We start from the raw sequence: 57,671 nt of genomic DNA, 5'->3' as shown, positions 1-57,671 counted from the left end.
AAGCTCATGTCATACGCCTGCCCAAATACTAAAACATCCCACGGCTGCCGTAGCGATTTTAGCAGCTCCTCTTTATCATCTAAAAAACCTAAGTTAACCTGTTCATAATAAGAGCCTAACAAGTGCACAAGACGCTCAGCATAGAGCTGATCATCGTCGATAACCAATAGATTTAAGATAGAATGGATACGCATAGGAGGCCTTTTTAGTCTTAGGATCGTATGTTTGTCTTTTAATTCGCAGCCGTCTGAAACCGGAGTAAAGCCATCAACTATTATAAGCGATAAGTTAGCCGACTGCTGATTAACTTACGATCAACATTGGAGTATCTGCCGTTCTTAATCGTCGATATACCGACGTGTTGGTAACCTTACTTTAGAAGAAAACACTCTTCCACGATCAATACAATTAGCATCACTATAATATCTAGTAGTGACACCATATAGCCAGTTCAAAATAAAATAGATACTTTTGTGCCAGCGTGCTACTGGTATAATTTTTTCTTGCTTGCTGTACCTACGCAGACAGAGACTGCGAAAAATTCATAACAGCAGCACTGTGTCGTTTTTAAGGTATTTTCACTATAAAATTTGTATACCACAGGCTTTGATAGTCACTGACCGATTAAGATCTCACTGCTAATTGCTAATGACCCTATCTTATAATAGCCATATCTTATGATATTGCCCATTTTAAATAGCTTTGTAAATGTCAATCGGTACCTTAAACGGTCTATTCGGCAACTCTCTTACCAACTTAGGTATCAAATAGCCTGGTAATTCAGCTAACAGTTGCCAATAAAGCTCAGTAGCCCTCTGCTCGTCGCTATCAAAATGAGCAGCACCAGACACTTTATCTAAGACATGCAGATAGTAAGGCAATACCCCAGCAGCAAACAAACGCTGGCTTAGCGCCACTTGAGCGGCAACGCTATCGTTGATACCTTTTAATAACACCGCTTGATTTAATAAAGTGATGCCAGCGACTCGAGCACGCTGTAGGTATTCTGCAGTAAGGGTATCGATTTCGTTGGCATGGTTGCAATGAATGACCATCACCACATGACAGCGACTTTGTGCCAATCGGTCCAATAGCGAATCTTCTAGCCGCGCTGGAATAACAACAGGTAGGCGCGTGTGCAGTCGAATAGTGGTTAACTGCGGAATAGCTTCTAAGATATCGAACCAGGCAAATAGACGGCGATTAGTGACATTTAAGGGATCGCCACCACTTAATATAACCTCATTGATCTCAGGATTTACAGTAATATAATTGACAATATCTGCTTGTGCAGAAGCGGTTGGCATATTGGCACTGTAGTCAAAATGCTGACGAAAACAGTAACGACAATGAATCGCACAAGCACCGGTAATCGTCAGTAGTACTCTTGATTGGTACTTATGAAGCAAGCCTTTAGTCGGATTATGCTCATTTTCGGCTAGTGGATCAGAGACATACCCCGTTACCGCGATTTGTTCCTGTTGATCTGGTAGCACCTGCTTCAATAACGGATCATCACTATCACCGACGGTCATCTTTGACACAAAAGCGCGCGGCACTCGCAGCTCAAAATGAGTGGGCAGATAAACCTGGGCTCGTAGCGACTCAAGCTTTAGGATACTAAGTAGCTCATCAACTGAGATAATTGCTTCGGATAATTGCGTTTGCCAGTTTTTTTGTGTGATTAAATGGTTTATCATGACAACCTAACACCTGTGCCTAAAAGCCAACATTATACGCTGTTAGCAGGCAGTCTATCAAAGCATACGAGTCAACTCTCAAACGCTTAGCATGACAGCAGCTCTTAACGCAGCATGTTCCAAATCTAACTACTGAAATCCAACTACTGATCATGATTAGTGATAATAATCGTTTATTATCACTGTTAATAACAATTAGCAATCCTTAGGAGTCTCTTGTGGCAAGTGTTTCTACCAACGAATTTAAAGCCGGTCTAAAAGTGATGCTCGATGGCAATCCTTATGCCATCATTGAAAATGAATTTGTTAAACCTGGAAAAGGCCAAGCATTCAACCGCGTCAAAATGCGCAATCTACGTAGCGGTAGAATGTTAGAGCAAACTTTTAAGTCAGGCGATAGCCTGGAAGTAGCTGATGTCATAGACACTGAAATGAACTATCTATATAACGATGGTGAGTTTTGGCATTTCATGCATCCTGAAAGCTTTGAGCAGCTGCAGGCGGATAAAGTGGCAGTCGGTGATACGGTAAAGTGGCTAAAAGAAAACAGCAACGCCCTTTGTGTCATTACTTTATTCAATGGCGTACCGCTAACCATCACCGCACCTAACTTTGTTGAGTTGCAAATTACCGAAACGGATCCTGGCGTGCGCGGAGATACCTCAGGCGGTGGCGGCAAACCTGCTACTTTAGAGACTGGCGCGGTCGTTCGTGTACCACTATTTGTGCAACAAGGCGAAACCGTGCGCGTCGATACCCGCACTGGCGATTACCAAACTCGAGTCAGCTCATAATATCTATATTTAGGGCGCTATCTTAGGGTAGTGTGCTGATATTAGTAACAAACTAAAAGCCTAGCCGTCTGATAAACGGTTAGGCTTTTTTATGTCATAATTTACGAGAAAACAGTTATAAAAGGTTAAGCATGGAAAGAGTCTTTATCGAGGATAATAGCCATAAAAAAACCATCATGAATATAGCCATCAAGACCGATATAACGGCGGCTTTGAGAGTTAACTTCTAGATATCTACTCTGATGACGATTGTTTATGCATGAGCCAATATTGCACCAAGGCGTTCAGTTGTTCTTTTTTGAATGGCTTGGTGCAATAATCTTGCATACCTATCTTTAGATATTTTTCGCGCTCACCATCCATCGCATTAGCAGTCAAAGCAATGATGGGTGGAAGCACCTGGGGATCATAGAGTGTATGCAACTTAATCGTTGCCTGTACGCCATCCATAATTGGCATGTGGTGATCCATCAAAATTACATCATAACGCTCAGGATGTAAGGTAAAATGTTCGATAGCTTGTTGCCCATCAGTGACGTGAGTGACGGTATGACCACTACTGTGTAGCGCTTTTTTAGCAATGATAGCGTTGACAGTGTCGTCTTCGACTAATAGGATATGACCGGTACGCTGAGGACTGGAGGCGTTAATCGTATTATCATTCGAATGTTGCCACGCTTCATACGCCACCTCATCAATAGCTGGTAGCGGTAACAATACTTTAAATGTGGTACCCGCACCGACCACGCTATCTACTATAATCTGACCGCCCATCAGCGTCACCAAAGACTTACATACGGACAATCCAAGACCCGTACCACCATAAAGGCGATGGGTCGACTTATCCGCCTGATCGTAAGCATTGAATATAGCACCTAGCGACTCAGGCTTGATACCAACGCCAGTATCCGTAATGTCAATACATAGTGTCATGCCACGACAGCTGATATCATCAGTCTCAGTCTCTACAAGGCTGTAATCACTATCACTATAATCATCACAATGCGGCACATGCATGACATCAATACTGACACGACCACCTTCACGAGTAAATTTAATAGCATTATTGACTAAATTTGCCAAAATTTGTTTAAGGCGTACCGGATCTCCTTGCACGTATGGGGATAACGATTCCGTATAATGATACTCTAAGACCAGTCCGCGCTGTCGTGCTTTGATAGCAAATAGGCTGACAACTTCATTGCATAAAGTAGATAAGTTCATCGGGATAGCATCAATGGTCATTTTACCCGACTCGACCTTTGACAAGTCCAAGATACCGTTGATAATCGCCAGCAAATGATCATTGGAAATCTTTATATTATTCACATATTCTTTTTGCTCGTGGCTAAGCTCCGTTTCACTCAGCATCTCTATCATGCCGATAATACCGTTCATCGGTGTCCGTATTTCATGGCTCATATTGGCCAAAAACTCTGATTTCATTTCATTAGCGTGCTTTGCGTAACGCTGATTTTCTTGCAATTGCAGGGCATCCGCTGCCATCACGGCAAACTGGGACAATAAATTAGCCTGCTTATTATCAAAGTTATGGTTAGGCTCCATGCTCATCAGACATAATGATCCTAGACGATAAGTCCTATTGTCTTCGTGTAAAATGATCGGCGCACCAGCATAAAACCGTAAATAAGGGGGTTCAGTAACTAGTAGGTTTTGGCTAAAACGGCTATCGCGTGACAAGTCTGGTACTACAAATACCTCATCGGACATTAAAGTATAATTACAGATAGACACTTCACGCGTGGTCGTCTGAAGACCACCAAGCCCATGAGAAGACTTTAGATATTGTGTCTGCTCATCCATAAAAGTAATGGCCACTACAGGTACGTTAAAGAACAGCTTTACTAGCTCAGTCAGACGCGTAAAGGCGGGTTCTTCATCATTATTGAGCACTTGATAATGACGAAGCTTTTCGATACGAGCGTCTTCATCTATCGCTACCGGATAATCATATATAGACAAGATAACCTCCATAAATCAATATTAATGCTCATTTTAATATCCGACGCTATGCTTGACGGCCGCCTGCTTGGTCAGCAATTGTAGGGTCTCACTGACCATAACCATCGCTACCACCGAGGTTACTACCACTGCTGATCCATACCCACCACACTGTAGACCACCTATCTGACTGCTTTTATCCACACGCGGCGGCTCTGTTGAATAGACGCACTTAATACCAAATTTTTCTTTAAGCGCACTATTGATGCCCTTTTCGTGACGTAATTTATGACGTAGTTTAGCGAGTAGCGGGTCTTGATAGCTGTCACGCAAGTCACTAACTGTAATTTGCAGTGGATCTAGCTTACCACCTGCGCCACCCGCACAAATCAGTTTTAACTTATTAAAGCGGCAGTGTAAGGCAATTGCAAGCTTGGCATTCATGTCATCCACACAGTCTAAGATGACAATAGGCTTATTTTGCTCAGTGGCAGTTTTCACCGCACTACGCTTAGGCAATAAAGCCGCTACGTTATCAACACTCAAGAAATCATCGACTAAGTGCAGCGTGACTTTCGGATTAATTTCACGGATACGGGTGGCCATCGCTGCAATCTTACTTTGTCCAAAGGTACTGTCCAGAGCCGGTAATTGCCGATTAACATTGGAGGCAACTAATACGTCCAAATCAATCAAGGTAATCGTCCCAACTGCCGTTCGAGCCAACGCTTCCGCTGCCCAAGAACCAACACCCCCTACCCCAATAATATATACATGAGCGGCTGCAAAGGTATTAATTGCTGACGCACCATAGAGGGTCTTTGTGCCTTTAAAGCGGCGTTCATACTGTCCAATCGTCATATCTGGTTGATCATGTTCTAATACATCAGGCACTGATGAAACTCCGGTAGCACCGGGCTGCGTCACCGATGGCATAGATGGTCGTTGTTGACTCATAACGGATTAGTAACTCTTTGATGGTTATAGTCGTTATTCATGATGATTACTTTGGATATTGCCAGGTCGTTTGCAAAGCGTTGCAGCTATTTTGCCATAGTTGTCGAGCAAGCTCAGCCGGTGGTACGGTCAGCAGCTCACTAAGCGTTAGCAGTACCCAAGGTAAATTAGCAGGTACGTTTCTATTATGTGCTGGCCTATCACCCCACTCATCATGCGAACGGTGTCGAGGTACTGAAGATGCAAGCATTGCAGATCCGAGCGCTGACGGTTCAGACACTGAAGAACTATTATCTAAAGTCTGACACATCGTAGGCGTCATATCTGGACAGTCAGTCTCAATGACTAGGCAACCAATACCATAATCAGCGACTGCCGCTTGAATTGCATACCGCAGCTTTTTGGCATTAGGATTGGTCACTTGGCCTGTGACGCCGAGCTTAAAACCCAACTTAACAAAGGCTTTGGCTTCTTGCGCACCGCCACTAAAGCTATGAGCAATACCGCCCAGCTTATGAGCATCATAATCATGCGCTTTTAATAGCGCTAAAGCTTGAGCATGGGCCTTACGAATATGAAGCATAACTGGTAGCTGATGATTCACCGCCATATCCAGCTGGGCACTAAAGAAACGTTGCTGTTTGGCAAAGTTCTCAGGCTGTTTCATAGCATCTGTATAAGTATCTAACCCAATCTCTCCGATTGCTAGTGGTCGTTGCTTGGTAAGCATCTGCGCCATAGCCAGCAAATGTGCCTCAGTATGTTGTTCAATATAAAAGGGATGTAGACCTAGGGCAATATGAGCTCTAGGATACAAATTTAGCTGATCGCTGTTCTCTGTTGTGACAGACTGTGACAGATCATCAAGCGCTTGTTGAGTATCGTATAATCGGTCAAAGTGACGATATAAATAACCAACCAATGCGAGGTGATGGACACCATTCTCGTAAGCCTCTTGTGCCTGAAGCTGTCTATCACTATCAAATAACGGCGCATCAAAATGAGTATGCGTATCAACTATGGGGAAGATACTAGGCAATGGTTGGTCGGACATAAGAAATGAGTCGGTAGCGGTCATTAACGAGCTCCACGGTCGGCAATTATTTTGTTAATAACGACTGTATCAGTCCCTATTTTTTGATAAGTCTAATTATAATTATATTTCTATTAATAACCATGTCTAGTAGTTACCTTGATAGTGATTACCTTGATATGATAGTAGCCATACTAAGCTTTATTATCTATCGACGGCGGTACCATATAACGCGGCTTAACCAACCCCTGCAATAATGTATAAGGTACCAGTAAGTCTATGGCTTCGGTCTTCGTTGTAAGCGGCGCTCCTGACTGATAAACCATATGTAAGCCTTGCGGGTCTAAATACCATTGCTGAGACAATTGTAATGGCCAGTCTTCATGATATTTTTGCTCAATACCTTGCAGGGATAAGCCTTTTTTTCGGGCGTTTTGAAACACCAACACTAGCTCGTCAACACTTACTTCTGGCAGCAGAATATCCCCAATAGCCAGCTGTAGCTCTTTTTGCAGATCAAACATCACGTAGGTGAACTGCTGCTGACTGCCATTACGATGCTGCTGTAAACTTATCTTCAGATAGCCCGTTGTGAGGTAACCAAGCTCAGACTCAGCATTGAGCTGGTTATTACTAGCAATACTAGAGACTTGATTGCTAAACCTCTCATTATCACTCGCGCGAGCGTTCAACGGTATTGTTTCAGACGGCAAGTTTAATACCAGCTCGGTATCAATACGCTGATACATGGGCAAAGACTTAACGGTTTGTTCACCGTATTCAATTTGATTGAAGAGCATAGAAACTGTTTTTTTGGCCACTTCATCTTGACTGGCAAGCGGTGTTTCCGGCGCTAATTTACGGGCAATGGTTTGCCACATAATACTGTTTAGCCATGGCTGTTCTGGGCTAAACTCCAAAACGTTAAGCTCAAAGTACTGACAGCGAGTCTGTCGCGGATTGCAATTGGGTTGCCGAGCAATGGCTTGCTGCTTACTAGCTTGTATAGCCGAGCTCACTGCTGCACCCGAAGCCCCCACTGTATTGGCACTACCAAGATTATTATTAAGTTCAATATCATAGGCAGACTCTGCATTTGCTTGCTGCTCAAACATTGATTGGGGTTGTTGCGCACAGCTCAATAGGCTGCTACTTATGGTTAATAGCATAGTTAGTGTTAAAAGCAACTTACCACATGACGGCTTATAAAAATGAGTGTCCATAATTTTGGCTACGATATTCGCTACTGTGGCGACAAAGAGAAAACATAGAATCAAGATTTCAAGTACCAGCTAGATTCTAAAAGTCGTTAGTATCACTCTTTATTAATAAGCGTACCACTTGATTGATAAGCATGCTACTTGTATCAAGTGCTGCCACGTCCTTGGTCAGCGTTTTTTTCGCTATTCTTGGTATGCAAGTTATTGGAGCGACCTACTGTAGGAGTGCTTACTGCTTGCTTGCTACTGCGGCGCGGAATAAGTAGTAGCGCTGTACCGACTGCTCCTAGGACAAACCACCTTTTTTTATTTACTTTTTTACTGCTGGATTTACTCATAGTCTTTTACCTTCTGACGGCTACCTTTGCCCTATTTATCACTGCACACACGTGTCACTACACAGGTATCACTGCACCGACATTTATCTATCCTCACTCTATTATACTAAGGTATGAAAGCGGCGATGTATATTTGTGTTGTGAATACGACAAACAATGTACGGCATAGCTTTTATTGTGTACACCGTCCATGGTTGACACTGTAGATCAATGACACTGTAGATCAATGACACTGTAGATCAATGACACCGTAGATCAATGGCACTTTATGCCACTATCGGGTATAGCTAACCGGGATTTTTAATAGGTTTAGCCCATGGCGGCATTGGTTTAGGAATAGCAGGTAAAATAAGAAAACCGCGCACAAACGACATATAAGCACGGCTCATGAGGGTAGTGCCTTGTCAGTTTATACTGAGTAAATAAGATATAGCATTAACGCTTTAGTGGGTAAGTGGTTAATCCATTATTAGAACTGTCTACTTTAGTAAAGCCATTTGGCGCAGGGTTTGATTTTTGATCACGCTTAGGGATCAGTGGATTGAGCGGCATCAACTCATAGTCGGCACTTACGGTACCGTTCCAGCCTTCAGTACCACTTAATGGTAATTGCTTGATCGTGCCGTTTTTATCAATGACCAACTGCAAGACGCGCATTTGATTGTATTTGCGCTCGGTGACACTGGCTACCGCCCCGCCGTCACGTAAAATAGTCGGCTGTAAAAATATGATTAGGTTACTTTTTCGGCTGTTATCATTATCAGAACGAAATAACCGACCGATAAAGGGCATATTACCTAAACCAGGGACTTTTTGTTGGCTGGTAGTACTGTTATCACGCATCAAGCCACCAAGGGCAATCGTCTGCTGATCATCGGCTAAGATAGTAGTATTAATGAGGCTTTTATTAGTAATTAAACCACTAGAATTGCCAATACTACTCGGCACGACTGAAGATACCTCTTGCGACACTTCCAAGCGTACGGTGCCATTGTCACCAATATGCGGAATAACGTTAAGATTGATACCGATATCTTGGCGGTCAATAGTCTGAAATGGATTGGTTGAGGAATTGCCGCTGGTGGTAAACGAGCCGGTTACGAAAGGCACGTTTTGACCCACTAAAATACTGGCCTTTTCATTATCCAACGTTAAGATAGATGGCATAGATAACAGATTGGCACTAGTAGAAGAATCCAGCGCTTGTAAGACAGCCCCATAAAATGCAGTGTTGCCGTTACTGTCTTTTCGACTGTCACCAATACCAATCAACGCACCAGCAATAGAGCTAGCGGCCGAACTGATACCTAAACCACCACCCGTCAAGGCGGCAGCGGCAAGTGCAGTGGCACTAACGCCAACATTATTAAAGTTCACTACCCCAAAGCCCGTATTGGCATTACCAAGCGCCCACTGAATCCCAAGCTGGGTGGCATCATCCCCTGAAACTTCAACGATAGCCGCTTGAATCAGTACTTGTGCGCGACGATTATCGAGCTGGTTGACGGCATCTTCAATCTCAAACATCAGCTCAGGCGCCGCATTGACGATGACTGCATTTTGAGTTTCATCTGCGATAATACTAAAGGGCCTACCATTAATACCAGTACCAGCCCCGCCTGAATTACCAGTAGATTGGCTACCTAAGTTATTACCACTAAGTGCCGCATTGCTCTCGGTATTTAAAGCTGCACCGGTAGTGCTCGCATCAGTCAATGATGCTGATTCTAGACTCGAGGTCGCACCTGTACTGTTGATAGACTGGTTAGCAAGCAAACCACGTAGCATCTGGGCAATATGATCGGCACTAGCATACTTTAATCGGAATACGCGCAGGCCACTCAATCGCCGCGTAGGGGTGGTATCTAGCTGATTAACCATTTCTTGCACTTTAGCAATCATCTCAGGGCTGCCTTTTACCAACAACCTATCACTAGCAGTGTCCGCAATGACCTTGAACTGGTCACCACCTTGCGCCTGTGCACTGCCTGCGCTGGTAACCAAGGCAGTGATTAAGTCCATCATACGTTCGGCATCGACATGACGCAGTGGTATTACCTGCAAGCTGTCATTCACATCACTATCTAAGTCACGAATCAAGTCGGTCAATTGATTAAGGTTCTCAGCGCGATCAGACAATACTAAAGCATTGACTCCAGGCACAGCGGCAGCATGAGCGGACTGCGCCATTAAAGGACGAATGACACCCAGTACCTCAGCAGCTTGGGTATTGTTCAAATAAATGATACGGGTTGCTAGCACCTCACCGACACTATCGCCACGCAAATCAACCGCAATGCCAGACTGTTTGGCCACGTTATCTGGTACCAGCTTAATCGTGGTTCCAGACTCAATTGCTGCAATACCATTAACCTGCATCACACTCAAAAACAGCTGATAAATTTCATCACGGGACAAAGCACGATTGGAAATAACGGTCACATTGCCATTAACACGTGGATCAAGCACAAAATTCTGATTGGTGATGGTCGCCACTTCATTAATAAAAGCTTTGATATCAGCATCTTGTAAGTTGACTTTCCAGCTCTCAGCACTAGCAAAACCTACAGTTGCCGCCCATAGCGGTAATGCCAAATATAACGGACGGCACATATGCATCATACGCTGCAAGATATACGGCAAAGGTTTTACTGAAAATTTATACAAACTTACCATGGTCTAATTACCTACTGTAATATCACTCAGTATAAGGTTAAATACTGCTAAAAATAGCGTTAATGAATGCTGCTTCAATAATCTAAACAAAGGTCTTAAAATTGCTGGCGGATAGTGATTACTTGTTCACCGCGTTTTACTTCGATTTGAGCTTCACCTGATTTTTGCGCTTGTTGCAGTACACCCGCATCTTGTGCAGGATTACCACCAACACTTTGACCATTTACCGTAAGTACTCGATCACCGGGCTCAAGCCCTAAGCGCTTACGTAGGCCCGCAGGCATCGCGGCAGTGACCTGATAACCTTCTTCTGATGCCATAACACCCATACGACTTAAATAACTGTCTGAGTTTCCCTGCAAGGCAGCTACCGCTTCATCAATAGCGGAATTTAGGCCAATCTCATTAGCAGACTCGACATTGTTATCGCCAAAAACTGCCGTACCTTGTAGGGTCGGTGGAGCGGCAAGTAGCGCGCTATTATCTGGTAAGCCTTGATTGCTTACCGCGCCTTTGGCCTCAGCGCTTTGATCAAGCAGCAGCGGATCAGCCATTCTGATCACGGTTTGTTTATTTGCGATATCAGCAATGATGATGGCATTCCAATCTACTGAAACCAGGGTATAACCACTGTCTTTTAAGCTATCGCCGATTCGGTAGTTTTGTACTTCACCATTCACATCCAACAGTGCCGAAGATAGGCTTGCCGGCACAGCTAATAGTACGCCTTTTAATCCAACGTTCGGCGGTGGCCTTACCGCTGCAGCGATAGGTTCAGGATCAAAAAAGATAGCAAACAAGCTATTATAATCCCCAGCAGAGGTGGTGGGGTTTTGTAGGGGTAACAGTGGTAATACCGGCGACCCAGGCACCGCTAGCAACAACCATAGCAGCCTAGATGCCGTCCAGCATAACCAGCTGATAGCCAGTAACAACAGCCAACCTGAAGAGCGGTTAAGTACCTTGACTACTGGCTTTAGGCGGGTGGTTACACTGATCATCTAACGCGCCCCTAAACTTGTTAGTAGCGGCTGGCGTACGCTGACCACTGGGGTGTCTTGCGGCGCTTGCCCGCTATATTCTGGCATATTTTCTAAGAGGCGCTGGGTCAAACTCACATCCAACATGCTATCGCCATCAATATATAGGTCGCCTAAACGCTTATCTTGATTATTCAATAGGTTAATATGCAGCAAGTTTCTATCGTCTTTTTGCTCTTGGCTTAACTGCGCACGCATCGCCGGCATGGTGATATAAAAAACTTTGCCACCGCTAGGGTAACCCACTTCTCCACCCACCCAAGTTAATTGACCATCCGCTTGGGTAAATCCAGATGCGCTTTTGTCTGACTCTGTATCAGATCTTGTCTGACGCTGTAATGACACGGCATTGAGCTGAATGGGTGTATTGGGCAATTGCCAATCTACCACGCTAGCCAAAGTCTCAGGTGCAATTTTGCCGCTCATATCGTTGACTTGCCACGAGCTACGCCCTATTTTAACCTGACCATTAAGCTTGGTTTTTCCCGAACTTATATCGACAAATGCGCTTACTTTCCCGAGTAACAACTGCCACGGCTGCCACGACCATTCAACAGTGCCAGTCAGCGGCGTAGCCGACATCGGCAGCTGCCAAACAGCCGAACCTTGCCACAAGTTGCCTGACACATGCTGCACATAAGGAGACTGTGGCGCATACTTTTCAATCACCCATGCTGCTGGCATTTGAACCAGTGCAAACAGCATAAATATAGCCAGCCCAAGTAGCCACCACAGCTTACGGGGACGCTTATGAGACGAAGCAGACACTTGGGGCACGGTTAAACAACTCTTATAGCAAACAAAGGCGTTATTATCATAGCAAACAATAGCCTAAAAATGACAGAAAAAAAGCCAGTATCTTTTAACCAAGATACCAGCTGTTATGCGCGTACTTCTGCCTTTAATTGAACACCTTAATGACTGTTATTACAGTAGACAGCCCTTGTAAGTAATATGCTTTGTATATGACTATATAAATAGGAGCATCTAAGTTATTCAACTAAAGTAGTATTATATTACTATACTGCCAGAAATTATATTGCAAAATCTTTAAGGCTGCGACCCGCTGCTAACGCTTCGACTAACCAGGTCGGCTTACGACCGCGACCAGTCCACGTGTTATCGTTGTTTTCTGTATTACGATATTTAATACTGCGTTTTTTCTCCAGTTTTTCCCCTGCTTCCAATATCTCGTTAATCGTACTGTTGCTGTCTTCTGCAATTTTCTCGAATTGCATATAGGCATCATACAAACGCTGATGCTGTTTTTTAGCAATCAGCTGTTGAGCATTCTCAGTAATAGCACGTAGCTCGTCTACACTTAAGTTATCTAAATCAATTGCGCTATTTTTACTCATAGTAGTCCTAGGTTGCGTAATGGAAATGATCTTGATTGGTTTTTAATCGCTTATTAAACTCTAAATGAATATACGCTATTGCCTCTCAAATTATTTGAAGTATACCAATTAGTACCAATCAACTGGATATAATATAAACAAAAATATAATTTATAACAATAGTTAATTAATTTTTATTGGTTCAAATAAAAGGAAAAATAATTTCTTACATAATTTTCTATTCTATTTTGTATATATTTTCGGTACAACATATTTTTAATAAACAGTTATCCTTAAAGCCACTTATACCTATTAAAATTATGAAAACAGTAAAAAATTCTATATTAGCTATATCAAACAAGGTGTTACACTTATGCTTATAAAACATAATATTTATACCCTATCAATGAATAAGGATTTAAAAATTACTGCCATATTATTTTATACTCCTAAAAATATAAGACTTTAAATATATAAACAATCACTAAAAAACAAAAACTCAGTCAGTTGATTGGGTTTTTGTTTTTTAGTGATTACATCAATGCTGTCATTCTGTTACCTTCCATTATTATATCTCAATATTCTTCAGAAGATATTTTGTGGCTTTATTATTTATACCCACTAAAAAGCCTTGCATAAGCAAGGCTCTCATAACTTTTATCAACACTCTGTATTCATGTATCCTAGAACGGAATATCATCATCAACTGGGCCATCTGGCATGGCCGCTGGCTTCGGTTGTGCAGGTGCCTGAGTAGGCGCATTAAATTGATTCTGTTGCGCCGGTGTGTTTTGGTTATTGTAACCACCTTGGCCACCACCTTGCTGCATACCATTACCTTGGTTAGAGCCATTTTGGGGATTATTATTTTGGCCACCTTGATTACTCTGACCGCCTTGGTTGCCTGTGTTTTGGCCACCATAATTGCCTGCACCACCGTCTTGACCACCACTCGCGCCATCTAACATTTGCATTTGATAGGCCTTGATATCGGTAGCATAACGGTCGCTACCATCTGGTGCTTGGTATTTACGGGTATTTAGACTGCCTTCAATGTAAACTTTACTGCCTTTACGTAAATATTGCGCCGCGATCTCACCCAAGCGATTGTACAATGCAATGCGATGCCATTCGGTGGCTTCTTTTTTCTCGCCACTTTGCTTATCTGTCCATTGCTCTGAGGTTGCAACTGAAATGTTAGTTACGCTACCACCGTTGCTGAATTGGCGTACCTCAGGATCTGCACCGAGGTTACCGATAATGATGACTTTATTGACACCGCGCATAATACCATCCTTTTACTTGTGAAGAATTTAATGACTGGTTTTAATGGAAATCACTAATACTATTAGTAATATGCTTTTACTTTAACCAATTTTTACCTAAATATCTAGGGGGCTTTGCCTATCATGCGACATTCTTTGTCGTGCAGTATTAAGTTTTCTGATATTATAACTAACAACAACAGAGAGACACTCTTTTGGCCTGTTAACTGGCCTGCTAACGGTACTTTAATAGGCTCTATAGAAATAAAAGACTGTTGTCAGCCACAGACAAGAAATGGTGTGTCTCCTGATAAAGCTCATACTTATTTAGTATTGCGATGCATACTCAAGGTCACGCTACCCAATTCAACACCATATTTTTTCATTACTGAACGGTTGAGCATGACATCTTCATTGATTAAGTACATCCAATCATCAAAATTCACGTTATAGGTTTTGCCATCGACCGGTAGCTCTAGTACATACTGCCAATGCAAGGTATTACCGACTACTTCTCCTATCGCCTCGCCAACAACGTCGCCTGCCACCCCTTTCCATTGTCCATCAGCTTGCTGAGTCAGCCGCCATATACGCTGTGACTTTGTGCCATCTGTCCAAGAGAACTTTTCATCTAAAACAATGACATTATCGCCTTCATGAGTGGCCTCAATATCAACATAAAATCTTTTTTTGACTTCGCCATTACGCCCTTGAAACATTCCCCAGCCATCAATTTGACCTGAGAAAAACTGATGCATATCAAGCGTTGGCGTTGTATTTTGATAGGTCTGAATATTTTGCGTGGTACAGCCAGAAGTCAATAACGTTATTGACAGCCCTAAGCCAATGCCAAGCTTAGCTATCGATTTAGTTATGGTTGTTGGTAGTTTTTTAACGGGGCGTTTTTTAGCGACAAACATACCAGATAACTTGTTAAATTTACTCATCTTAATGCCTTTTTAAAGTGAGGATAGAAATTATATTCTACTTGTTAACTGCTATGATTGTAACTTAGGTTGTCTCTTAAATATCTAGCGGACTTTGCGCAAGCTGCGACAGCTCTTGTCGTGCAGTATCTGTCAATTTGGTTTTGTCGAGTTTCAAATAAGCCACTTGTTCTTTGGCCATGACCATTAGCTCGTCAACCCCTTCTATCGCCATCATCTGCCGCGACCAGTCTTGAATATTGATGTTCTTAGGTATCGTTACGGTAGTGCTAGATAAATATGGTGGCTGCGCAATAGGGATGATAATCAGTAGCGACACACCCATTATTGCCGCGAGGATACTCCAGGCCAATAAATTAGGTTGACTCAATAATAGCCCACCCATTGCTCCACCAACAAACGCACCAAAAAACTGACTGGATGAGTTTAGCCCCATCGCTGTGGCTTTGTTAGCAACTGGGGCACGTTTAGATATCCACGAGGGAATCGTAGCCTCAAGTAAATTAAAGCCCATAAAATATAGCAATAGACCTAAGATGATACCAATACCTACTTGACTACCAAGCGCTAGTAGAGCTAAGGAAAAGGTCATCAAGCCAATCGCGCCTAAGAATACTTGACGCATTTTACGTTTCTTTTCTGCAATAATAATAAAAGGTATCGCCACTGCAAAGCCGATAAATAATAGGGGTAAATAAACCAAGCCCTGCTGGCGTACTGTCAGGCCCATCACCTCCGAGAGCTGATGCGGTAAAATGACAAATATCGCGGTCATAGTCAGATGTAGCGCAAAGATACCAATATGCAAACGGTTAAGATCGCCAATTTTTAGTACGTCTGATAACTGCTGGCCAATCGATTTATTGTCTAGATTGTGTTTGAGCACTCGCATCGGTGACGGTACGACTAACAGCAGCAGCATCGCCAAAACCGCAAAGCCGGCGGTCAGCCAAAACAATCCTGAAATACCTAGCGAGCCTACTAACAAAGGCCCAAAAGCAAAAGCCAGCATGATAGAGGTAGCAATGGTCAAGCCCATGGTCGCCATGGCCTTAGTGCGCATCTCCTCACGGGTGACGTCAGCTAATAACGCCATCAACACGGCAGAGACCGCGCCACTACCTGCCAGTGCACGGCCAATAATCACTTCATAAATGTCGGTGGCGTTGGCTGCGATGATACCGCCTAATGCGAATAAGACCAAACCAAGCATAATAATTGGCTTACGCGGGAATTTGTCGGCAGCGAGACTCATGGGTATCTGAAAGATGGCCTGACCAAGCCCATAAATACCAACGGCTAAACCGATCAAAAATGGCGTCGCATGCGTATAACTGTCCCCATACACAGAAAATACTGGCACAATCATAAACAAGCCAATCATACGTAAGGCAAAAATACCACCGACTCCTAAGATTGCCCGTTTTTCTACGCTATTCATACTTGCCTCACTGATTGATCATCTAACGGCTGACGTCCTACACCTTAAGAACAGGCAAAACTGCGCTATCTTCGCATCTATTAACCAACAATATCAAGAGGCAGTCAGACTGTCTCTTAAATGCCTAGCAGCCCGACTCTAAATCAAGCTATACAGTATAAAACATTCGCCGTCTGGTTGCCGAGAATTTTACGCCTTCGACCTTATCTAGCCTAGTCTGACTTCTTAATCTGATTCGATAATTTTGTTACTAAGTGCATCTGATGCGCAATAATACCTTGAATTATGAGTCTGTCGTGACAATAGAGTAGAGCATTGCGGAGAGCATCAAGCGACAAAATCTTCTCTGAGATGCGTTTATAACGACAAATTACGCAAACTTATAATAATAAACCTATTTTTATTAGATTATTAAAGTGAATGCCTTTAATAAGCAATTACTCAAACAGTGATAGCCATTGTTTAATAAAATTTGAGATATTTTTTCAAAAACGCAATCCACTTAACGTTATTGAAAACACATAACTGATTATCTACTTTAGAACTTTTCAACAAATTTATTATCAATAATGATAAGTTTTATCCCTGATTGAGCAGCATGGTATCTAAAATTTATTAACAATCTCAAATATCTGTAGTATTTATGACTGTCTTAAACTCATTCGTTTATTAAGCTATTTATTTAACTGATTTTTATACATATTTGATAACCACATTTATATGTTGGTTTTAACACCCCTTTTAGCGAATAGGAAACCTATAACCGATGGCACATGACCATATCGCAATACGCGGCGCACGTACTCATAATCTAAAAAATATTGATTTAGATATTCCACGAGATAAGTTTGTAGTAATCACAGGTTTATCTGGCTCAGGTAAATCATCTTTGGCATTTGATACCCTTTATGCCGAAGGACAACGTCGTTATGTCGAGAGTTTATCGGCTTATGCGCGCCAATTTCTATCACAAATGGAAAAACCAGATGTCGATAGCATCGATGGACTATCACCGGCGATTGCGATTGAACAAAAATCAACCAACCATAATCCACGCTCAACGGTTGGTACGATTACCGAGATTTATGACTATTTACGCCTGCTTTATGCCCGTATCGGTACGCCATATTGCCCTGAACATGGCGAGCCCATGGTGGCGCAGTCCGTAACTGAAATGGTCGATCAGGTCATGTCGCTACCGGAGGAGACTAAGCTGATGATCCTCGCACCGGTCATTCGTGAGCGTAAAGGCGAGCATACGGTACTGTTAGAACAGCTGGTAGGCCAAGGCTTTGTACGAGTGCGGGTCGACGGTGATGTCTATGATATGGACGAGCTACCAGCCCTAGAGAAGAAGAAAAAGCATACCATCGAAGTGGTGGTTGACCGCTTTAAAGTGCGTGATGATTTGGGCAACCGTGTTGCTGAAAGCTTAGAAACTGCGCTACGTTTGGGTCAAGGGCTGGTTACCTTGCATTATATGGATGGCAATCCAAAGCCTGATGGTAGTGACAATCAAGTCATGTCAGCCAAACACAGCTGTCCTATTTGTGATCGTGCAGTATCTGAGCTTGAGCCAAGATTGTTTAGTTTTAACAATCCCTATGGTGCCTGCCCAGCCTGTGATGGCTTGGGTAAGCGTCAGTATTTTTCTGCCGAAAAACTCATCACTCATCATGAAAAATCCCTAAACCAAGGGGCGATTAATGGTTGGGATAAGCGTCATGCTTATTACTTTGGTCTGCTATCAACGGTCTGTCATCATTTCAAAATTGATATGGATGCGCCGTGGCAAGCACTCTCTACAGAGCAGCAAGACCTGATCATGCAAGGCTCAGGTAAAGAAAAGCTAACCTTTAACTTTACGGATGAGCGTGGTCGTAAAACCAATAAAACCATTCCTTTTGAAGGCGTGCTGCCCTATCTTGAGCGCCGTTATGCCAAAACCCAAAGTAATCTCGTGCGTGACGAGCTGGCCAAATATCTAGCAGACACCACTTGTAACGTCTGTGATGGCGCGCGTCTCAATGAAATTTCGCGTAATGTACGGGTTGATGATCAAACCATTGCTGAAATCGTTAAGCTGTCTATTGGTGATGCTGCTGATTATTATAAAACGCTAAAGATTGGCGGTCATAAAGGTGAAGTCGCGGAGAAGATCTTCAAAGAGATTAACGAGCGCTTGAACTTCTTGGTCAGTGTTGGACTGGATTATTTATCATTAGCCCGTTCCGCTGAAACCCTATCTGGTGGTGAAGCGCAACGTATCAGGCTAGCCAGCCAAATTGGTGCCGGTCTAATGGGCGTGATGTACGTGCTTGATGAGCCCTCAATTGGACTGCATCAACGTGATAACGATCGTCTGCTAAAAACTTTAATGCGTTTGCGTGATTTAGGCAATACCGTGCTAGTCGTTGAGCATGACGAAGATGCGATTCGCCACGCTGATCATGTGATTGACATCGGAGTTGGTGCTGGCGTCCATGGTGGTCACGTGATTGCCCAAGGCACAGTAGATGACATCATGGCCTCCAAGGAATCACTTACTGGCCAGTATATGTCTGGTAAGATGAAAATCGATATTCCTAAAGTTCGTCATCAACCCAAGACGATTGACATGGAAGTTGAAGGCAAGGCCAAACCTAAAAAAGTCCCTATGACCATTGAGTTAAAAGGGGCAACAGGTAACAACTTACAAGATGTCCATTTGACCCTACCGATTGGTATCATGACTTGTATTACTGGGGTGTCCGGCTCGGGTAAATCCACGCTGATCAACCGCACTTTAATGCCATTGGCAGCTACCCAGTTGAATAATGCCTCAACCCTGATCGCTGACAAATTCGAAAGTATTAGTGGTCTTGAGCACTTGGACAAGATGGTCGATATTGACCAAAGCCCTATTGGCCGTACCCCGCGCTCAAACCCAGCAACTTATACCGGCGTCTTTACCCCAGTACGGGAAATGTTCGCCCAAACACTAGAGGCACGAGCCCGCGGTTATAAACCAGGTCGCTTTAGCTTTAACGTTAAAGGCGGTCGCTGTGAGACTTGCCAAGGTGATGGCCTGATCAAAGTTGAGATGCATTTTTTACCAGACATGTATGTGCCCTGCGATACTTGTGAAGGCAAGCGCTATAACCGCGAGACTTTAGAGATTTACTATAAAGGCAAAAACATCGCTGAAGTGCTGGATATGACCGTTGAAGACGCGGCAGAATTTTTCTCAGCTATTCCCGCTATTTATCGTCGTCTGCAGGCCCTAGTCGAAGTTGGTCTCAGTTATATTCGTCTTGGTCAATCAGCACCCACGTTATCTGGCGGTGAAGCGCAGCGTGTCAAACTAGCCCGCGAGCTGGCCAAACGTGATACTGGACAGACGCTGTATATCTTGGATGAACCGACCACTGGTTTGCATTTCCACGATATCGCTAAGCTGCTTAATATCTTGCATGCGCTACGTGACAAAGGCAACACTATCGTAGTGATTGAACATAACTTGGATGTTATTAAAACCGCGGATTGGGTAATTGACTTGGGACCTGAAGGCGGTAAAGGTGGTGGACTGATTGTCGCTGAAGGCACACCTGAACAAGTGGCGGAAGTTAAAGGCTCGCATACCGGTGAGTTCTTAAAGCCGATGCTTGAGTCACAGCAAGCAAGCTGATTAAACTATTGTTAATTTTTGATATTAAGGCTATTCTTTAGGGAATGGCTTTTTTTATTGGGTGGAATAAAGTAAATCACTCCTTTACCCCAACGTAAAAGAAAATCTGTAGCTTTCTGAAAAATGAAAAGGATATAGTTGATCCTGCTTTTCGCTGCTATCTGCTATTATTAGGATTGCGTGCAAATAAATGAACAGTATTGGTTATGAATAACATATCTAGTAGTATTAGATTTCTTCACTGAGCAAGGTATTATGTTTCTACGGCATTAATACGACAAGTTTTTAAAAATAATTCTGGTGGGAAAAATGTTAAAAAATAAACCTTCACAACTCCATAAGGTACTAGTATTAACTATTAACTGTACAACTAAAAGAGTCAGTAACCGAGAAAGTGAACATAGAGAATTTAAGCTCAAGTTTGAGAATAGTAATTTACCAAAATTAGCTAAAACTATGGCATCTTTTGCTAATAGAGATGGAGGTGTGCTGTTCTTTGGTATTAAAGACCATCCTAGAGAACTTATAGGTGTACATGAAAACAAGATACCAGATGATGTTGTTTTCACAAACTTCTTAAAAGAGTACTTTCAGCCTGAGATTTTATTTGAATCAGAAACGTTGGACTTATGTGGTAAAAATATTCATTGCTTAATTATTAAGTCATCTATACAGAAACCTGTAATATGTAGAAAGTCAAAACTTTTAACAACACAGCAAGGTAAGCCTCAGAAGGAAATCTTAAGGGAAGGAGCTATTTATTATCGCTACTCTGCCTCATCAGATGAGATTAAGTATGCAGATTTGAGGATAATGCTCGATAAAGAAAGAGAAAGTTTTTTTAAGTCTATGGTGGATAATATTACTCTCTTAAATAAGGTTGGAATGGACAAAGCGGCTATTGTTGACGCACAAGAAATGTCTGGGAGTGACCATACCGCATCTGTATTTTTGACAAATAATACAGCTCGAAGCTTAAATTGGATAGATAGTGGTAGATTTGTTGAAAATGAGGATGATGCAGAAAAGGCTTATTATGTTGTAAGGAAAGTTGAAATAAAACATGGTGTGGAAGTAGCTACTCCAACAGATTTTGCCAAAACCCATCCATTGACAAAAACAGACTTATGTAAAAGTGTGAAAATACATGGACTTAATTTTGATGCAATCGCTTGGAAGCTAGGAATTAAAGACAATCCCAAACATCATATATCTTCAAATCATGGGAAAAATAAAATACATAAGTTTAAAAAAGAATCAGAAAATATTATTTTAAGTGCTTACCCTTTAGATATGAAAAGACGTCATGAAGAAATAAAGAAGGTAGCCGAGGAATATAATGATGCCTTACGTGTTTGAAATTAACAAATCACATATATAGCCCGTAGGTTGGGCGGAGGTTGCGACCCCCAACATGCTGATATTACAAAACTAATCCGTTGGGTCTCGTACTTCGACACCAACCTACGACTGGATAAAACATTAAGCTTACGATTACCTATCAAATGAGTGATAAATCATAGTTTTCTGAAAAATCTGGATGTATTTTATCCACTGTTTCGAAAAACTCTTCTTTCGTTTTAGATAGTTTCATAATGGTAGTAACAGAAGATACTAATTGCAATAGCTCAGGATGACCTTTATCTGGCGTCAAAACTTGATGCAATCTAGTGCCTTTATTACCTAGTTTTTTAGCCTTGCTTTTAAGTTCTGGTAGTATCTCAGGCGCTAACTTTTTATATATAACTTTATTAGTAACATGTCCAAAAAACCCTGGACGCTTTACTTTTCCATTCTCAGGAGGGTAAGGCATATCGTAAAGTCTAAATAGCTCTTTATAATAGTCATCAGGGAAAGTTTTAATCCAAGCTTGTAATTCATTATCTATAAATTTCTCAAATAGCTTGGCAAGAGCATCTTTTTTTCGAGCTTCTTGATATCCTGTAACTTCGTCAACTAAGCTAGTCATACCTACTTGCGATAAGGCTCTTACCAGTATTTCTGCTTTTTTAGCAGAACCTATTTGAGACGGATGCAACTTCTCTTCTTCTCTAGCCTTTAAATACAAATCAGCTACTAATGGCAATATATTCGCGTCATAACCACCTTGAATATTGCCTTTTAAATCAACATACTCAATCTTTTTAATCACTTTTTTTAGGTCATCTGATACAAAGGGTTGAAGATTTTTGGCATCCATAAAAGTAGGAATATTTTCCAGTCTTGCATTACCTCTTCCAGGTCTGTCGAGTGCATCAAAAACTGCACTTTGTCTAATGACACGGATATCTCCCTCTATTACCGCTACATCTAAAATACTATCTCCAATTTTTATTTCGCCTTCGTAACCTGCTTTAGGTAAGCTAGCTCTATATTTTCTTGCTTCAACTCCTTTCATAGCACGAGCCTTACGCTCTGTTGGTGTCATTTTTAGTGCTGTTGCTTTACCACTGTTTTCACTTCCCATATTTTTCACCTTATAATTGAATAAGAACTTATTATAATCGCAAGTTAATAACTTGTAAATATAAAATTAAAGTAAATAACTTGTATAAGTTTTTATACAAGTATTTATCTAAAAAATATTAAAAAAACGTAAGTTTAAAGGTTTAATTTTTATGAAAAGAAGTATGGAAAGGTTACTAGACTCCTAGCCCCGATTGTAGCGATTATCCTGTCTTAGCTGATTGCATTGCAGACGTAGCTGAGGGTGATATCGAAATAACAGGAACGCCATCAGACATAAAAGCCTGCACACCAGCGCCAAGGTAGATATGAGCGGAAAGCGGGATTGGCTCCCCAAAAATCTCACCTAAATAAACTCCCTCTCAACATGCATCACCCGTGCATCTACCGTACGTTCTATCTTCGCCTCTAACTGACTACACTGTGATTCAACCTCACGTTTAGAAGTCGCCACCACTACGAACGTCCATTCGCTGGCATCATGCCGATCACGCTCGCCGCTCTCACATACCGCAACTGCTGGATTACGGCCAAAGCGTGCATGTAGGCCGCCCATGCGTTGGCGTTTTTCTTTCAAAGAGCTGCATCCGGGCAGCGTAAAAGTCAGAGTTAGAATGGCTATATGCATTTTATCCTCCTTGCTAAAACAGTTGATACATCATCGTAGCATCAAATATGATGCCTACCCGTCACTGAACGATCAGGTTTAGATAGCCTCTTTAAAACGCACTTATACTAGGACCTTACTGCTATCTTTTGTACTCATAAGTTCGCCACAGTAAAAAACACCGCAATTCATGCTATCGTTATGTTACTCCGGTCTATGGTATATCCGTATCAGTAGCTCATAGCTACTTATATTGTTTATACTGAAAAATCACAATAGCCAACATGCGTATCTAACCAATGACTCCTATCAGCTACGTACAGCAACAGCGCATTACTCGATTATGCGTGCGCTGCGGATTACTCCTTATGCAATATGGCGCTGAGTCGGCCATTGTGGTTGACCTATCCAAGCGCTTGGGCATCGCCTTGGGGATGAACAGCGTAGAATGTTCGCTCAACTTTAATGCCATTACCTTGACAACTATTTGTGATGAACGCTGTATCACCACCACTAGGGACACCATTAATCAGAGCATTAATGTCAATTTATTGGTACAAATCCAGCAAATTGTCAATAAAACCGAAGCCACCGTAAGCGATGACGAGCTGAATCATGAGCTGACTGAACTCACTACTCTTGCGTTGGATGAGTTAGATAAGTCGGTTTACCCAACGTGGCTAGTGTGCCTATTTGTTGGCGCCTCTTGTGCCGCATTTGCTTATCTTAATGGCGGCAGTTGGTCGATTACCGCCGTTACCTTTACCGCAGGTATGGTGGCGATGCTCACCCGTATTTATCTGGCCAAAAATCATTTTAATCCGTTTATCACAGTCATTGTGACAGCGTTTATCGCCTCTTTAATTGGGGCGACAACCTATTATTTTGATATAGGTGACAATGCAGACATTGCCGTTGCCTCTAGCGTTTTGCTATTAGTGCCAAGCTTTCCCCTAATCAACTCTTTATCTGATATTTTAAAAGGCTATGTCAATATTGGGATTGGGCGTGCTGTTTTTACCTATATGTTGACCTTTTCAGCTGGCGTTGGCATTGTCATGGCCCTTGTTCTGCTTAGAATACAGCACTGGGGGTTTTGACATGTGGTTCATTCAAACCGTTGCGCTGTCCTGTATTATTACCCTTGGCTGGACGCTAATGTTTACCGTACCCAAACGGTATATTCTACCCTGTTTGCTCATGACTGCTTTTGGGTTCGGGCTAAAAACAGCCCTTGTGTATCAGCACGTACATATCGTGGTTGCCAGTTTTTTTGGGGCGATGCTCGCCAGCTTTTTAGGGGTTTATTTCTCTAGGAAATATACCCTACCACCCAAGGCCCTCATCTCACCAAGTGTCATTTGTATGATGCCAGGAGTCGCCGCTTACAAGGCGATGGTCAGCATGGTACAGATTGGTTATTTTGGCTATTCAGACGAGTTATTCGGTCAAATGATGGTTTTTTTGTTTGAGTCCTTATTTGTGACTTCAGGGCTGGTGCTGGGCTTGTCTATTCCTGGACTGTTATTTTATAGGCGTCGTGCTATTGTTTAGCTTACAGGCTATCTCTAACCTAACACCAGCCATGCTGATACAACTTAACACCCTAGTGACAAGCAGCTTGTAAGATTGATTATAATACCCATTACAATAGAGTCCAAAATTATACTAACCACTTATTAATAAAGAGACAGCAACCATGACCAAGCATTATGATTATATCTCGATTGGCGGCGGTAGCGGCGGTATTGCCTCAATCAACCGAGCGGCAAGCCATGGCAAAAAATGTGCCATTATCGAAGCCAACCAATTGGGTGGCACCTGCGTGAACTTGGGCTGCGTACCCAAAAAAGTGATGTGGTATGGGGCGCAAGTTGCCGAAGCCATCCATAAGTATGCACCAGACTATGGATTCGATATTGAGGTTAAAGGCTTTGATTTTCAAAAGCTGGTGCAGAGTCGCCAACAATATATCGAGAATATTCACCGTGCCTATGACAATAATTTGGCAAAAAATGGCGTTGACGTGATAAAAGGCTTTGCCAAATTTATCGATGCCAAGACAGTCGAGGTCAATGGCGAACACATTACGGCTGATCATATTTTGATCGCAACGGGCGGTCATCCTATTTACCCAGATATCAAAGGGGCACAACACGGTATTGACTCTGATGGCTTTTTTGCCCTAAATCAGCTGCCAAAACGGGTGGCTATTGTAGGAGCAGGATATATCGCCGTTGAGATCGCTGGGGTATTGAACAGTCTAGGCGCTGAAGTGCATTTATATGTACGTAAGCACTCGCCACTGCGCTCATTTGACCACAGTGTTGTGGAAGCCTTGCTGATAGAGATGGAGCAAGACGGCATTCAATTGCACACCAACACCACGCTAACTGAAGTCAACAAAAATGAAGATGGTAGCCTAACCTTATGTACCAAAGATGGCAGCCTAGACACGGCAGACTGTTTGATTTGGGCCATTGGTCGCGCGCCTTCCACGGACAATCTTAATTTGCAAGTGACGGGTGTAGAGACTAGTGATATTGGCAAAATTAAAGTCGATAAGTTCCAAAACACCAATATTAAAGGTATATATGCGGTAGGCGATACTATCGAGAATGGTGTTGACTTGACTCCGGTGGCTATCGCGGCAGGTCGACGCTTATCAGAGCGCTTATTTAATAATAAGCCTAATGAGCATTTAGACTATGAATTGATACCGACGGTTATCTTTACCCATCCTGCTATCGGTACTATTGGATTGACTGAAATCGATGCTGTTAACCACTATGGTAAGGACAATATTAAATGCTATAGCTCAACATTTACCTCAATGTATAGTGCAGTCACCCAGCATCGTCAGAAGTGTATGATGAAACTGGTGTGCTTGGGCGATGATGAAAAAGTCGTTGGTCTGCACGGTATAGGCTTCGGCGTCGATGAGATGATACAAGGCTTTGCAGTAGCTATAAAAATGGGCGCTACTAAGGCTGACTTTGATAATACTATTGCTATCCACCCAACCGGCTCAGAAGAGTTCGTGACGATGCGCTAGTCTTTATAGGCTGAGCACTATTAAGGCGTGTCATCAATCAATCAGCCTCTGCATATATTAAATATAGGCAGAGGCTCTGATGAATATAGTTTTAAGGTACTTAGATATTTCTAATACTGACAGCCAAACCACGATACTGCTATGATGTCAGTAACAAAAACTGTTGAGAGATGGCTGTGTGGCAAGTGTACCTTTTTATCTTACCGATTGGCCTTGGCATTATGACCTTAGTGGCCAGCTTAATGTGCCTGCTGGCTTATCTAATATCTGATGATAATGCCACCCGTCTACCCGCCTTTAACTGGTTCAAGCGCTTGGTTATAGTGGCGTTTATATTACTTAGCATCGGGCTATTTATGACGTTTAAACACTTTTGGAGTTAGGCTAAAACCATTACTTCTAATCAATAGTTATTAAATATAAGCTACTAAATATAAGCTACTAAATATTAATTACTAACTAGTGGCTAATTTTTCTAGTTTTAATAGTTGTAGGTCTTGCCGTTTTGGCTGGCCATTATTGCCATCCTCTGGAAACGGCATCGTCACTCCCGTCAGTTTATAACCCCGACGTTCATAATAAGCCAAAAGCTCAGGACGATGGCTTAAGATACTCATAGTCAGTCGAACAGTCTTATCTTGAGTTTGTAAATGTCGCCCAGCAAAAGTTTCCGCTGCCTGTAGTACTTGATGGCCAACCCCGCCTCCCTGCCGTTCCGGATGAACCGCAAACATACCGATATAGGCACAGCTTTTATCAGCATTGTCTTGCATATCCACTGCAATGCAGCCAAGTAATTCGCCAGTCTCTTGTCCATCACGGCTATCCGTATCAGTCTTTGGATAGACGAATAGATAATGCTTGGGATCAGCGATAACACGGGTAAGCTCGGAGTCGGTAATACGAATACCAGCGACTAAATCAGCTTCATTGGTCCAACCTTCCGACTGACGATAACAGTGGTCAAGTAACTGCTTAAGAGCACTTATATCAGCAGGTTTAGCTTGACGTAAAAATACAGTATTAGTGGTCATATTATTCTCATTTGTTAAAAAGGCTGCCAAGATGTAGCGGCAGCCTTTATCCTAATCGTTATAAGCGTCTTATCCTAACGCGATAGTTCATGCGCTTGGGCAATAATATCAAAGCCTGCGTTAATCTGTGCACGGGTGGGTGCCTGACCGAGGCGCAATAGCTCGCCAAAGGCGATCAAATCTTTATCACGTCCAAGCGTACTGGCGGCACTTGCGCGTGTATTGTCGTTATCATCATCGAAATAATATTCAATATAATTAAGCGTATCTGGCGAGCCCAATAAAATATTATTGTCTGAGTTTTTTGCATGACCGCTGTAACGCAGACTTTTGCCATACTGCATCGTCCAAAAGAACGGTACACGTTCATCTAGCGAATCCACATTACTATCATTTAAGATTGCGGCAGTAGCCACCAGTCCATGTTGTAAAGCAACGCGCCAATGTTCGATACGCATACGCCCCATTTTTCCAGACGCCTTAGCAATATCTCCAAGGGCATAGACTCCGTCGCGCAGTTGTAAATGACTGTCTACTTGCACTCCGTCCGGATCGTTTACTTCACTAAACAGGTCCGTACGTGGTGACACCCCAGTACCCAAAATCACTATATCGGCGGCTATTTGCTCGCCATTTGCCAAGCTAACGGCGCTAATTTGTGTTGGTGTCGTAGCATCATTACCACTAATCTCATTCACTGTAGCGTCTAAGACAAATTTAATGCCATTGGCCTCATGCAGTTTAATCAAGGCATTGCTGACTGTTTCAGAGATGATATTGCCCATCACCCGGTTTTCTTGGCCGACTACTGTGATAGATGCCGTCGTGCCCGCTTGTGCTAAAGCTGCTGCAACCTCCATACCGATAAAGCCAGTACCAATAACCACCACATGTTTATCATGGCTAGCGGCTTTAATCGCTTTGGCATCGTCCATACTACGTAAGGTATAAACCCCATCGAGGTCAGCACCTTTTATAGGAGGAACCATGGGCGACGCACCAGTAGCGACCACTAGAAAATCTGCACTTATTTTTTGCTCATTACCACTAGCGTCATCAAGAATAATGGTGCGCTCGTTGGGTAAAACTTCATTAACCGTTTGATTTAAGCGTAACTCAATATTATTCTTCTGCGCCCAATCGCTACCACCGAGTAGCAGTTTTTCCTCAGGCATATTTCCTGCTAGAAAGGCTTTCGATAACAGCGGACGGTTATAAGGCGCTTTGTTGTCTTTGCTAATTAGCGTAATGTCGCCACCATAACCCATCTGACGCAAATGATGTGCGGTCATAAAACCAGCGGCGCCGCCACCAACGATGACAGTATGAGTCTCTGTCAACTGATCATTAGCGATAGAATGGTCTATCTTCGCCGCCGTATTGACCGTCAGGCTCTCGCCATTATCAGTCAATTCGTATTGAGTCAGACCTTCAGTCGCTACCGGCTCTAATAACGACCCGTCACGGCTATCAAAAGTAGCGTGATGCCACGGACAAATTACCCGATTGCCACAGCGAAGCCCGTCGCCTAAATTTGCCCCAGCGTGCGGACATTTACCATCAAACGCATGAAACGTACTGTCGTCGCGAGTAATTAAAATGATACTATCGTCATCTTGCTTGTACGATTTCATACCACCACTTGGAATGTCGGCTTTATTAATAGTTACTGTATTACCAGTTGAGTTGGTCATGGGTTATCCTTAACGGTTGCGGTTGCTACCTTTATTGGCTACATATTGCTGCTTATGATTTTACTGTGAGTTACTACGTTAATATGGGTTGCTACCTCAAGCTACAGCCAGCCATAAATTAGGACTGAGTCACTTTCAAGAATCTGTTTCAAGAATCTGTTTCAATAATTTGTACTGCTGTAGACTGAGCCACCTTAGAAATATAACATTTATTAATAGTAACAAGTACACCGTGTATACGGTATTTAATTGCCTGTCTACCATGTAATTAAACGTAACATTACGATTTTAATGACGCTTTTCTTCAATTTTAATCTAAATACGATAACAGATGAATAACTTATGACTTTTCAAGACAATCACCTTAATAACGCTACTCTTCAGCCAGTAACGGATAAACCACCATTTGATGTCGCAACCGTTGATATGACAGTGATAACCGATACCTCACAGCTGCCACAGCCGATGCGACCACCCATCATACAAGCGACTTATAAAGCGCACGCAGCAGACTTTGTGGTTCATGAAATACTGCCATTCACTTTTACCGGAGCCGGTGAGCATTTATGGCTACATATGCAAAAGATAGGTATGAACACCGCATTCCTCGCTAAATTATTAGCAGAATGGGCAGATATTCCTTTACGTGACGTCGGTTATTCTGGGCTAAAAGACCGGCACGCTCTAACGACCCAATGGTTTAGTTTACGCTTGCCAAAGAAACAATTACCAACCACTAGCTTTACCCCCACTGACCTTGGCACAGATGAAAGCGTGCAGATACTTACCCAACAGTGGCACAATAAGAAACTCAATCGTGGTACGCATCGTGCCAACCAATTTATCATCACTTTACGTGACGTGCAGTCTGAGAGTATCGCAACAGCCACTCCTGCGGTCGACCAAATGCCATCGATAAAACAAACAACAGAGCAGCATTTAGCAAGTATGAGTCAGAACGGCGTGCCCAATTATTTTGGCCCGCAGCGCTTTGGCCATGGCGGTAATAATATTAGAGAGGCCCTTACGCTGTTTGCTCGTCCATTACAAGACACTAGCCCGCCACGCAAAAAAGGTAAAGGCAAGCGCCCACCACGCGAGCAAAATGCAATGGCGCTGTCCGCCGCTCGCAGCCTGATATTTAATGAGGTCTTAGCCGTGCGGGTACGTGATGACAGTTGGGACCAAGGTATGGCTGGTGAGGTATTTAACTTAGCGGGTTCAGGATCGATATTTGCCAGCGAGCAGATTGACGATACCTTGCGCGCGCGCCTTGCTGACGGCGATATTCATCCAACAGCTGTGTTGTGGGGCATCGATAATGATAAGGTAAGTGGCGAGGCGGCCACACTTGAGCATGATACTGTGCAGCAAAGCTTATTGCTAACTGAACTAGCTATCGGCCTAGAGCAGCGCGATATTAAGGCGCAACGCCGGCCATTACGCTTAGCTATTGAGGCGTTGGCTTGGGAATGGTCAGATGAGCAGACCCTAATATTACGCTTTACTTTGCCAACTGGCAGCTTTGCCACTAGTGTTTTAGCCAGCTTGGTACAGCAGTTAAATATGCCATCTATGAGATAAACTATTGGATGGTCGGTCAATGACACGTTTTATTTCTTAAGTAGCATGGCTTAAGTGCGCGACTTAGGAATACTGCCTTCTGCTAACAAATCATTGGCGCTCACGACCTGGTTACGACCTCGATCTTTGGCTTTATATAACGCTTTATCAGCAGTACTGATCAAAAATTCTTCGCCCCCATAGCGACTGACGATCGCTTGATCTGTCAACGTATCTAATAGTATTTGTGCCGCCTCACGCAGTACCTGATCACCCCTTTCATGGCCAAAATTGTCATTAGTGTGCTTAAACCAATCCAAATCTAATAAAATGACACTAAAATCTTGCTGATCAGTCGCTGCCGTGAGCGCTCGCTACATTTGAGTCAAACCGTAGCGGATGTAATGAAACCTCCATAACCATAAATAATGCCAGCAGCGACGCTCTGTCCGCTGCTTGCCATTCAAAAATGACTTGAGAGAGCTTTTTGTAGCCTAGTTGGTATATCGATACAGCCATGTATGCGCTACCGTGTACGATTTATTAAGTTCGAATTAAGACCCTGTATTTCTCAGATTCTGGCTTACTTTGTATAGTCTGTTTACTATGGCTATTTTTATGGTAATTATCAATCAGTCTTAAAAGCATAAAAGCTTCTACATTATGACTTGAGGTCAAAAGCCTGCCAAATGCCCTGTTGTTCAGGGGTCAAAGTCGGTACATCGCCGATACGCCGCCACGGCATATTGCTACCATGAAAGTCACTGCCTATCGAAGTAACTAATTCATGCTCCGCAATCGTGCGATCAACCATTCTACGAGTGCTGAGCGGCTCGCTATTGGCTGGCAGCTCGCAAGCATCGCCGCCAAGCTGGGCAAACTCTTCAATGAGTTTACGTACCCGCGTTGCTGATAGCTGATATCGGGTCGGATGTGCCAATACGGCCTTACCACCGCAGGCATGAATCAGCTCAATACCACGTTCCATACTTAGCGCATCGATGGCTACATAAGCCGGCTTATTATCAGCCAAATACTTATCAAAGGCTTTCTGCACCGTTTTTACCAAGCCGCGCTCGTATAAAACTTGTCCAATATGTGCGCGCCCCACCGCTTGTGGGTTGTTACCTGCTTTGGTACAGACTTCTTGCCACAACTCGTCATAATCGAGCGTTAATAATTCGCTAAGCTTTTCGGTAATACGTTGACCACGAGTGGCACGACTCTCTTGTAATTGTTGTAAGGTTTCGTGCATCTGCGCATGGTCGGTAAAATCTAAACCCAACACATGAATAATTTTATTAGTCGATTTATTTTTACCATAGCCGCCACTCAGCGTGTGTTCACAGCTAATTTCCACCCCATTAATGAGCTGCATATTGCAGGCTTGAGCGGTCGCTCTCGCCTCATCAATACCTAATAAAGTATCGTGATCGGTCAGGGCCAACACATTGACTCCTGCCGTATGAGCTCGCTGCACTACTTCCGCGGGCGCATAAGTACCATCAGAGCAGTTACTGTGGCAATGTAAGTCGATTTTCATAAGATTGGCCTTTGTGTTTTTGAGCATGGTACCAGTGTTGATAATAGAATGAAGAAAAAATATCGCAATGGCAAATAGTATTGAGGCTTATTGTAAATTAATGTTTATGATAAACAGTGATTGTCGTCATGATAGCTGCTTATCATGAACGCTTATTATCGGCTCTTGCCAAGTATTTATAGGGTCTTGGCAGGTATGCCTATTATATAAAGCAATTATGATGTTGATTGCTTTTTTTTGGTGCAGTAGACGTGTAAACTAACCCATACGTTTTTGTTGGACATCCCACTTGCTATGAAAGCCTTATTAGACTTTATTCCCTTAATTGCTTTTTTTATTGCTGCCCGTACTAACGGAATTTTGGCGGCGGCAGGCGCGTTGCTGGTAGCGACTATCGTCGTTTATACCATCCATTTTATACGTCAAAAAGGTAAATTTGATAAGCAACAATGGGTCGTACTGTTATTAACCATTGTGTTTTGTGGCGGCACCTTGCTATTGCGTGATGACATCTACTTGCGTTGGAAGTCGCCGATTATTAACGGTATTTTCGCGTTAACGCTACTCGTTAGTGCGGCTATCAATAAGCCGCTCATGCAAATGGCAATGAAAGATGTGTTTACCCTATCAATGAGCGGCTGGAAAAAGCTAACAGTCGTTTGGGCATTGTTCTTTGCATTCATGGCTGTACTGCATTATATCACGGCATTTACCATGTCGGACGAGGCATGGATTAATTTCAAAACCTACGGCTGGATTCCAATCATGCTAGTGTTTGTTGTCGTCCAATTTGCGTTATTGAAAAAACATTTAAACCCGGCTCTGACTGACAAAGCAGCCAAGTAATAGTAGGTAGCTTGCTCCTTCCTTTTTTTAGCAGAGTTAAAGCTAGGTGTTGAAAGCCTGCTGACCCTTATTTACTATATTGTAAAAAGTACCGGCTATTTTTAAATACTGGTATTAATAAGGGTTAGTGTACATTGTTCTTACTGCCTATGATGGTTCACTGTTTATTTCTACTTTTTTATTAAGGAAATATGATGTCTTTATTTGCCATAATTGGTTATGACGTTGCCAATAGCGGTGCACAGCGGAAAATCACACGCACTGAACATCTTGAACGTCTACAAGTATTGAGTCGCGAGCAGCGGTTGGTTATCGCCGGTCCAACACCTATTAAGCATGATCAAGGTGCGATGACCGAAATGTCAGGTAGTATTGTCATTGCAGATTTTGACTCTCTTGAGGCTGCACAAGCGTGGGCGAGCGCTGACCCTTACTTGCGCGACGGGGTTTACAGTCATGTGGATATCAAGCCCTTTATACAAGTACTGCCATCACCTACTGAGCAAATAGCAGACCAAATATCGAGTCAGGTGGCGCCATCGTGAGTCAGCTGGCATCGTCATTGAAATTATTAAAAAACGGCCGTTATAAAAGCGGCGTTGCTAGTGTCGTCTTAATGGCCGCTATGTCAGCACAGGCAGCACCGACCGTGACGGCTAACGATCCAGCAGTAACCTCACCTATAGCCAGTCAAACGGTAGTCGATCAAGCTAATAATACGTTAGCAGCACAGATGCAACCGTCAAATAAGGCGCTATCCTCTGCCAATCAAGATCTGCTCAGTCGCAATGCGCAACTACAGCGACAAGTTAATGACTTACAAACCCAAACCAATGTCTTAGTTTATGAAAGTAAAGGGCAGTTGTTTTTGTACGGCGCTTTTACAGTGTTGATTAGCTTATTAGTCGGTATTTTTATCTCTTGGCTAGTCTTTGTACGCCGTCAACGCTGGTAAAGTCACAATTCCTTGTTTATTTATTTATCGGCTGTGATTGTCTATGTCTAAACCTACTGCTACCTCCTTAAATACTGCCAACCCGCCAGCGATCCAGACCCAGACCCAGACTACTGAATATTCTCATATTAGTAAACTTGGTGCTATTACACCAGCTACTATCAGCTGGCAAACTGACGATACAGGTAATGTTGTGCCGGTATCTGGTGAGTTTGGTGATGTGTATTTTTCACATGCTGACGGTTTGGCAGAGTCGCGCCATGTGTTCTTGGAGGGCAATCTGCTACCAGAGCGCTTGGCAAATTTAGCGCCGCAGCAGTGCTTTACTATCGCTGAGCTAGGCTTTGGTACTGGCCTTAACTCATTGGCGTTATGGCAACTTTGGCGCCAACTGCGCGCAACCCAGCCGCATTTAGCCACTGCTCGCGTGCATATGATTACCACTGAGCAGTATCCGCTAAGCCATGACGATTTAACGCAAGTACTGAGGTTATGGGGGCAACGCGCTCCTGAGCTAGCCGAACTGATTAACGAGCTATTGGCAGCGTATCCGCCGCTGGTTGAAGGTTGTCATCGGCTGAACTTTATCAATGATAATTTGACTGTTGATATCTGGCTAGGTGACGCTACTGCTAGTCTGGAAAAATTACCAGCAGCTTTACCGCCTCTTAATTCTGCTAGTAATGTCCTGAACCATCCTGTTTATAATAGTACTGCTCATAACAAGCCGCACGTCGATGCTTGGTTTTTGGATGGTTTTGCGCCGTCGTGCAACAGCACATTGTGGACAGAATCGATATTCTCTCAGATTCAACGCTTATCACGTGCCGGTACTACTGCGGCCACTTACAGCGCTGCTGGTACTGTAAAACATGCACTGCAAAATAGTGATTTTGAAGTTAAAAAAGTAACTGGTTTTGGTCGTAAGCAGCAAATGCTAACGGCCGTCATGACTCATAAGGGAGCACCAGATACCGGTAATAATAGCGGCACTAATGAGGATAACTCATCCAGTTCTAGCTGCCTTGGCAAATCTAAGGCGGTTCAAAGGGCATCAGATCAGCCCACCCATACGGTGGTAATTGGGGCTGGGGTCTCAGGTTTAATGACAGCGTGGTCGCTTGCGAACCGAGGCATTAAGGTAACGCTACTAGACAAGTCAGCGCCACTATCAGGGGCATCAGGCAACCCGCGCGCCCTACTCGCACCAAAGATGACCCCTATTCATCATGTTGATGACCATCTACATACCATAGGCTATCTCTACAGTAGCAGGCTATATCGCCAATTCAACAATAAGGCTGCGATAGCAAAGACAGCCCCCATACTTGAGCCCACCGGAGCGCTCGACTTGTTAGTGAAATCCAATGTCGATACTCAGCAGATTGCAGACTATCCGGATGATATGGCAACCACCTTATCGCATGCCCAAGCGCAAGCAAGCTCAGGATTGGCACAGCAAGACTTATCTAAAAACCTATATTTACCACAATCAGGATTGATTAACCCACAAGCGCTAAAGGACGTGATACTCAGTCATCCCTCAATCGCCTTTGAGCAATTGGCGGTCACACGGATCGATGAAACCGAGACCCGTGTTTCTGTTATGGGTCATAAGTCTACCCCTGCTCATGAATTTGTCAGTAGTCACAACGAAGCGGAACACAGTAACTTGCGAGAGGCTGAAGCCATCACTATCCAAGCTGATAGCCTAGTCATCTGTGCCGCCTATGAAAGCCACCAATTAGATGGCCGTATTTTTGATTGTCGTAAAATACGGGGTCAACTGTCTTGGTTTACCCCAACAGCTGAGCAAGGTAATAAATTACCTAAACTACCGGTCAAATATGGCGGTTACTGCGCGCCATTTGTCGCACAAACGGGTGATGCTGAATTGAATAGTGTGGTAGAAGGACAACCGTATTTTTTACTGGGTGCAAGCTTTGTGCGTAATGATATTGATACGGATGTCCGTAGCCACGAACATCAGCAGAATTATGATAAATTGATCGTGGATATCCCTGAATTGGCTGCCATTATTCCAACTGATACTCACTTGTGGCAAGGGCGTGCAGGTGTTCGGACGCAAACACCTGATTATCATCCATTATTGGGTCAGTTATCGCAAAGTAAACGACTGTGGACGATGTCTGCGATGGGCGCTAAAGGCTACGCCTTTGCCCCTATTTGTGCAGAAGCGCTGGCTGATATGATGACAGGAAATTTTGCGCCGTTGTCTGCTGCGATGCTAGCCCGGCTATCGCCAAATCGTTCGCGTTTACAAACACCGCTGCCTTAAGCGCTTTTAACCAAAACCTGTTAACTTGCTAACCGCAGCTAGCAACCAACTAATCGCCGTCCATAACCCCCAGCCAATAATCGCAATCACTATTACCCCTAAAATATCAGGTATGTGTAGATAGAACCAGGCAGTGATTGGATGACGCCAAAAGCGACTGCTACGCTGCTTGTTTTCTAACTGTTGGTATAGAAATGGTCTATCCATGTGAGTGGTATCGGTGATGCCATATTCATCGTGTATGTGCTGATGTACGATGCTGAGCGTCTTACGGCTGGGACGAATAAAAATATCCAGCAAGGTGCCAATTCCTGGGATAACACCTACTACCATATCGATTAGTGCCAGTCGTACCGCAGGAGTCATCTTACTCGCAGGCACGCCTAACTGGCGACCTAATATAAAAGCATAGCTGGTTAAAGCCAACCCGGCTAAGTCACCTGCCAGCGGTATCGTCGATAATGCCGCGTCTGCACCCAGCCCTTGTTTGGTAAAGGGAATACGAACGACTGAATCCATTGCGTTAGCGAACTTTGCTAACTTGCGCTCGGTGGCGATGACTTGCGCGCGTGTTAGACCTTGCTCGGCGAGATTGAGCTGGTAGCTTGTTTGTCGCTCATCTGCTGCTGTCTCAGCAGACGATCGCTTGGTCAGCTTGCGAAATTTATCCATTGAAACTGGTCCAAATACAAGAGGCAGCGACTAAAGCAAAGACATAACGACCCACCCAAATATTAGCAATAAATGCTTGAAAACAGGCTAACGCTTGACGGCTAGCACAAGCATTATTTTGCTTAGTAAACATCATTGCGACTAGTGCCAAACCGAATACTGGCGAAATACCTAAGCTGGTTGGCGCAAAATAGTGCCATAACACCACGCCCATTATTAATAGAAACAGGCTTTGTAGTACCGAGATAACCACCACATCAAAGCGACCAAACAATATTGCTGTAGACTTGACGCCAATTTTTAAATCATCGTCACGATCCGCCATCGCATATTGGGTATCATAAGCTACTGTCCAGCACATATAGGCTAAAAATAGCAGCCAACACCAAATATCAGTGCTACCAGTTATGGCCACATAGGCCATTGGTATCGCCCAACCAAAAGCCGCGGCTAAAAATACTTGCGGTAGATGAGTGAAGCGCTTCATAAAGGGATAAATAAAAGCCAGAATCACCGCGCCAAGAGACCAATAAAACACTTGAAGGGGTAAAAACAGTAATAAACTGGCGCTTAATAACACTAGTATTAAGAAGGTAGCAATAGCTTCTTTAGCGGAAAGACGACCATCTGCTAGCGGGCGTCCTTTGGTACGTGTTACATGTCCATCTACTTTACGATCGGCAAAATCGTTAATCGCGCACCCTGCTGCCCGCATTAAAATAGCACCAAGCGCAAACAGAACAAATATCTTGAGACTGGGCAGACCCGCACTTACACCTTGCTGCTGGGCTTGCCCCATGGCCGCCAGCAATACACCCCATAAGGTTGGCCATAGCAACAGCTCAATTCCTACCGGCTTATCAAAGCGCGTCAATTGCATATAGGCGCGGATTTTTTCTTTAAATGTCACCGATGAGCGCTTAGATATCATTATTTTACAGCCTCTATCTTTATCGTCTCTATATTTACAGATCCTATATTTATCGCCTCTATCTTTGCTGCCACAATTTATTGGCCTCTAGCAAAGATACTTCAGGATACTGTTTGCGTAACGCTTTAATCGCCACTATTTTATTATTTTGTGCAGCCTGCTTACGTAAGTAGGCTAAATGCTCTTGGGGACTACTCAATTGTTTTAAACGCGCTTCGAGTCTCAAAATTCGAGTACGTAGCATAATGTTTATGATCAGTAGGCCGGCACCCACCGCCCAAACTATGATTGTTAGCATCACGCACTCCTATATTTTTGCCCTACATTTATACCAAAGGTTGTTCAAAACGTTTATAAAAACAGCTGTTATCTAAACACATCATATGAGCCTGTTATGAAAAATAGCCATCAAAACGTACCGCGGCATTATGCCAGCTATCATCTGGCGGTTGATGAGCGAATAATGGCGCGTGTTGTGGACGCTTGACGATAACCCGTCCCTGCTGTTTAGTGTTATCACTATCGCCATTAATACTGATATCATCACTAGCATTGCTATTGCCGTTCACCTTGCTACGGACCAACGCCTGCGCACCTTGTAGCAATTGCTGTTCTTGCACTAGAGACGGTGCACTGGCTAAATAATGTAATGCTTGCATATGTTTGCCAACTTTAGCGCCTTTACCCGTTTTACTGTCCTGATAGCTGTTTTCTGGAAACATAGGATCTAAGTACACCACCTCAACTATTTTATTAACGAAAGCATGGGTAGTTTCAACTGTGCTGCTATCAAGCGTGACGCTATTTTGGCAAGAGGCAAAATAACTGAGTGCATCAGTGTTAATAATATGCAAGCGTGCCATTAGTTTTTGCCAATTCGGCTGTGTACTCATACGTTGCTGCTCAGCGAGCAACAGCAACGCCATTAAGGGCTGCTGTTCTAACATCGTGACCTGCGCGCCAGTACTGGCCAATATTAAGCTGTCATGACCAAAGCCTGCGGTAGCATCCACCACATGGCTATCAACACCAACTTTTGCGGCCTGTAGTAGTAGCTCTGTCTTGCGGCCGGCGCTGACCACTCGCCGTTGTAGCTTGTCCCACTCAGGGGCAACGCTCAAACCACCACTTAGCAATGACAGTTTATTTTTGTCATCTAATAATAAAATAGGCTGAGTAGTGTCGGCACTTAGTTGTTCTCGGCTTTTTTGGTTTAGCTTGGTCGTTATCAACTCCACATTTATACTTAATGACAGCTTGTGCTTGCTCACTAGAGCTTGTAAGCACTCAACTTTTGGCAACTGCGATTCAGTAGTGTAGAGCAATCGGCAGTGGCTCAGAGGGATAGATGCGGGTAGCGCCGTCATGATTGCCGTCCTTTTTCGATACCACTGATTTTAATATGACTGTGGTTAGCAGGTTTTGGTTTAATTATCACTCAGAATGATCCATTTGACCCATTCAAGCTCATAAAAAGCTAGCCTGCAAACTGATAGCCAAAGCCCCATGCGGCTACCAATACCACTACCCCAGTAACGATACGCAACCATGCAAAGATTTTGAAGTCGCGAAGACTTACCCATGCGACCAGCCAACGAATACACAATAGTGCCACTATAAAGGACACCACAGTACCGATACCCAGTACCAACCAATCCTGACGGTTGGTCAATACGTCACCATGCTTGAGTAAGTCCAGTAGCGCGGCGCCCACAATAACTGGAATGCCTAAAAAGAACGAAAACTCCGCCGATGCTTTACGCGAAACGCCCAGCCAAAGGGCACTGACAATGGTAGCACCAGAACGCGACGTGCCGGGTATCAAGGCAAAACACTGGAACAGACCGATCAGTAAAGCGGTCTTAAAGCTGACATCTTCTGCTTCATTGGCAATAATGACTTTTGGACGATTTTCTACATAAAATATCAGAAAACCACCAATAATCAGCATAATCGCCACGGTAATAGGATTGAATAAATAAGTTTTGATTTCATCGGCAAAGGTAAAACCCACCAGCATCACTGGAATGGTGGCTACAATGAGACTCAAACCCAGTTGTCTTGGATTATTAAGACCTTCTGCCTTGCCGGTTAGTAGTCCCAATAATGCTTGCCATAGTCGTCCCCAATAGTCGTAAATAACCGCCAGAATAGCACCCAATTGGACAACGACAACGAACAAGTCTACTTTTTCTTTGGTCCAAAAACCCATTAAGTCTGCTGATAAAATCAAATAGCCGGTACTGGAAATAGGTAAAAACTCAGTGATACCTTCAACGATACCCATGATGACAGCTTGAATTAATAAGATGATATCCACAATCGCTTTCCTAAAAACGAACCTGCTGGTCGCTTTATATTGTTGTGATACGGTTGCTGCTAGACTTTCGAGAGATAAGGGGTCTAGCCGTCACGCATAGTGTTTAAATCAAGGTCGGAATTATTATGCCTTGCCTTGTTCTTTTAGAGTTTTCCAAGCTTGATTGCGTAGATATTTTGGTAAGGCAAGTGCCGCTTCTGTACCGCCCAAGGTCATGAATTGTGCGATGCCTAATTGCCCAATCACTGTCGCATCAGGGCAGATATCTTCATGGATTGTCTGTTCATGGTGTAGCCTTAATAGGCCAGCACCATTACCAACAATGGGCACGTTGAGCAGCGTTTGGCTGTCATAGTCTAGCAACTGCTCAGTGCTATCACTGTTTTCCGCAACTATCGGTTGCATAATGGCATTTTCTAATTTGCTATCTAATTGATAATGGCCAAAATATACTTGCTGCATGCGCGCATCAAGGGCGCTATAAGCTTGTGTTAAGCCATATCGTTGGTAAGCACATTGCGCAATCGCTTGCAGGCTAGATACGCCGACACAAGGTAAATCATGGGCCACCGATAACGCTTGTACCACCGCCGTATTGATCCGAATACCGCTAAATGCGCCAGGACCACGATTAAATATTAAAGCTTGAAAATCAGCCAGGCTTAGCTGGCTTTCAGTCAAAGCAGCATCAATCATCGGTAATATTTGTTGTGTTTGCTGACGTTTACCGGTTTGAGTTTGGCACGATATAACCTTACCTGTACCATCAAGTATGGCGACTGAACACTGATCAAACACGGTATCCATGGCTAAAAACATCATGACCTCGACTTAAGCGGGTGGTGTGACAAAATAGTGCCCATCATAGCATTTAGGTTCAGCAAGTTTTATCACTTTCTATGTTATTCATACTTTATTTATTGATAGATTTAAAAACCCCCAAAGCGCTTTATCAGCTTTGGGGGTTGCATTGAACTATGGGTCTTTAGGGTTAAGACGGACTTAATTTAAAAGCGTTTTTTAAACTTTTTTGATGATTTATCCGGCATGTCTTGCATTTGCTTTTGCATATCTTCAGCGCTTGGCATATTGTTGGGATCAAGACCCATTTGCTTGGCCAATTGTGCTTGGTTAACATCCTTCATGCCACCTTGGCCTTTCTGCGCTTGACCACCACCAAATAGCGGACCACCACCACCGCCGCCGCCAGATGCACCGCCGCCCATTAGTCCTTGCATAGATTTCATCATTTTACTGATGCCTTCAGGCTTAGAAATCATTTTCATCATTTTTGCCATTTGCTTATGTTGTTTAAGCAGACGGTTGATGTCTTGAACTTCTTTACCAGAGCCTGCAGCAATACGGCGCTTCCGGCTTGGATTAATCTTGTCTGGGTTTTTACGCTCAAAGGGAGTCATTGAATTAATCAACGCTTCCATCTCACGTACTTTTTCTTCTGGCTTGGCATCTTCAACCGCTTTTTGCATATCAGAGCCCCCCATACCTGGCATCTTATCTAAGAAACCTGACATGCCGCCCATACTTTTCATTTGCTGAAACTGGGTCAATAGATCATCAAGGTCGAATTCACCACCCTTTTGCATCTTTTTGGCCATTTTTTCGGCTTTGTCGCGGTCAATCTTTTGCTCAACTTCTTCAACCAAACTTAGTACGTCGCCCATACCTAGAATACGCTGGGCAATACGTTCAGGATGGAACAGCTCTAGCGCGTCTAACTTTTCGCCGCGACCTAAAAACTTGATTGGCTTACCAGTAATAGCCCGTACAGATAGCGCGGCGCCGCCACGAGCGTCACCGTCAGTCTTAGTTAAGATCACCCCAGTTAATGGCAACGCATCGTTAAAGGCTTTGGCGGTATTGGCCGCATCTTGGCCAGTCATTGCATCGACCACGAACAATGTTTCAGAAGGATTGACCGCTGCAGTCAGCGCTTTAATCTCATCCATCATGGTTTCGTCAATCGCCAGGCGACCTGCGGTATCAATAATCAAGATATCTTGGTATTGAATTTTGGCCTCTTCAATAGCACGCAGTGCAATATCAATCGGGTTTTCATCAGTACTAGAGTTAACGAACTTGGCATTAACCTGCCCAGCTACTTGCTCAAGCTGCTGAATCGCTGCCGGACGATAGACGTCGGCTGAGACCAGCATGACTTTCTTCTTATGGCGCTCTTGTAGATATTTAGCCAATTTACCAGCGGTAGTGGTTTTACCTGCCCCTTGCAACCCTGCCAGCAAATAGATGATAGGCGGTTTGCCGGTCATCTCTAACTGCTGATTGGCACTGCCCATCATCTCAGTCAGCTCATCATGGACAATCTTTACAAACGCTTGGCCGGGTGCCAGCTCTTTAAGTACTTCAGCACCCATCGCCTGTTCTTTAACGCGTTTGACAAAATCGCGAGTTACCGGTAACGCCACATCGGCTTCTAGCAGCGCCATACGCACTTCACGTAAGGTGTCTTTGATGTTGTCTTCAGTCAGTTGCCCAGTACCGACGATATTGCGCAGACTCGACGATAGGCGTTCGGTTAAGGTATCAAACATAAGTAGTTCTCAGTTAATAATAGGTCTGTTAATAATGAATTGGTAATTTTTTAGTTGATAATCAATATGGCGGTCAATTAAAATAGTTTTGACTTACTGGCTTTCTGCCTACTTATATTATTCGCCTATTAATACTATCCGTAGAATGTCTATTTAGACTCTAAATATAGAGCGTTTGTTGAATAAATACTTTTTAATACAAGTGTGGCTAAAATAATAATAGCGATGATTCTCAATTAGCCTCTATTTTATGATAAATTGAATAATTATTCTAATCATACCATTTTAGGGTTAACTTGAGCGGCTATGCTGCACTTCTGATACTCAATGAGGCTTGCCTGTGTTACTTGCGTTTGTGATAGCCAGTATGGCTTACATCGTGGTTATTATCCATCTCAGCTGGGCATTGACTACAAACAAGCAGATTAATAAAAACGTCGGTCTGGGCCTATTGATAGTAGGCATGTTGGCGCACGCTGCGCTGTTGTATCCCTACATCTTTACTTTATACGGCCTAAATTTTAATCTATTTAACGTCTTTAGTCTGGTTAGTTTGTTTTTCTTGTTTTTTTTCGTGCTGTTCTGTCTATACCGGCCTATTATCAGCCTTGGTATATTAGCCGCACCAACTGCACTTTTCGGTATGACTATCGGGTATGTTGGCCGCGCGCCTTATCAGCCACTTACTGACGTCAGTATTGGTCTTGAAGCACATATTATATTATCATTTGCCGCTTATTGTGTGCTGCTGATGGCAGCGGTGCAAGCACTATTTCTGCGCCTACAGATTCGTGAGCTCAAGCATCATACCATTCATCGTTTTTGGGTCAACAAGTTACCTTCCTTACAAAGTATGGAAGGCTTATTGTTCGATATGATCTTGGTTGGCTTTGTATTACTCAGTGTCGCGTTGGGGCTGGGATTTATTTATGTAGAGGACTTGCTGGCGCAACATATCGCTCATAAAACGGTCTTTAGCGTTCTATCATGGTTATTATTCGGTGTATTACTCGTAGGCAATTGGCGTGCTGGCTGGCGTGGTAAACACGCTGCCAATATCACCATTTACGCTTTTATCTTATTAGCCATTGGCTTTGTGGGTAGCAAGTTTGTTTTAGAGCTGCTGCTATGAGCTAAAGCGAAATAGCTCGCACCATTAGCTATGACCAGTTATTTACAATCAGTCTTAACGTCTCATTCGCTTAACGTCTTATTCGCTTAACGTCTTATTCGCCTAAGTAGTCTCGATGACGCATTGTTAATTAAAAACTACGGTCTTGTTACCGGTCACAATCACTCGATTTTGTACATGCCAATTAACCGCCCGCGCCAATACGTTGCGCTCTATATCACGTCCAATTGCGCGCAGATCAGCAACCCCTTGACGATGAGTGACACGGTGCACGTCTTGCTCAATAATAGGCCCCTGGTCCAGCTCAGCGGTCACATAATGGGCCGTCGCACCAATCAGCTTCACACCCTTGTCATAAGCTTGCCGATAAGGGTCTGCACCTACAAATGCTGGCAGAAATGAATGGTGGATATTTATAATCTGCATCGGCCAACGCTTAACAAAATCAGACGACAAAATTTGCATATAGCGCGCTAACACTAATAAGTCATTCTCTGACATCAACTCGTGAATCTGAGCTTCTGCGTCCGCTTTATTGTCCTTAGTAACAGAGATATGATGAAAAGTAATGCCAAAATTTTCGACCGCTTGCCGTAAATCAGCATGGTTGCTGACTACGGAAGTAATCTGACAATCAAGCAAACCACGCTGATGCCGCCATAATAAATCCAGTAAGGCGTGGTCAAACTTCGATACCAAGATGCCAACCTTAGTCTTAATCGAGTTATCATGTAAACGCCAGGTCATATTGTGGCGCTTGGCTACCGTATAGGCAAAGCTGGCTTGGAAGTTATCAATAATATCGCTCAAGCCTGCTAACACAAACTCCAAGCGCATAAAATACTGCCCGCCTTCATGGGCGGTCGAATACTGATCCAAGCTAATAATATTAGCGCCGTAACGGTGAATAAACTCTGATACCGCTTGAACAATACCCGCTTGATCGCGGCACTTAATTAGTAGCGTGGCGGTGTCGGTAACTGTTTTACCAGATGAGTTATTAGATAGTGTATGAGATAAGTTTTTCGGTGAGATAATCGTTGCAGTGTCTGACATAGTGAGCCCAATTAAAAATAAAACCCAGCCAGCTATCGGTTAAGTTTTTCCGATAGCATGGCAAATCGGCTATTTTAATCGATTTTGCGATATTTTGCTGATTGGGTTGGTTTGATTTCGTTATTTAGATTACTCATGCAAAAACCCTCAATGTTGGTTGAGGGTTTATTGGAGTTAATCAATAACTTGATTTTACTGTACTAATAGAGTCTCAGTTGTGGTCTTACGATTAGGTGCAGGCGTAGTAACGATTAGTTTAATCTCATCACCTACGCTACAGTTTTGTGATCTGATAGTGTAAGTCTTATCAGTGTCATCTTGATTGTTTCCAAGTACATTTCTACTATCAGGAGTTGATAAGTCCACTTTTTTCGGTTGATTTGGATTAAATGCTGGTACTGTCAATATATTATTAACGATACCATTGCTCGTTATCTGCACTTTACAACTGGCATTATCACCAGTCGTTTTATCTAACGCCTGTACCTGAACTTGAGTATTTGAGGGCATAGATATTTTCTTGTTACCCTGAGGGTTAAAGCCAAACATTTTAAACGTTTTTTGACTAGTACCATTAGAATTTTCCACTATAGTACCCAGAGGGCTAGGGGTGAAAGTTGGCGTAGTATCAGCAAACCCAACCACAAACTGAGTAAAGATTATGCCTGCTGTTGACGGTAATTTAAATTCATTATTATTGACGTCACCACTTTCGTTTTCATCAAGGAAGATACCATTGCCGTTAATCTCTTGAGTATTAGTCCCTGTAGTATAAGCCAATACTGTCACCCGTCTATCATCAGGCAATACCCCTGCAGTGCTTAGGGTTACGTTACAACGACCTTTATTCACAACGCAAGAGTTTGCTGATAAAGTGCCACCTTCTGCGATAAAGCGTATCGTAGAGCCATCTACAAAGCTGTTATTTGCGTCTCGTGCAACGACATTAAGTTTGGTAGAGTCATTTAAGCGTCTAACGTCCATAGTAGAGGGATTGGTCTCTGTAGCAGCCAACACCTTTTTGGCAGGCTCTACCGTGAAATTTGCTTGCGCAGGTACACTACTAATGACTTCAATATTAGTAGTAGTAGCAGTGACATCCACTCGGCTGATCAAGGTTGCTCTTACACTAATATTAGAAGCAATCGTATTACCTGCATATAATGGCACAGTGATGCGGCCAGCACTGTCTGTAGTAAAAGTAAGCGTTTGCTGGTTTCCCCGACTTCCCATACCAAAATCATTGGGTGCATTTAATAGCTCAACTTTTACGCGCTCATTAGCAAATGGTTTATCATCAGCACTAACGACAAATTCAATACTACGTACTGAAGGTAATGTACTGCCTAGAGCACCTATTACCACATTATTAGCACATTGGTCATTACCTGCTCCACTAGCAGAAGAGTCAGGGAATGCTGGTGTATCACCAGAGATACATTGTATGTCTAATTTACCAAGATCTGTAACCTTACCGATAGTCACTGGTAAACGGATAGTCGCGCCACTCTCTGCTATCGTAGCAACAATCTCTTGGCTACCTTCACAGACCCCAGCGTCATAAGTAGCTCTAAAGCCTAAAATATTAGTCACTACATTGCCAACACTGCCACAAGTTGCCACAAAACTGACTGGTACGCCTGTTTGAGGCTCCATATTACCAGAGCTTATGACTAGACCTGTGATATCGGTAGAACCGCCGAAAGGTAATGTGCTTTGCGCTAAGCTAACCTCATCAAAAATTAAGTTAGCACTTTGTAGCGAAAAGAAATAATCAGAGGATAGAACCTCAACACCATCATAGTTTGCATTGGCAGACAATGAATAACTACCGGAATCTGATGTACTAACCGCTTTTAGGGTCATCGTCGCTATACCATCAGCGTTGGTCAAAACGGTGCCATTAGTCTTGCCAAACTTTACTGATGATACTGGCGCATCAGTACCAAAGGTTACTAGCGCACTACTGACAGGTTGACCTCTACTATCAGTGACTTTTACGCTTGCTGTTGCCCCTGAGCTTGTAATAATGCGAGTTATATTCCCTGAATTATCACTAACACTAACTTCACCAATATTGAGAGCCTGTATAGGGCCAGAGTTATCAAATGGAGGTGCAATAGAATCTACCGTATCACCATCTCCACCACCACAACCAGCTAAAGCTAAGGCGCAAGTTAAAGAGGTAAGTTGAAATAATTTAGAAGTAAATGATAACGGACTATAGGACATATTTCGGACTCCGCATCGGCAGGAACTTGTTCCAACAAGCAAACAAAGTTTATTACAATATCTTTGCAATAATCTCGCAAACAAAGTGGCGATGCACATATTTATATTAGTAACAGTTATATTAATATTTTGTATTAAATTTATAACCGCAACTTTACTAACTTTTGCTAAGACTTACAACTCTAAATTTAATCCAGGCATTAGGTAATCGACCACATAACTTTGCAAAATACAGGTATAATAGTCAGTCTTTATAACGACAACCATCACAAAATAATTTGAGTATTGATAGAATTTGTGGTATAAATGTCGGCTTTAAAATATTCTGAATTGATCGACCTGTTATTTGCCTTTAGATGATAGGAATATCAGCTCAACCTTCATATAGTTTTGTTTGGTGCAATGATTCCGCTTGCTGTGTCCATGCCGCAAATGCGCGAAACTTGCCCAGACTGGTATGAGAAACCCTCATACTTCATAGTTAGGAGTTCGCCATGTCTAGAGTTTGCCAAGTGACTGGAAAGCGCCCTATGGTGGGTAATAATGTTTCGCACGCAAACAACAAAACCCGTCGTCGCTTTCTACCAAACCTTCAACGCCATCGTTTTTGGGTAGAATCTGAAAATCGTTTTGTGCGTCTACGTATATCTACTAAAGGTATGCGCATCATTGACAAACTAGGTATTGATAAAGTGTTAGCAGATTTGCGCGCACAAGGTCAAAAAGTTTAAGCCAAGTGCTTGCATGCCATCATTTAAAGGAAAGCTATCATGAGAGATAAAATTAAATTGGTATCATCTGCTGGTACTGGGTATTACTACACTACTACCAAAAACAAGCGCACGATGCCTGGCAAAATGGAGATCAAAAAGTTTGATCCAAAAATTCGCCAACACGTGATGTTTAAAGAAGCAAAAATCAAGTAATAACCATTAAATAATGGGTATGATTTGAAGACAATAAAAAAGGGTTTATCAATTGATAAACCCTTTTTTATTGTCGCTATTTTAAATGTTTACTAGGAACCAGATAATCATATTTATTTTTTACTAGCGCAACTAACTATAATGGGTTGGCTCTTTATCATAAACATGTGCATGCCACTGGCTCATCTGCTTTTTCATAATGACCTGAATAGCGGCATGGATCATATGCTGACCAATGGACTGAGTGTCACTGCCAAGTAGCTCTTTGAGTTTGTCCGAAAAATCAATAGTCATCAGCGGATCTTCATCATTCTCAGTATCGCGTAATAGTAACGTTCCGTCATCTGCTTCTACTAGCTCAAGAGTGGTTTCTTTGGCAAAACCTGAAAACTGATCGCTATTGTCAGTATCCACTTCTATTTCGTTATCAATATCGTATGGCATTTGGCGTTTTCCTTATTATCCCGTCTTATACTTGCATAAAGATGGTAAGCGAATAAAAGCTACCATCTCCAACCCTTTTATAGTAACGCGGGCAAATATATCATAATCATACAATGGACGCTTTGACCTTAGAATTCAAGGGCTACCACAAGAGTCTTACCAATGATCTTATATAAGAGGCATAAAAAAGACGACAAACTAACGCCAGTAACGTAATTTTCCTAAGGTGAATAAGAATGCTACAAACATACCGAGATAATAGACCAGTTTTAGCTCGAAGGTAGGGTCACGGTATTTAAAAGGCAGCGATACTGCGGCAGTTGCTGTCGGTAGTATTAATAGCATCAGCAGCCAATTTTCGATGACATTAAGCCAACTTTGTAGGCCCGTCCCCTGGCGCAAAGACGCCAACCCTAATAATAGGCAGCCAATAATCAACATAACAAACAGACTATTTGGTAAGTCTTTTGGGAAAATAGTCTTTGATATTTTATCTGGTATTATTTGCATGCAAAAGTCCAGTCACAGTTGAACGAGGCGACTTATTGATTAGAAGTTAGTCGATCTAAGAATATAGTAGATAATATTTTAGAATCAGCTATAAGTACCCATCAACCATAATAGAGAGATGCAAGATGTTAGGTAGCCCAAGCTAACCGCATTCCAGCTCTGAATATGCATGCCTTTAACTTTATTGAGCAGACGAGACCCCAGCCAAAAAAATAGCGGAATACCGATCATAAATGCAGACACTACCACTGACGCGTGCCGCAATACTTCTCCAAGATTGTCGCCCACTATTAGGCGGAAGCCATAACCAGCCAAACTTAAAATTAAGGCAAAGACTGCTAGACCAATGGTCAATCCTTTCGGAACTAAGCTCGGAGATTTGACGCTAGAAGATCCAGAGTCATGTTTAGCGTTCTGCGCTTGGATAGGAAGTGCAGACTGAGCAAATGATTGTTGCGTATCCATATGTCACCTCTATATGACTGACAATTAATGCGATTAGATAATTTAATGAAACACTGCTTTAGCAGGTTAAGATTTTAGTAAATCAATGATTCAAAAACCGACTCTTTTAATATAACATTTACGAGTTACTGTTTGCTAATGCTAGCTCATCACGCATAGCGGTAATGGCAGCGCGATAGTCTGGTTGGTTAAAAATAGCAGAGCCGGCGACGAACATATCAGCACCTGCCTCAGCAATAGCGCGGATGTTGTTGGCTTTGATACCACCATCTACTTCTAGTCTGATATCACGACCACTAGTGGTAATCAGCTGCCGTACTTCACGTACCTTATCTAAAGTGTTTTCAATAAACGATTGACCACCAAACCCAGGGTTCACGCTCATTAAAAGGATTTGGTCAACCTTATCCATCACGTAGTCTAAGTGATGCAGCGAGGTGGCAGGATTGAGCACCAAGCCACATTTCGCACCACCGTCTTTAATCAGTTGTAATGAACGATCGACGTGGCCACTGGCTTCTGGATGAAAAGTAATAATGCTGGCACCAGCCTCTAAGAACTGCTCAATCATACCGTCAACCGGTGATACCATTAGATGCACATCAATAGGCGCGTCAATACCATAATCACGCAGGGCTTTACATATCATACTACCAAAAGTGAGGTTCGGTACATAATGATTGTCCATCACATCAAAATGAATCACGTCGGCTCCCGCCTTTAAAACGCTATCGACCTCTTCACCCAGACGGGCAAAGTCAGCAGACAAGATAGATGGGGCGATTAAGTAAGGCGTGGACGGACAAATCATAGGAAGCTACCTAGTTAACGTGTGCTTGAAATACCAATAATATCAATGAGAATAGGAAAAAAATGCTATCGTTGCTTATATTGAGTTTTACAATAAGCACGGCCTACCATAAATGGACGTTTTGCTTGGTGCTTGGTCGAACGACCGGTCACCCGCTGCCGCCACAATCGAAAAGAAGACCTCTTTAATTCCTGACGCATCAATATAATGACATCCGCTTCAGCGAGTCCATAACTGTATTCTATCGCCGCAAACGGCGTTCTATCTTCCCATGCCATCTCTATCACTCGTGACAGTTGCTCAGCATCTAGTGTTGTATTATCTGCCACATCGGTTACTTTTGATAGCGACTCATTTGACTTAACAGTACTAGACGGATCAGTACGAGCTTGTTGCTTTTCTTTCTGCTTTTTCTCTAATGCCTTATCTATATCAGCCTGCATAATGGCAAGCGACGACTCCGCTTTTCGTTGCTTTTCGTTTAATGGATCAGCCACTGGTAATGCCTGAAGATTTGCCATGGTAATTGCCTTTAAAGCGTTTATACGCCTTGTTGTCTTCTATGTTTTTTTGTGAAATACGATCCTATTAATTTTAGCCACTGTTTAGCTCAGTTGGGCCATGCGCCAGTGATGCTCGATATGGTCATTGATGACCGTTTGGATGAAGTAATAGCTATGGTCATGACCCGCTTGATAGCGTAGCGTTAACGGTTGCTGTGCTTTTTTGCAAGCTTGCTGCAGCTTTGGCGTTTGTAGCTGTCCGTCTGCTAAGAACTGATCTGCGGCACCTTGATCCACCAAGATATTCAGATACTGGCGTCCAACGGTCTCAATCATATGCGCTGCATCAGACTGCTGCCATAAGGCTTTGTCATCGCCAAAGTATTCTGTATAGGCCGCTTGACCCCATGCTGATTCACTCGCTGCACAGACTGGCGATAACGCTGAAACACTGACAAACTTACTCGGAAACTTAAAACCTAATAGTAGTGCGCCATGACCGCCCATGGAATGGCCCATGATGCCAATACTACTAATAGCGAGCTCTGCACGCAGCAAGTCATATAGCTCATCAGCGATGTAGCTTTGCATATTAAAATTCTCTGCCCATGGTGCACAAGTCGCATCGATGTAATAGCTGGCACCTTGACCGACAAAATAGCGCTCATCATTGGGGACATCAATATCAGTATCAGTATCACTACGAGGAGAGCTATCTGGGGCAATAAATATTATACCTAACTCACTACATCTTTGTTGGAAATGGGCTTTATGAGTGACGTTATCAGCATTACAGGTCAGGCCTGACAAGTACATAATGGCAGGACAGCGACGACCTGCAAGCGCTTCATCAGGTAAATAAACACTGAAAGTCATCGGAGTTTTGGTAGTCGTCGATTGATGACTATAATAATGCTGCTCACCGTTAAAGCAACGGTTAACGCTCTTTTGGGTTAGTTTTGAATTAGCAGGTAGACTGTGGGCGTAATAGTTATTCATAATTAAGACCTTTTTTATCTAAAATTTATTCAATGAATATTACCTAATGGGCGAAATAATAAAAATAAGCATTGTTTATATAGGTTTTAGTTATATGAGCCTTAGCACTTTGGTGTTTTTCCAAGTATTTCGACTACTGTTTTTATTATTATACTCTTGAGCCCAGTAAGCCCAGATCATCATTATCTAGGCTTACGAGGCTATTGATAAGCAATTTTTATAGAAAGCTGACTTCAATAACACTGACTTGTAACTTTAGGCCAACTATGAAAGTAGCTGACCAAACGATACTGAAGTTTATAATGATACTAGAATTTATAATAAAAAAAGGGTTTACAGTAATGATTGTACGAGCTATAACGGCGGGTATCGTTGGTATTATATAGCTCGTTATTAAGCGGAAGTTATCTTTTGCGTACGACTGCATTTGTTTTATTCATCACTCATTGATTGTCGCGGTCTCAGATATCGTATCGGCATCAATATTTATGGTGACATCAGTAGCGTCAGTAACCTCAGCAGCACCCGTATTATCAGTGATGTTTGCTATAGAGGATTGGGTATTACTGAATAACACCTGCTCAAAAGCAGGAAGCGCGGTCTGCATCAGACTGCCGACTACCATTTGGGGCTCAGAGGGCTCAAAGCCCATAAAGCCTTCGCGCTCACTGACTCGCTGACTGGCATCCTTAAATGCGGCTGCAAAGCTGGTGTTCTCGCGTAGGCTCTCAGCAAAAAAGGCTTGGCCAAAGTAAGTCATCTCTGCCGTATTAGTACAGCCAAACGACATCTTATCCGCCGCTGAGGCCGTGATAACGACGGTAGTCGGTGAAGCCAGCTCATCAATAAAGGAACCCGAATAACAGGCAGAGACTACAATCACGCGCCAGCGAATACCGGAAGCGTCTAACGCCTCGCGTAACCATGTGGCATCCAAATTATCCATTTCAAGCGGCGGATTTGCCAGTTGAATGATGTTTTGGTCGCCATGCGATGATAGGGTTAGTAACAACACATCTTCATCTGCATTCATCTGCTGACCGATCTTTTTTAGCCCCCGCAGAATACTGGTTTTGCTAGCAATCGGCTCATCAAGCCAACTATAAGTATTGTTAATCAAGGCAAGCGAGTTGCCACTAGTGCCAAAACGCACATCAAATAATTGACGCACTTTATTGATCTCCGAGCGAAAAACGTTCTGGTCTGAAAACCCAGCCACACCCATAAAATACCAATCACTTTTGCCAGGTACGCTTGGATTGATACTATCTAGCGCTTGCTGTAGCAGACGTGGCTGCTCATATAACACCGCTTCTTCCAATACCGGCTGCACAGGAATTTGTTTAAAAATAGGCTGGTCTGCGACATTGCGTTGCCAGATGGTTAATAGCGCCACTGCGCCTATCAATACAATGATGCGCTCCCACCAGGGTGTACGTAGGCGGCGAGAAAAGACCCATAATAAGGCCAGCGTTTGCCATAAGAAAAGTATTAGAAATAGTATCGGTAAAAATGAATAGCTCCATTCAGGTAGCCAGCCATGACTGCCCAAAAACTGTACCATACTTTGTAACAGCGCCGATAGCGTATCAGCAACCAACCACAACACCACAGGCACAAAAACCATCGATTGATTACCCGAGCGCCGTGCAAGAATAATACCGCCTAACAAAATAATCATCGGCCAGATCAAATAGCTGACCAAACCTTGCTCATTAAAGACACTACCACTTTCAGCAGCCAACCATGAAAACAGCACGTTGCTGCCCAAAGCTAGCAATGCAAACAGTGCAAATTGTATGAAGGTTGGCTTGACCCAAGAAAACGCACGTGTTGACCCTATCAGCATCCATAAGGCAGCAATAATATTGGCAGCGAAATTAAGCGAAAAACGCTGAAGAGAGATGGTTTTATGCGACGAAAGTGACAAAGACTTAGACCTCTATCAAGTCGAGAGAAATAAAGTAATAACAAGGAATAAATAACATAGTTTGCTAGTTTAGCCTGCTAATCTATCGCGATTGTAACGGATTGTCAGTTATGACGATAAGCCTAATTTGTAAAAAATGACACTATCTGGATAAAAATATCATTAAATTATTGTGAAAGGTTTAGCAGCTCATAATAAGCCTAAAAAATCGTGAATAACAGCGGACAACCATCAAAAAAAGAGGCCTTAGTTTAAGACCTCTTTTCCATTATAATCAAATTTTACTATCAAGTTCTGACACTTTATTAATAAAAGCTATCTCATTAATAGCTCGTTAACACGTTTTAGATAAGCGGCTGGATCTTCAAGCTGTCCCCCGTCGGCTAACAGCGCTTGATCAAAAATCACTTGTGCCAGCTTGTCAAAACTGTCGTCAAAATCAGCGCTACTTTCAAGCTTTTGAATCAAGGGATGCTCAGGATTAATTTCAAGCGTGGGCTTACTTTCTGGTACTTCCTGTCCCATTTGCTTGAGCATCTGAATCATCTGTGGTGACAACTCACCTTCACCAACTACTAAACAGGCAGGACTGTCCACTAACCGCGTTGAGACTTTCACGTCTTTTGCACGTTCGCCTAGTGCTATTTTTAGTTTATCAACGACCGGTTTAAGCGTTTCTTGCGCCTTTTCAGCTTCGGCCTTTTCAGCGTCATCTTGCAAGTCGCCTAAATCAACCGCACCCTTAGCAATGTTCTGCAATGGTGTGCCATCAAACTCAGTTAAGAAGTTCATCGCCCATTCATCGACACGGCTGGTCATAAAGATAACTTCGATGCCTTTTTTCTTAAATAGCTCTAACTGTGGGCTATTTTTGGCAGCGGTCAGGTTGTCAGCAGTCAGGTAATAGATAGATTTTTGACCGTCTTTCATACGCGCTTTGTAGTCTTCAAAGCTAGTCGTGACACTTTCTTGAGTACTGGTGGCATAACGTAACAACTTGGCAATACGTTCTTGATTACCGGTGTCTTCGCCAACCCCTTCTTTAATGACATCGCCAAATTCGGCGTAGAACTGGGCAAATTTTTCTTGCTTACCACTGTCTTCGCTGTTGGCCAGACTTGCCAACATCGTTAGGATACGGCGGGCGTTACCTTCACGAATCGATTTTACATCACGCGATTCCTGTAATATTTCGCGGCTGACGTTGAGTGGTAAATCTGCTGAATCAATAACACCTTTGACGAAACGCAGGTACATTGGTAGCAGTTGCTCGGCGTCGTCCATGATGAAGACCCGTTTGACATAAAGCTTTAAACCATGCTGCTGTTCACGAGTATATAAGTCGACCGGGGCGGTTTTAGGGATATATAACATCTGGGTATATTGCACACGGCCTTCCACCCGATTGTGTGTCCAGGTCAACGGCTCATCCATGTCATAAGTGATGTTTTTATAAAAATCGATATACTCTTGGTCATCAATCTCAGAAGCGGAACGCGTCCATAAAGCACTGGCTTTGTTGATGGTTTCCCACTCATCAGTGAGTACCATCTCACCACCAGCTGGCGCACTTGCATCAGCTCCATCGTCTGCTTGCCCTTCTTCAACGGCGTCTTCTTGCCAAATTTCTTTACGCATTTGAATAGGCAAGCTGATATGGTCTGAATATTTATTAACCAAGCGCTTAATTTTATTGCGGTCTAAATAGCTGTCTTCGCCCTCAGAATATTCTTCTTTAAGATGCAAAGTAATGGCTGTGCCACGCGTGGCCTTGTTGATAGGCTCAACAGTAAATACACCCGTGCCATCAGATACCCAGCGCACGCCTTGGTCAGCAGGGTCACCCGCTTTGCGCGACTCAACACTGATAGTGTCAGAGACGATAAAGCCTGAATAAAAACCCACCCCGAACTGACCAATCAGCTGACCGTCTTGTTTTTGTGATTCAGACAATTTGTCCAAAAAAGCTTTAGTGCCTGATTTGGCAATCGTCCCTAAGTTATCAATAGCATCGGCTTCGTTCATACCAATACCGTTATCGGTAAAGGTAATAGTCTTAGCGGCTTCATCAACGGCAATACGAATGCGCAGCTCGCCATCATTTTCATAAAGACTGTCATCGTTGGTGGCTTCAAAACGCAATTTATCACAGGCATCAGAAGCGTTTGAAACCAACTCACGGACGAAGATGTCAGCATTAGAATAAAGCGAATGAGTCACCAAATGCAATAATTGGGCAACTTCCGCTTCAAAAGTATGTTTTTTTAATTCTGGGTTTTGTTCTTCAGCACTTTGGCCATCAACTGGGGTCGACTCACTCATAAAAACTCCTTTGTATTGTTATATGATATTTACTATAAAATAGCGGTATTCAAGCTAAGCGTTCTTATAAGTATAAAAAAATATAGTTGTAAACATAACGCTCAACGTCAAATACAGCCACACTGGTTATACAAATAGGGGCGCTGAACAAAAATTCAAGCGCCCCAGCTGCTTTAAGTGGTCTTTATTATGGTTATTAGCTTGTCTGTACATCATTTATTAGCAATAACGACAAATTTAACGGGGCATTGGACGGATAGTGAGAATTTGTTCACTACGCCCAAAGGGTCCCTGGGTGTCATGAAGTACGCTACTGGTCACACCTATGCCATCAGTACCGTACTGTTGTACCGCCTCAATACCCAACCAGCGACCTTGTGGTGAGCGGTGCATATGAATTTGTAAGTCGGTATTAGGGAACATCCAACCAGCATCTGCTAATCCCAGCCCAAGCCTAGGAACCACGCCGTTGGCGGTATCGACCATACCTAAAAGGTGCACTAAGTCATCAGTGGGTTCGTCAGCTATCATATCAACATCGGTGGTTATCCACACCATACCTTTACCAGGACGACGGTCTGCCTCAGCGACCAGGCGCACGCTTTTGATAAAACCACCCGGCCAACCTTTCATGTCGTCCCAAACGGGTAACTCATCAGGCTGATGGGGCGCGCTTTTGTCTTCAAGCCCTACAATCATGCTGGTATCTTGAGTCAACAGTCGCCAAGCGCGAGCAATGATACAATCGCGATCCCGACTGCTCATTACCGACTCAATCAGCTCAATGGTCTTACCGGGACGAATACAGCGCGTAGTAATGGTAAAGTCATCAAGCGGTATCAGCCCTAAGATATCAAGGCTAATACGAGCAATACGCATGTTGTCTTGCGGCGCAAACTGGCTGAGCTCGCGGCTAAGAACCCCAGTAGCTGGTGCCATATGCTGTTCGTGCTCGTTCCACGCCCCTTGCGCATGCTCGGTGGGCTGATAATGCGCAACACTGACCCCATCTGCTTGCTGTTCGCGTTCGACACATTGATAATAAGCTGACATCGTTATCCTTAACTTTTTTTATGAATAGTTTTTAGTAGCAATATTCTCTTTTGTGAGACGCTGTTATTCATAAGCACTTACTTGCTATAAGCACTTACTTTATAGCAACGCACAGTATAAGCAGTTGCTATTATTATATGAAATATGGGGTTACTAACTCATATCCTTGACAGGATATTGACTCTACTTGCTAACTTGTGCGACTGGAATACGCAATTCCTTGGGTAGACTAAAGATCACATCCTCCTTAATACCTGCTAGCTCATTAGGCATTTGACCACCCCAATCTTGCAGCTGTTGCAGTACTTCTTGAATCAGTACTTCAGGCGCTGAAGCACCAGCGGTAACGCCAACAC

The 57,671-nt window shown here is 43.2% G+C and carries 53 protein-coding genes and 1 pseudogene (2 of these 54 only partly in view); 15 read left to right on the top strand and 39 right to left on the bottom strand.

Annotated features, from left to right (window positions below; genetic code table 11):
- Positions 1–194, bottom strand: partial view of an EAL domain-containing protein gene (locus tag RCH20_RS02730; RefSeq protein WP_327192488.1) — the beginning only. Its footprint begins 1,900 nt before the window's first position; only the first 194 of its 2,094 coding nucleotides appear in the window; its start codon is at positions 192–194; its stop codon lies off the left edge, out of view.
- A gap of 498 nt (positions 195–692) precedes the next feature.
- The gene (epmB, locus tag RCH20_RS02725; protein ID WP_327192487.1) at positions 693–1,700 is read right to left on the bottom strand and encodes an EF-P beta-lysylation protein EpmB; all 1,008 of its coding nucleotides are present in this window, start codon (positions 1,698–1,700) and stop codon (positions 693–695) included.
- A 218-nt stretch (positions 1,701–1,918) separates the two neighbouring features.
- On the opposite strand from epmB, the gene efp reads away from it, so the two are divergent.
- Positions 1,919–2,494 carry an elongation factor P gene (efp, locus tag RCH20_RS02720; RefSeq protein ID WP_209956555.1) on the top strand — a complete coding sequence of 192 codons (576 nt, stop codon included), beginning with the start codon at positions 1,919–1,921 and terminating at the stop codon, positions 2,492–2,494.
- Between the two features lie 234 nt (positions 2,495–2,728).
- Here the strand turns inward: efp and RCH20_RS02715 are convergent, their stop codons facing one another.
- From RCH20_RS02715 to RCH20_RS02660, 12 genes are all read right to left on the bottom strand, one after another.
- The gene (locus tag RCH20_RS02715; RefSeq protein ID WP_327192486.1) at positions 2,729–4,477 is read right to left on the bottom strand and encodes a GAF domain-containing hybrid sensor histidine kinase/response regulator; all 1,749 of its coding nucleotides are present in this window, start codon (positions 4,475–4,477) and stop codon (positions 2,729–2,731) included.
- A gap of 33 nt (positions 4,478–4,510) precedes the next feature.
- Positions 4,511–5,317, bottom strand: a complete 807-nt coding sequence (locus RCH20_RS02710) for a tRNA threonylcarbamoyladenosine dehydratase (RefSeq protein WP_327192547.1) — start codon at positions 5,315–5,317, stop codon at positions 4,511–4,513.
- A 142-nt stretch (positions 5,318–5,459) separates the two neighbouring features.
- A complete protein-coding gene (locus RCH20_RS02705; RefSeq protein ID WP_327192485.1) occupies positions 5,460–6,491 on the bottom strand; it encodes a TatD family hydrolase in 1,032 nt (343 codons plus the stop codon).
- A gap of 149 nt (positions 6,492–6,640) precedes the next feature.
- A complete protein-coding gene (locus tag RCH20_RS02700; RefSeq protein ID WP_327192484.1) occupies positions 6,641–7,615 on the bottom strand; it encodes a hypothetical protein in 975 nt (324 codons plus the stop codon).
- A gap of 197 nt (positions 7,616–7,812) precedes the next feature.
- Positions 7,813–8,004, bottom strand: a complete 192-nt coding sequence (locus RCH20_RS02695) for a hypothetical protein (protein ID WP_327192483.1) — start codon at positions 8,002–8,004, stop codon at positions 7,813–7,815.
- A 435-nt stretch (positions 8,005–8,439) separates the two neighbouring features.
- Positions 8,440–10,680, bottom strand: coding sequence for a type II secretion system secretin GspD (gspD, locus tag RCH20_RS02690; protein ID WP_327192482.1), 2,241 nt, complete (start codon positions 10,678–10,680; stop codon positions 8,440–8,442).
- A 95-nt stretch (positions 10,681–10,775) separates the two neighbouring features.
- Positions 10,776–11,681 (bottom strand): PDZ domain-containing protein, encoded by a 906-nt coding sequence (locus RCH20_RS02685; protein WP_327192481.1) that lies wholly within the window; start codon positions 11,679–11,681, stop codon positions 10,776–10,778.
- On the bottom strand, positions 11,682–12,497 hold the full coding sequence (gene gspN / locus RCH20_RS02680) for a type II secretion system protein N (protein WP_327192480.1): 816 nt from the start codon (positions 12,495–12,497) through the stop codon (positions 11,682–11,684). It lies immediately after the preceding gene.
- Positions 12,498–12,754: 257 nt separating this feature from the next.
- Positions 12,755–13,078, bottom strand: coding sequence for an H-NS histone family protein (locus RCH20_RS02675; protein WP_209956546.1), 324 nt, complete (start codon positions 13,076–13,078; stop codon positions 12,755–12,757).
- Positions 13,079–13,740: 662 nt separating this feature from the next.
- Complete coding sequence (ssb, locus tag RCH20_RS02670; protein ID WP_327192479.1) at positions 13,741–14,343, bottom strand: single-stranded DNA-binding protein; 603 nt, start codon at positions 14,341–14,343, stop codon at positions 13,741–13,743.
- 302 nt (positions 14,344–14,645) lie between these two features.
- The gene (locus RCH20_RS02665) at positions 14,646–15,269 is read right to left on the bottom strand and encodes a DUF3833 domain-containing protein (protein ID WP_327192478.1); all 624 of its coding nucleotides are present in this window, start codon (positions 15,267–15,269) and stop codon (positions 14,646–14,648) included.
- Positions 15,270–15,345: 76 nt separating this feature from the next.
- Positions 15,346–16,710, bottom strand: coding sequence for an MFS transporter (locus tag RCH20_RS02660; RefSeq protein WP_209956531.1), 1,365 nt, complete (start codon positions 16,708–16,710; stop codon positions 15,346–15,348).
- Between the two features lie 766 nt (positions 16,711–17,476).
- Between RCH20_RS02660 and uvrA the strand changes: the two genes are divergently transcribed.
- The gene (uvrA, locus tag RCH20_RS02655; protein ID WP_327192477.1) at positions 17,477–20,377 is read left to right on the top strand and encodes an excinuclease ABC subunit UvrA; all 2,901 of its coding nucleotides are present in this window, start codon (positions 17,477–17,479) and stop codon (positions 20,375–20,377) included.
- 309 nt (positions 20,378–20,686) lie between these two features.
- Positions 20,687–21,736, top strand: coding sequence for an AlbA family DNA-binding domain-containing protein (locus RCH20_RS02650; protein ID WP_327192476.1), 1,050 nt, complete (start codon positions 20,687–20,689; stop codon positions 21,734–21,736).
- A 142-nt stretch (positions 21,737–21,878) separates the two neighbouring features.
- On the opposite strand, the gene RCH20_RS02645 is transcribed toward RCH20_RS02650, so the two are convergent.
- Together RCH20_RS02645 and RCH20_RS02640 are read right to left on the bottom strand one after the other, a co-directional pair.
- Positions 21,879–22,844 carry a P63C domain-containing protein gene (locus tag RCH20_RS02645; RefSeq protein ID WP_327192475.1) on the bottom strand — a complete coding sequence of 322 codons (966 nt, stop codon included), beginning with the start codon at positions 22,842–22,844 and terminating at the stop codon, positions 21,879–21,881.
- 345 nt (positions 22,845–23,189) lie between these two features.
- Positions 23,190–23,471: a DUF503 domain-containing protein gene (locus RCH20_RS02640; protein WP_327192474.1), complete on the bottom strand. Its 282-nt coding sequence runs from the start codon at positions 23,469–23,471 to the stop codon at positions 23,190–23,192.
- A gap of 278 nt (positions 23,472–23,749) precedes the next feature.
- On the opposite strand from RCH20_RS02640, the gene RCH20_RS02635 reads away from it, so the two are divergent.
- The 4 genes from RCH20_RS02635 (at position 23,750) to RCH20_RS02620 (ending at position 26,888) form a co-directional block, all read left to right on the top strand.
- Positions 23,750–24,550, top strand: coding sequence for a threonine/serine ThrE exporter family protein (locus RCH20_RS02635; protein ID WP_327192473.1), 801 nt, complete (start codon positions 23,750–23,752; stop codon positions 24,548–24,550).
- Position 24,551: 1 nt separating this feature from the next.
- Positions 24,552–25,004: a threonine/serine exporter family protein gene (locus RCH20_RS02630; protein ID WP_209956525.1), complete on the top strand. Its 453-nt coding sequence runs from the start codon at positions 24,552–24,554 to the stop codon at positions 25,002–25,004.
- Between the two features lie 145 nt (positions 25,005–25,149).
- Complete coding sequence (gorA, locus tag RCH20_RS02625) at positions 25,150–26,505, top strand: glutathione-disulfide reductase (RefSeq protein ID WP_209956524.1); 1,356 nt, start codon at positions 25,150–25,152, stop codon at positions 26,503–26,505.
- A 170-nt stretch (positions 26,506–26,675) separates the two neighbouring features.
- The gene (locus tag RCH20_RS02620) at positions 26,676–26,888 is read left to right on the top strand and encodes a hypothetical protein (protein ID WP_327192472.1); all 213 of its coding nucleotides are present in this window, start codon (positions 26,676–26,678) and stop codon (positions 26,886–26,888) included.
- Positions 26,889–26,960: 72 nt separating this feature from the next.
- On the opposite strand, the gene RCH20_RS02615 is transcribed toward RCH20_RS02620, so the two are convergent.
- Positions 26,961–27,539 carry a GNAT family N-acetyltransferase gene (locus RCH20_RS02615; protein WP_327192471.1) on the bottom strand — a complete coding sequence of 193 codons (579 nt, stop codon included), beginning with the start codon at positions 27,537–27,539 and terminating at the stop codon, positions 26,961–26,963.
- A gap of 74 nt (positions 27,540–27,613) precedes the next feature.
- Positions 27,614–29,233 carry an FAD-dependent oxidoreductase gene (locus tag RCH20_RS02610; protein ID WP_327192470.1) on the bottom strand — a complete coding sequence of 540 codons (1,620 nt, stop codon included), beginning with the start codon at positions 29,231–29,233 and terminating at the stop codon, positions 27,614–27,616.
- Between the two features lie 342 nt (positions 29,234–29,575).
- Here RCH20_RS02610 and truD point away from each other — a divergent pair, with 342 nt between their 5' ends.
- A complete protein-coding gene (gene truD, locus RCH20_RS02605; protein WP_327192469.1) occupies positions 29,576–30,817 on the top strand; it encodes a tRNA pseudouridine(13) synthase TruD in 1,242 nt (413 codons plus the stop codon).
- Between the two features lie 50 nt (positions 30,818–30,867).
- On the opposite strand, the pseudogene RCH20_RS02600 reads toward truD, so the two are convergent.
- Positions 30,868–31,149, bottom strand: a pseudogene (locus RCH20_RS02600) (GGDEF domain-containing protein); the annotation flags it as partial.
- Between the two features lie 308 nt (positions 31,150–31,457).
- Positions 31,458–32,339 carry a PHP domain-containing protein gene (locus tag RCH20_RS02595; protein ID WP_327192468.1) on the bottom strand — a complete coding sequence of 294 codons (882 nt, stop codon included), beginning with the start codon at positions 32,337–32,339 and terminating at the stop codon, positions 31,458–31,460.
- Between the two features lie 294 nt (positions 32,340–32,633).
- Here RCH20_RS02595 and ispZ point away from each other — a divergent pair, with 294 nt between their 5' ends.
- From ispZ to mnmC, 4 genes are all read left to right on the top strand, one after another.
- Positions 32,634–33,185, top strand: coding sequence for a septation protein IspZ (gene ispZ, locus RCH20_RS02590; protein ID WP_209956519.1), 552 nt, complete (start codon positions 32,634–32,636; stop codon positions 33,183–33,185).
- Between the two features lie 194 nt (positions 33,186–33,379).
- Positions 33,380–33,730, top strand: coding sequence for a YciI family protein (locus RCH20_RS02585; RefSeq protein ID WP_327192467.1), 351 nt, complete (start codon positions 33,380–33,382; stop codon positions 33,728–33,730).
- Positions 33,727–34,140, top strand: a complete 414-nt coding sequence (locus RCH20_RS02580) for a hypothetical protein (protein ID WP_327192466.1) — start codon at positions 33,727–33,729, stop codon at positions 34,138–34,140. The genes RCH20_RS02585 and RCH20_RS02580 overlap by 4 nt, the downstream gene beginning before the upstream one ends.
- Before the next feature lie 43 nt (positions 34,141–34,183).
- Positions 34,184–36,439 (top strand): FAD-dependent 5-carboxymethylaminomethyl-2-thiouridine(34) oxidoreductase MnmC, encoded by a 2,256-nt coding sequence (mnmC, locus tag RCH20_RS02575; RefSeq protein ID WP_327192465.1) that lies wholly within the window; start codon positions 34,184–34,186, stop codon positions 36,437–36,439.
- Between the two features lie 6 nt (positions 36,440–36,445).
- On the opposite strand, the gene RCH20_RS02570 is transcribed toward mnmC, so the two are convergent.
- The 7 genes from RCH20_RS02570 to ffh form a co-directional block, all read right to left on the bottom strand.
- Positions 36,446–37,111, bottom strand: coding sequence for a DUF4112 domain-containing protein (locus RCH20_RS02570; RefSeq protein ID WP_327192464.1), 666 nt, complete (start codon positions 37,109–37,111; stop codon positions 36,446–36,448).
- Positions 37,104–38,042, bottom strand: a complete 939-nt coding sequence (gene ubiA, locus RCH20_RS02565; protein WP_209956514.1) for a 4-hydroxybenzoate octaprenyltransferase — start codon at positions 38,040–38,042, stop codon at positions 37,104–37,106. Before ubiA ends, RCH20_RS02570 begins: the two co-directional genes overlap by 8 nt.
- Before the next feature lie 58 nt (positions 38,043–38,100).
- Positions 38,101–38,340, bottom strand: coding sequence for a hypothetical protein (locus RCH20_RS02560; protein WP_327192463.1), 240 nt, complete (start codon positions 38,338–38,340; stop codon positions 38,101–38,103).
- Positions 38,341–38,434: 94 nt separating this feature from the next.
- A complete protein-coding gene (locus RCH20_RS02555) occupies positions 38,435–39,409 on the bottom strand; it encodes a class I SAM-dependent methyltransferase (RefSeq protein WP_327192462.1) in 975 nt (324 codons plus the stop codon).
- A gap of 110 nt (positions 39,410–39,519) precedes the next feature.
- Entirely contained in the window at positions 39,520–40,362 is an 843-nt protein-coding gene (locus RCH20_RS02550) for an undecaprenyl-diphosphate phosphatase (RefSeq protein ID WP_327192461.1), read from the bottom strand.
- Between the two features lie 123 nt (positions 40,363–40,485).
- Positions 40,486–41,181: a tRNA (adenosine(37)-N6)-threonylcarbamoyltransferase complex dimerization subunit type 1 TsaB gene (gene tsaB, locus RCH20_RS02545; RefSeq protein ID WP_209958946.1), complete on the bottom strand. Its 696-nt coding sequence runs from the start codon at positions 41,179–41,181 to the stop codon at positions 40,486–40,488.
- Between the two features lie 188 nt (positions 41,182–41,369).
- Entirely contained in the window at positions 41,370–42,932 is a 1,563-nt protein-coding gene (ffh, locus tag RCH20_RS02540) for a signal recognition particle protein (RefSeq protein ID WP_327192460.1), read from the bottom strand.
- 340 nt (positions 42,933–43,272) lie between these two features.
- On the opposite strand from ffh, the gene RCH20_RS02535 reads away from it, so the two are divergent.
- On the top strand, positions 43,273–44,064 hold the full coding sequence (locus tag RCH20_RS02535) for a cytochrome C assembly family protein (RefSeq protein ID WP_209956509.1): 792 nt from the start codon (positions 43,273–43,275) through the stop codon (positions 44,062–44,064).
- A gap of 126 nt (positions 44,065–44,190) precedes the next feature.
- Here RCH20_RS02535 and purU read toward each other — a convergent pair whose 3' ends face one another.
- Complete coding sequence (purU, locus tag RCH20_RS02530; protein ID WP_327192459.1) at positions 44,191–45,120, bottom strand: formyltetrahydrofolate deformylase; 930 nt, start codon at positions 45,118–45,120, stop codon at positions 44,191–44,193.
- 192 nt (positions 45,121–45,312) lie between these two features.
- Positions 45,313–47,352, bottom strand: a complete 2,040-nt coding sequence (locus RCH20_RS02525; RefSeq protein WP_327192458.1) for a hypothetical protein — start codon at positions 47,350–47,352, stop codon at positions 45,313–45,315.
- Positions 47,353–47,846: 494 nt separating this feature from the next.
- Here RCH20_RS02525 and rpmB point away from each other — a divergent pair, with 494 nt between their 5' ends.
- Together rpmB and rpmG are read left to right on the top strand one after the other, a co-directional pair.
- Complete coding sequence (gene rpmB, locus RCH20_RS02520; RefSeq protein WP_147224075.1) at positions 47,847–48,083, top strand: 50S ribosomal protein L28; 237 nt, start codon at positions 47,847–47,849, stop codon at positions 48,081–48,083.
- A 39-nt stretch (positions 48,084–48,122) separates the two neighbouring features.
- Positions 48,123–48,278 carry a 50S ribosomal protein L33 gene (gene rpmG, locus RCH20_RS02515; protein ID WP_209956507.1) on the top strand — a complete coding sequence of 52 codons (156 nt, stop codon included), beginning with the start codon at positions 48,123–48,125 and terminating at the stop codon, positions 48,276–48,278.
- A 132-nt stretch (positions 48,279–48,410) separates the two neighbouring features.
- Here the strand turns inward: rpmG and RCH20_RS02510 are convergent, their stop codons facing one another.
- The 10 genes from RCH20_RS02510 to ispH all read right to left on the bottom strand — a co-directional run.
- Positions 48,411–48,722: a hypothetical protein gene (locus tag RCH20_RS02510; protein ID WP_209956506.1), complete on the bottom strand. Its 312-nt coding sequence runs from the start codon at positions 48,720–48,722 to the stop codon at positions 48,411–48,413.
- Between the two features lie 198 nt (positions 48,723–48,920).
- The gene (locus tag RCH20_RS02505) at positions 48,921–49,232 is read right to left on the bottom strand and encodes a hypothetical protein (RefSeq protein ID WP_209956505.1); all 312 of its coding nucleotides are present in this window, start codon (positions 49,230–49,232) and stop codon (positions 48,921–48,923) included.
- Between the two features lie 84 nt (positions 49,233–49,316).
- Complete coding sequence (locus tag RCH20_RS02500) at positions 49,317–49,697, bottom strand: hypothetical protein (protein ID WP_442793085.1); 381 nt, start codon at positions 49,695–49,697, stop codon at positions 49,317–49,319.
- 118 nt (positions 49,698–49,815) lie between these two features.
- On the bottom strand, positions 49,816–50,508 hold the full coding sequence (gene rpe / locus RCH20_RS02495; protein WP_209956504.1) for a ribulose-phosphate 3-epimerase: 693 nt from the start codon (positions 50,506–50,508) through the stop codon (positions 49,816–49,818).
- A 65-nt stretch (positions 50,509–50,573) separates the two neighbouring features.
- On the bottom strand, positions 50,574–50,837 hold the full coding sequence (locus RCH20_RS02490) for a TIGR03643 family protein (RefSeq protein ID WP_327192546.1): 264 nt from the start codon (positions 50,835–50,837) through the stop codon (positions 50,574–50,576).
- Positions 50,838–51,113: 276 nt separating this feature from the next.
- Positions 51,114–52,010, bottom strand: a complete 897-nt coding sequence (gene fghA, locus RCH20_RS02485) for an S-formylglutathione hydrolase (RefSeq protein ID WP_327192457.1) — start codon at positions 52,008–52,010, stop codon at positions 51,114–51,116.
- Between the two features lie 439 nt (positions 52,011–52,449).
- Complete coding sequence (locus tag RCH20_RS02480; protein WP_327192456.1) at positions 52,450–53,940, bottom strand: C13 family peptidase; 1,491 nt, start codon at positions 53,938–53,940, stop codon at positions 52,450–52,452.
- A 315-nt stretch (positions 53,941–54,255) separates the two neighbouring features.
- The gene (gene htpG / locus RCH20_RS02475) at positions 54,256–56,262 is read right to left on the bottom strand and encodes a molecular chaperone HtpG (protein WP_327192455.1); all 2,007 of its coding nucleotides are present in this window, start codon (positions 56,260–56,262) and stop codon (positions 54,256–54,258) included.
- Positions 56,263–56,499: 237 nt separating this feature from the next.
- Positions 56,500–57,315, bottom strand: coding sequence for a thioesterase family protein (locus RCH20_RS02470; protein WP_327192454.1), 816 nt, complete (start codon positions 57,313–57,315; stop codon positions 56,500–56,502).
- Between the two features lie 183 nt (positions 57,316–57,498).
- A protein-coding gene (gene ispH, locus RCH20_RS02465; RefSeq protein WP_327192453.1) for a 4-hydroxy-3-methylbut-2-enyl diphosphate reductase crosses the window boundary here: on the bottom strand, positions 57,499–57,671 show its final stretch. Its footprint extends 784 nt past the window's final position; the window shows 173 of its 957 coding nt (coding positions 785–957); its start codon lies beyond the right edge, outside the window; its stop codon occupies positions 57,499–57,501.

Source organism: Psychrobacter sp. PL15, assembly GCF_035984995.1.
Lineage (GTDB): Bacteria > Pseudomonadota > Gammaproteobacteria > Pseudomonadales > Moraxellaceae > Psychrobacter.
Note: the sequence above shows the minus strand (reverse complement) of the source record. Positions and strands in the feature narration are given on the sequence as shown.

What these genes read in the sequence shown, in the direction of transcription:
- epmB (WP_327192487.1), bottom strand. Translation starts at nt 1,700, where the DNA reads ATGATAAACCATTTAATCACACAAAAAAACTGGCAAACGCAATTATCC.
- RCH20_RS02710 (WP_327192547.1), bottom strand. Translation starts at nt 5,317, where the DNA reads ATGACGATTGGACAGTATGAACGCCGCTTTAAAGGCACAAAGACCCTC.
- RCH20_RS02705 (WP_327192485.1), bottom strand. Translation starts at nt 6,491, where the DNA reads ATGACCGCTACCGACTCATTTCTTATGTCCGACCAACCATTGCCTAGT.
- RCH20_RS02700 (WP_327192484.1), bottom strand. Translation starts at nt 7,615, where the DNA reads ATGCTATTAACCATAAGTAGCAGCCTATTGAGCTGTGCGCAACAACCC.
- RCH20_RS02695 (WP_327192483.1), bottom strand. Translation starts at nt 8,004, where the DNA reads ATGAGTAAATCCAGCAGTAAAAAAGTAAATAAAAAAAGGTGGTTTGTC.
- gspD (WP_327192482.1), bottom strand. Translation starts at nt 10,680, where the DNA reads ATGGTAAGTTTGTATAAATTTTCAGTAAAACCTTTGCCGTATATCTTG.
- RCH20_RS02685 (WP_327192481.1), bottom strand. Translation starts at nt 11,681, where the DNA reads ATGATCAGTGTAACCACCCGCCTAAAGCCAGTAGTCAAGGTACTTAAC.
- RCH20_RS02675 (WP_209956546.1), bottom strand. Translation starts at nt 13,078, where the DNA reads ATGAGTAAAAATAGCGCAATTGATTTAGATAACTTAAGTGTAGACGAG.
- ssb (WP_327192479.1), bottom strand. Translation starts at nt 14,343, where the DNA reads ATGCGCGGTGTCAATAAAGTCATCATTATCGGTAACCTCGGTGCAGAT.
- RCH20_RS02665 (WP_327192478.1), bottom strand. Translation starts at nt 15,269, where the DNA reads ATGAGTAAATTTAACAAGTTATCTGGTATGTTTGTCGCTAAAAAACGC.
- RCH20_RS02660 (WP_209956531.1), bottom strand. Translation starts at nt 16,710, where the DNA reads ATGAATAGCGTAGAAAAACGGGCAATCTTAGGAGTCGGTGGTATTTTT.
- uvrA (WP_327192477.1), top strand. Translation starts at nt 17,477, where the DNA reads ATGGCACATGACCATATCGCAATACGCGGCGCACGTACTCATAATCTA.
- RCH20_RS02650 (WP_327192476.1), top strand. Translation starts at nt 20,687, where the DNA reads ATGTTAAAAAATAAACCTTCACAACTCCATAAGGTACTAGTATTAACT.
- RCH20_RS02645 (WP_327192475.1), bottom strand. Translation starts at nt 22,844, where the DNA reads ATGGGAAGTGAAAACAGTGGTAAAGCAACAGCACTAAAAATGACACCA.
- RCH20_RS02640 (WP_327192474.1), bottom strand. Translation starts at nt 23,471, where the DNA reads ATGCATATAGCCATTCTAACTCTGACTTTTACGCTGCCCGGATGCAGC.
- RCH20_RS02635 (WP_327192473.1), top strand. Translation starts at nt 23,750, where the DNA reads ATGACTCCTATCAGCTACGTACAGCAACAGCGCATTACTCGATTATGC.
- RCH20_RS02630 (WP_209956525.1), top strand. Translation starts at nt 24,552, where the DNA reads ATGTGGTTCATTCAAACCGTTGCGCTGTCCTGTATTATTACCCTTGGC.
- gorA (WP_209956524.1), top strand. Translation starts at nt 25,150, where the DNA reads ATGACCAAGCATTATGATTATATCTCGATTGGCGGCGGTAGCGGCGGT.
- RCH20_RS02620 (WP_327192472.1), top strand. Translation starts at nt 26,676, where the DNA reads ATGGCTGTGTGGCAAGTGTACCTTTTTATCTTACCGATTGGCCTTGGC.
- RCH20_RS02615 (WP_327192471.1), bottom strand. Translation starts at nt 27,539, where the DNA reads ATGACCACTAATACTGTATTTTTACGTCAAGCTAAACCTGCTGATATA.
- RCH20_RS02610 (WP_327192470.1), bottom strand. Translation starts at nt 29,233, where the DNA reads ATGACCAACTCAACTGGTAATACAGTAACTATTAATAAAGCCGACATT.
- truD (WP_327192469.1), top strand. Translation starts at nt 29,576, where the DNA reads ATGACTTTTCAAGACAATCACCTTAATAACGCTACTCTTCAGCCAGTA.
- RCH20_RS02595 (WP_327192468.1), bottom strand. Translation starts at nt 32,339, where the DNA reads ATGAAAATCGACTTACATTGCCACAGTAACTGCTCTGATGGTACTTAT.
- ispZ (WP_209956519.1), top strand. Translation starts at nt 32,634, where the DNA reads ATGAAAGCCTTATTAGACTTTATTCCCTTAATTGCTTTTTTTATTGCT.
- RCH20_RS02585 (WP_327192467.1), top strand. Translation starts at nt 33,380, where the DNA reads ATGTCTTTATTTGCCATAATTGGTTATGACGTTGCCAATAGCGGTGCA.
- mnmC (WP_327192465.1), top strand. Translation starts at nt 34,184, where the DNA reads ATGTCTAAACCTACTGCTACCTCCTTAAATACTGCCAACCCGCCAGCG.
- RCH20_RS02570 (WP_327192464.1), bottom strand. Translation starts at nt 37,111, where the DNA reads ATGGATAAATTTCGCAAGCTGACCAAGCGATCGTCTGCTGAGACAGCA.
- ubiA (WP_209956514.1), bottom strand. Translation starts at nt 38,042, where the DNA reads ATGATATCTAAGCGCTCATCGGTGACATTTAAAGAAAAAATCCGCGCC.
- RCH20_RS02560 (WP_327192463.1), bottom strand. Translation starts at nt 38,340, where the DNA reads ATGCTAACAATCATAGTTTGGGCGGTGGGTGCCGGCCTACTGATCATA.
- RCH20_RS02555 (WP_327192462.1), bottom strand. Translation starts at nt 39,409, where the DNA reads ATGACGGCGCTACCCGCATCTATCCCTCTGAGCCACTGCCGATTGCTC.
- tsaB (WP_209958946.1), bottom strand. Translation starts at nt 41,181, where the DNA reads ATGTTTTTAGCCATGGATACCGTGTTTGATCAGTGTTCAGTCGCCATA.
- ffh (WP_327192460.1), bottom strand. Translation starts at nt 42,932, where the DNA reads ATGTTTGATACCTTAACCGAACGCCTATCGTCGAGTCTGCGCAATATC.
- purU (WP_327192459.1), bottom strand. Translation starts at nt 45,120, where the DNA reads ATGTCAGACACTGCAACGATTATCTCACCGAAAAACTTATCTCATACA.
- RCH20_RS02525 (WP_327192458.1), bottom strand. Translation starts at nt 47,352, where the DNA reads ATGTCCTATAGTCCGTTATCATTTACTTCTAAATTATTTCAACTTACC.
- rpmB (WP_147224075.1), top strand. Translation starts at nt 47,847, where the DNA reads ATGTCTAGAGTTTGCCAAGTGACTGGAAAGCGCCCTATGGTGGGTAAT.
- rpmG (WP_209956507.1), top strand. Translation starts at nt 48,123, where the DNA reads ATGAGAGATAAAATTAAATTGGTATCATCTGCTGGTACTGGGTATTAC.
- RCH20_RS02510 (WP_209956506.1), bottom strand. Translation starts at nt 48,722, where the DNA reads ATGCCATACGATATTGATAACGAAATAGAAGTGGATACTGACAATAGC.
- RCH20_RS02505 (WP_209956505.1), bottom strand. Translation starts at nt 49,232, where the DNA reads ATGCAAATAATACCAGATAAAATATCAAAGACTATTTTCCCAAAAGAC.
- RCH20_RS02500 (WP_442793085.1), bottom strand. Translation starts at nt 49,697, where the DNA reads ATGGATACGCAACAATCATTTGCTCAGTCTGCACTTCCTATCCAAGCG.
- rpe (WP_209956504.1), bottom strand. Translation starts at nt 50,508, where the DNA reads ATGATTTGTCCGTCCACGCCTTACTTAATCGCCCCATCTATCTTGTCT.
- fghA (WP_327192457.1), bottom strand. Translation starts at nt 52,010, where the DNA reads ATGAATAACTATTACGCCCACAGTCTACCTGCTAATTCAAAACTAACC.
- htpG (WP_327192455.1), bottom strand. Translation starts at nt 56,262, where the DNA reads ATGAGTGAGTCGACCCCAGTTGATGGCCAAAGTGCTGAAGAACAAAAC.
- RCH20_RS02470 (WP_327192454.1), bottom strand. Translation starts at nt 57,315, where the DNA reads ATGTCAGCTTATTATCAATGTGTCGAACGCGAACAGCAAGCAGATGGG.